Raw genomic sequence first — 57671 nt, 5'->3', positions numbered from 1 at the left:
ACAGGTTAATAATATTTTTTTACTCAGTTTCATAAAACCCCTCCTTTAAACATAAAAAAGGACACACCTGTACCTTGGGAGGTACGTAAGGTGTGTCCTTTACGTAAATAAATCAAATTTATTCATTAATTGTTATATTACATATTTCAATATATCAAATGAAACATTGAATTGCAATGATATTATACACGTACTTGAATGTACATCATATGGTCAGCTGTAGAATGCCCTACACGAATCTTATATTTTCCTTTTTCGTAGTTATTAATTTCTTGAGCATCTACAGTTTCTTGAATTTCTTTATCTAGAACTAAATCAGAATTTAACATCGTAGTCCACTTTTTAGCTAATTCAATAGTTGCTTCGTTATTATCTAAGAAAATAATTTTAAAATCATTCTCACTAGTTGCATTAACGTAGACTTGTGCCCCAATTGTACCTTCTGGTAAATACATATTTTTATCAATTATTCTAATAGTTCCGTTTAAATCTGCATACTTAAGGTTAGTGCCATATTTAGCATTCACACTCTTGATAAGATTTTGTGCTTCTGTAGAAATGGATTTTTGAGCAATCGGGTTTTTCATAGCGTTTGGATTATACGTAACTTCCTCTGTAACTAAACTTTTATCTATACTTGATGGTAAATTTGTATCTGGTTTTTCTTCAGGCTTTTCTTCTGGTTTTTCCTCTGGTTTTGTTTCAGGTTTTGGGTCTGGCTTCACTTCTGGTTTTTCCTCTGGTTTTGTTTCAGGTTTTGGATCTGGCTTTACTTCTGGCTTAGTCTCTTTTTCTACTGCATTAATAGAGTTATATAAGAACTGGCTATATTGTTCACGAGTTACATGTGCATATGGTGAATACATTTTACCTCCCGTACCAATAGTAACGCCATTTTCTTCTAATGCACTAATTGCTTTTAATGCCCAAGAGTTTTTATCAATGTCAGTAAAGGATGTTGTCTTAGTAGATTTGAACTTGAAAGCATTTGTAAGTACTTGCGCCATTTGTTCACGAGTTAAGACATCATCTGGACCGAATTTCCCTTCACCATAACCATTTACCAGACCTGCTTTAGCAAGTGCTCTGATTTCTTTTTCAAACATGTGTCCTCTAATATCTGTAAATGGATTTTTGAAGCTAGCATCTGCATCTGCTGGTTTTACATATGCATAGATCATGCGAGCGACTTGTCCACGAGTGACATTGTCACCAAAACCAAAAATATTATTTCCGTATCCTGCTACTACTTTACGGTTTGCTAGATCATAGATAGCTTTTGTAGACCAATGATTTGCTGGAACATCATTGAATTTTAGTGAATCTGTGTTATCAGCGGCTTTCGCTGTAAATGCTCCTGCTCCTAATAAAGATGTTCCCATAATTGTTAATGCTGTTGCTGTTTTTAAAAATTTGTTTACCATTGTTTTTTCCTCCAAATATATTAGTTTTTTCATAGATTCCTTTATTGTACCGAATTTAAATATAAAATCTAGATAATTGAACATATAAATTTATAAATTAACATTCTTTTATAACCGCTGTTCTATATGGTAAATATTACCGTATAGAAATAGACTCGTAAATTATTTATATATATTTATTTATAAATATATATTTCTAGCAAAAAAACTACACTTTCCAGTATAGTTTTTTTACTTCTTTTATACATATTGATATTTTTAACGGAAATAGATTTGTCCCATTCCATCTTTGTTAGCCCATATTGGTGCTTTCACACCATCTATCCCTATCATTTTAAAAATAAAGAAGTGATGCTCAGCTTTTATCTTAAAATTCAATGGCTGATTATGATCTACGCGGTCTTTTGTATATTCATATTTCCATCCATCCATATTCTGCTCTTTCATTTTCTTCTCTATATCAGGAATTAGATTTACGTTCTTTCCTTCATATGTGTACTGAAAACCACCTGTTTGTTCTGCTAACTCTACTGTACTAGAAGCAAAATCATGTGCCTTTATTAACTGCATTCCATACAGTACACCCTCTGGTATAAGGGTTATCAATAATAAAGAAAGCGTTAGAAAAAGCGCTGTTGTTACTGTATTTTGCATTTCTTACACACCTACTTTTTCTTATTTATTTCACGTTTCCTCCAGCTTTCTTGTTGTCAGAATCTGCTTCATAAATAAATATGTGTTTTGCGTTACTTTTAATGCTGCCTTTCTTTTCATCAAATTGTTTAGTATAACTAGCAGTCTCGGCTTCTCCTTCAACCGCAATCATTGCAGGTTGCTCTTGTACAGCATGTACAGAAAACTCTCGTTTTGATGCCGGATCCTTAAATGTTGCATTTTGTTTATAAGACTTTTCAAACTCTTTCTTTGCGATTGCTGGTTCAATAGCAATTTCTTCTTGTGCCCGTAAAACACCTACTTTTACGGCTTTATCCATCGCTGTACTTCCAGCACGTTCTAATGCAGACTTATTATCTGCGTGTGTTGTATCGCCAATAATCATATCCGTCATTAAGAATAAACAGCCAACACATAATAATAATGAGGCAGCACCTATAATAAACTTTTGCATCGCTTTTCACACCTCCTTAATTTTCAGACTTCCGAAATCGAAAACCACTTAAAATGGAACTTTTCTTTTGGCTCAACAATTGTTTTGGTAGCAATAACTCTGCTATTTCCTTCATTATTCCTTCAAGCTCTTTATAATAGTTCCGACTAGATAGTAACGTACTACTATTTAATTGAGATTCAAATACATCTTCTATCCCATATGGCGCTAAAGCAGTTAATAACTTCTCTCCAAAACATTCTTCTACTACTTCATTCTTTAAAAGGGCAGAAGAAAACTTATTCCCAATGATTCTCGTTTTCTCTAAAGCTAAGTAAGAAACGAGCTTTCTCTCTTTTGATGTAAGGGGATGTGCTATCTTTAGCAATTGATGCAGATCTGGTTCCGCTACAAAGAATATATAATCTGCCATTTCGCATATTTCATGGTATAAATCTTTATCCCAATCGTAACCCGCATCAACAATAGATATAGGTGCTTCTTGGTTTGCCAATAAAACCTTAATAAAATGGTCAAAGTCATGCTCTGTTTCCATTTTTAGCTCTTGGTCCACTATAGGATTCTTTACGATATAATTTATTTTTCCTTGCTTCCATTTTGGAATTGATAATATATCAGATTCCTTCTGTAACATCTCTTTATATCTCTGCAACATAAATTCACTACGATAATTTTCTGGTGCTTCCGTATATCCCTTTAGTAACGGATACGTATAGCCATCATCATAAAGATTCTCTATATAATTCACATCAATCTGTAATTCATTTAAGTAAGCAGCTAAAAGATGTGAAACAAAAGTAGCACCACTTCTTCTATTCATGCTGGCCACAACAATTGTTCTTCTAGGAATAGCAATACCTATTTGTTTTTCATATACCGGCTCAAAAGCCAATTTATATTGTTTTTTTATAATAGGTGCTTTTGGCGTCTCCTCTGGGACAGACTTACGCTTTTGTTTGTTTTTAAATAATTTGTTGGAAATAGAGGCAGGTTCACTGTTGCCATCTTCCTCTATTTCACTTGATACTTCCTCTTCTTGCTTATCAGCAGGAACCTCAGGCAACTTTGTTTGTTGGGGTGCCTGACTTGCTCCTACAATTTCCGCTACATTTTTAATATCCGACTTCTGTAGCAGCTGCGGGATAACTTTATTATCAATATCAATTTTACGAGAGTTAAAAATGTCATAGATACCTAGATAAATCAGTTTCGCCAAAAACTCATCATCATTTTCACGCTCTGTAAATACCACAATACGAATATCCCGATTAAAGCGAATATCCCTTAACTTCTGTAAAATAATTAATTCCCGTTTATCTTCTTGTCCCGCATCAATATTTAAACGTTTGTCATTAATACATAAAATATTGGGTTGTTCCGTATCTAGAATTTCATCTAGATACTTGATGTGCATCACATCACTATCAGCTACTTCAAATCCCGCACCAATAAAATCCTCACGTAAATATGCCGTATATACAGTATCACTAATAGCTAATACAATTTTCTTCACCATAGCTAACCTCCTACAAACTCTAACGTTGGATTAAAATCATGTTTTCGGTTGGAATCTGTGCCTGAAGATGAACCTTCCCAATAATCTCGTTCAGTATATACTCCATTTCAACTTGTTCAATTGGACGTGGAGCCCCAAAATCAGAATTTAGTTTTACTCGTATTTCTAAACGATCTTGTATCTCATGTAAAGGCGTATCAATATAAAGAATGCTGTAGTATAAAACACCATTTTCAATATTTTTTTGAATCATATCCTTTGTTTGATGAATAAATGTAACCTCAGCAAGCTCAACAAAAGGATTATCGATTGTTACTTTGCTATTCCAATTTAAATTCCAAATCTCGCAATGTTCTTCCGCATGTACAACAACTCCATTAACAGAAGGCGTAATAGAGAAAAGACGATCTACAGGAACTTTGGTTAACGAGGTACTATTACCTTTCTTTAATTCAAGTCCTTTTTCCAATCGCTCATGTTCAAAAGCATATTCAGCACCAGTGAATGCAACTTCGCAAAATACTTGTTCTAACAATGGACGAATTCCCTCATATGTTCGTATAGCAAATACACTAAATTCCTGTGTTTCATCTGTACGAATGATTTCGTACAATTCATATTCAGATGCATTTGCTAAGGCAAAAGGAATATCTTTTATAAAATTCGGATCAGTATATAGATTCTCAGGAATTTGTGTTTCAGGATGATGTATAAACTCAAGGCATAATTGATATCCTTTTAAAAATGCATTCTTAACAGCTGCAGGGAATAGCGTTTCAAAACGTTTCACATTATTTTTAAACGTTTTTTCTTCAATTTCGTTATTAAATTCTCTTTCCTGTAAGATATTTGCCTTATTCCCTAGTAATAAAAAGTAGTGACTAATAATGCGACTAATATCCTCTTCAAATGCTGCATTGTCCTCACAATACTTTTTAAATCGTTCCTTACTCATGTTCACAATTTCGTTCATAGTTTCAAATTCTCCCTTTTCTTGTTATTTATACAAAAAAAAGACACACCGATGGCAGGTTATGTGCCTTCGGTGTGTCCGTTTAGCTAGAAAATAAATCTATTAATTTGTATATTTCTCTTAATTAATTGTCGTTCACGTATAAGAATACCCCTATGAATTTTAAAAGTCAATAGATTAATTAAATCCTTGGGATTTTATATTTAGTCCCTCTTTCTATTTTTCTATGTATTTAATCTAAAAAAATACAAGTAATTAAATATAAATAATCACAAGTATTTTATATACAAACAACAAGAACTATATATAGCTAAACTCAATTATTAATTATAAAGAGATATAGCAAAGAACTCTAAAGCCTTGTATTACATATGTTCCTTGATATTAAGCTAAATTCTCTATCGTAATATCCCCAATACATACAATCTCTACATCATAGTAATCACAAATTAAGAAGTTAAATACCATATTACTCAGAATTGACAAGAACAGAATAATATTATTAAGATAACCACAAGTATTGAATCGAATTTTTAACAAACTGAATCGTAACGAAACATAGCATAAAACGATTATATGCTTTCGTTAAAATGCTTATAGATATATTTCCCTAAATAAAAAAGCATGTCTTCTAAGTAAAGAACATGCCAAATAACCCTTGCTTTTATGTGAATTTTTAACAAGGGCTGCCATATATATTTTTTAAAAAATCACATGAATTCCGGATAAACACTATTCTTCTTATGATAATTTATCATTGCATCGTGTTTTTCCCCTGTAGACAAGTTTTTTTCCTTAAAACCTATCCAAGACTCTCTAAACTTAACACGCATAAATGCTGGAATAGAGAACATTTCTTGCTGTTCCATACAACTTTCAACTTGATCTAATGCATAAGTCATTGCGTAAATTAGTAATTCACTTTGTTTTTGTTTTGTTGGTAAATAGATCGCGATATCAACAATCTCTTGTCTAAATGCGGTCATTATATTTTCTTTATCTTTTTTTCGTAACGCCTGTCCCATGTGTTTTAAACGAGACACCGCTTCTTTTCTGCACTTCGCTACTGGTCTATGTAATTCTTTTTTATCATTCTCAATTAAGCAGTTTGAAGAAAATACAACGTTGAACTTCTCAATGATGATTTGTTTTACCTGTTTTCTTATACTTGTAATTCTTGTTTCATTAGATTTCTTCTCTTTAGAATCAATTGCAGTAAATTGCACAATGGGGTTAATAATTTCTATGTATTGTCTTACTTTTTTTGCATTACGATTTAATCTCTCTTTTAAGAAAGACATCTTTCTTGTAATCTGAAACTCCTCAATTCTATGTTTATAATGCTCCATACCCACTTTTCTTGAAAAAGTATTGATTAAATCTAAAAGAAATATAATACCTCTATTATCACGAGCCTTTACTAGACTACTCATTATAGTCGTTTGAATTAAGTGAAATGGAATACGGAAATACGATAGCGATATACCTGTCATATTTGCAGTTTCTGCTGTAGTGTGGTTATACAACGCATAATCTACGATTTCATATACGGTACGATTTCCAACAGGTGTTTCTTTTACGAGTCTACGCTCCAAACAAACTTGAAACCCTGTATAAATTGTTGTGTAGGGAATCCCGCTTTTTTTAGCAAGATCCATTATTTGAAATTCACGTGGTAGCATTCCTATATCATTGCATTCAAAGTGAAGCAAGATGTAAGTAGCTAAAGCTGAAGATGGTAACTCTTTTCTTTCATTTTCTAGTTTTACGATGTTTAATAGCCCATCAAAAAATTTAACCCCATGAATATTAAGACTTTGTTCAGAAAATTTTAAGTGCGTATTCATAGTTTCCTTTTACTCCTCTCCCAAAAATAAAAAAGACACACCATTGGCAGGTTATGTGCCTTCGGTGCGTCCGTTTAGCAAAAATTTCAATTTTATTTATTCGTATATAACCCTTTTGCAATTAATATTCATGTACAAGATTATCTTTATAAAAATTAAATGTCAATACCTCTTCACGTTTAATTTTTATAAAATAATCCCATAATAATTCTACATAACAACTGGATTTGCATCATAGATAACTTTTATAATTAATAATATGCATTTAAGTTCTTCTCTCTTTCATTTAGAGAACCCCCTAGGATAACCTTAATTTTCAGAAACTTACTTACAAAAGATCCGGAGTTTTTACATGAAAATCTTACAATCATTATATAAATTCGAATTCACATAACATTAATATATAATTCTCCATATTAATGTTATGTGCACAGCAAAATTACGTTTTATAAAATCGACTCACATTAATATATCAACCGACATTAACATGTAATCGAAAACTTAACAGAAAATATCAATGTCATATCAATATTTTCTAAGCAGCAAGTACACACATTCACTCAATATCATTAACATCCTATTAAAAATATAGATTCAAATTTTCCTCATCTTCATTTAAATAAGTTTTCTCCTATCAATCAAACAATTTTCAGCATATTGCTATATATAAGAAGTTGCTTAAATACGATCGTGTGGTTTCATACAAAAAAACTTAAAACATATATGTTCAATCAAATTTTCAAAACTAAACAATATCAAAAGCGATATTAATGTCATGTAAACAATTCAGGCTTTCTTTAGAAATTAATCACATTGACATATCAACCGACATTAACATGTTATCGAAATTCGCAGGAAAAATGTTAATGTCATATCAATATTTTAGGTATTTTGTATGCATGCTACCATTTGATATCGTTGTTATCCTTTTAAAGTAATACTTCTTAGTAGAACATATTATAAATAGCCAGAGAACCAGCAACTTGAAACTATAACGCATGAATTACTAAAAAACATAAAACTTCTAATGAAATACAGAGTTCCATCTATAAATAAACCTTTTAAAACTATAGTGTTAATATTTTAATCTTTTCGGTTGATATGCATTTGATAATAGGTATAATGGGCTTTAAAAATGTCAATCTTATGTTAATGATAATGTTAAAAGTCTTCTTAATCGTATCGTCCAATAGCTGGTAGATACGTTGATTTCATACTCTTTATTCACACACAATATGTATCCTTTCATATTGTGAAACAAAACCGCAAATATAAGTAGGACTAAATCAATGGTTAGTTAACAAGACATTGACATCTAAGTGAATTCCTTTTCTCATTATACTTTCTATATTAATGTTGGATTTCATGTTAATGTCAATTCTGAGTTAGAATTACCTCTAAACAGGAAGACACTACTATAATATGGAATATGTTGTTTAAAATTAGATGAATGATGTCTTTAGGACGTTTAAAAACACCAGAATTACCGTAACCACATAAAACCATCTCAAATATTCCATGCAGCATGGAGTGGGTATTGAATCTCATAGTTTATTTATGTTGATGGCGATCCTATATTCTAAATATATTTGACCTCATAACATACTACTAATTTAGTAATATTATTATCTTTATTTCTAACAATTATACACTACAATTTAAACTCCCTAGCTTAAATCTACTTTTTTCTTCACTATCAATGATTATCTCCTTATAACTTGTTTACAAAACAACTATATTTCCTTATCATTAGTATTAAGTAACGTGTTTTGTTAATCTCATAGCAACTATCATTGATCTCACTAATGTAAAGAATCGAGATTTTCGTTGATAGCACATTACCATTTATATACTTGAAGTTAATAATAACACTAATAAACCAAGCATATTCTCGCATTTATAGTTAATGTTCTGTCAACAAGAACATGCTAACATGTTAATTTCAGATTTCATATGAGTCACTGGGTGTATAGGGATTTATATGAATATCACCACAATACTGCCTAACATGTTAATTTCAGTTCACATGTTAATTTCAGATTGGGTGTTCATGCATTGATTTTTAAGGAGGTAGTTACAATGATTGAACAAAAAAACGAATCACAAGACCATCAAATTAACGATGATGATATATTAACTGATAATGTTTTTGAAAAAGCATGGCGAATAACTGAATTCTCTAAACTAGTTGGACGTCATCATAATACTGTTTATAATTGGTTCAATATTCTAGAGGAAAAAGGACTTCACGAAACGTTAAGAACTCAAAATACCAATGAAAAACTCTACAATGCATTAGATCTTGAAATCGCTCTATTTATTAAACTAAAAAGGGATGAGAAATGGTCTTTAGATGCAATTATTGACCTTTTACCACACCAATTTGATTTAAGACCTGTATCACCAGAGAATCAATCAAATGAGGTATCTACTGAATTAAACCTTCAGGCTACTGCAGAAATCATCGAAAAAATGGTATCTAAACAGTTAGAAGAGAAAATAAAACATATTGAGTCTCGTTATGAAGAGAGAATGGAGAGTATACTTAAACAATTGCCACAGCCAGAGGATGAAGAAACGATAAAATTGCGTCAACGTCAAGATAGACTTGATAATTTTATTATTGAGCACAGAGCACGACAAGAATTAAGAAAACAAGCAGAAAATCTGTGGAATAGTAAACCTGAAGAGGAACGTACTAGGAAAGCAGGTTGGTTTAAAAAAGAGGAAGATTTGAGTAAAAAGCAACTCTTCATTGAGCAGTACATACAAGATAATATTATTGATTATATAAAATCTCTTATGAATGCTGTAGAATAATAAAAAAGTCTGGATGTTTATCCAGACTTTTTTATTATTTTGTTGTACCAAACATCTTATCTGGATCTAGAAAATCTGCTAATTCATCATCTTCATTTATCCCAGAATTTTTATCTTCTTCATCACTCCCCATGTCAATAAAATCTCCAAACGCAAATCCTAAATCTTCATCCTCATCTATACTCTCTATTGTACTAATTCGGGACTTTGTATATTGAATTTGACTTTGTCTTTCCTTAAACTCATTAAATTCTTCTACTAACCCTTTAGATAACCTTGATGGTAACGCATCAGTTTTATAGAACGTATACACGCTTCCTAAGAAATCATTTTTACTTATTAGATATCCATTAAATACAGTACCATTTATAGGTAGATTATTTGAAACTTCTACTTTAGCGTCATCCATAAAGGAATCATCAATGTTTTTTTGCTCATCCAAAATAGCCAACATACCAAAATGATGTACTTTCGATGCTTCAACAGAACCATCATTATTTCTTTTCATTAAATCAATTGGATGGTGGAATGAACTTCCTCTTAATGACTCTTGGAACATATCTATAATCGCATGACTATTTTCTATTTGGTTCATATTACGAGAAACTTTATTAATTACTAAGCAGCCCGTTTTTTCTAGTAAAATACGTTTAAAGTCTTGAGAGTCCAGTATTACAGAAGTTCCAGAACCATTAGCAGCAGTGTTTAACTCATGAATAATCTCACTAATTCGTTGATTTGCATAGTCTCTGGAATTAGCAATACCTTTTTTCTCATTTTCATTTAATTCCTTAAATTCATCATAAAAGTGCTGGTTATCAGCAAATACTACAAATGCTACACCTTTAGATTTGTCATTCGCTAGTTTCCAAATCTCTTGTGAAAATTTATTTACTTGTCGTAGTACATCTGGCCCATCAGCTCGGACAGGAAGTGTCACCACAATTCCCATTTTAATAAAATCTTTACGCTCAATAGCATTTTCAAAGGCTATTCTTGCAAATTTTGCTTGATTTGCTTTAATCTCAGCCATTGGATATTGTTGTGCAACCTTTTGTAACTCTTTCCTAATTATCGGTTTGTTATGAAATGCCGAAAATTCTTCAATAGCCTTAATTATTGTAGAAGTTCCTGTTCCTCCACCTAATCCAGCAAAAAATAGAACAAGTTCATCCGATGGCCTTACACGTTCAGTGATAAAGTCTTTTAATTTTTCTTTTGCTTCCTCATTTGAATCTAGAACTTTAACCGCGCGCTCTGGGTTTTTACCTAAGCCACCTAATTTAAGTGAAACCTGATTGCTTTTGGGTACATTTTTTAATTCAGCTAGATCTCCGTCATTACTATTTAGTGCTAAGCAGTTATATACTGCTGTCCCATCTGTATGCTTATACTCCGCAAATTTGTCTACCATTCTAGTACCAGCTTGACCAAAACCAACCATCGTCATTTTAACTGCTACTTCATTCTTTAAGAAGTTTTTTGCCATTATTTTATCTCTCCTTATTCACTTTTTTTCTTTTCCCTAACTCAATAAGTACTTGTTGTCCTCTATAAGTAGAGATTAAAAATTTATATGGATGCATAGTCTTTTCATAAATTAAAGACATTGATGATAATGTACTTACACTTATTTCAGCTGAACGTCTTGATATATTTGTACGTTCAACCTCTAATGAATAAGATTTTCCTTTTGTTTTCTTTACTCGCCTGTCTATAACTACATTTTCCACTATTTCATTAATGGATATGCCCCTCATGTATTTTGTCTCTTGAAATTGTTTATTTACTACGTTTCCTATGTATAGAAATACACTATATAGTATCTCGTCTTGTTCAAGAATATCAGCAAACATGTTTACTACTTCATCTGTAAACTTAATTGTTTGATATTTTTCACTTAATGTTTCGTTCAAGTTGTCCCCCCCTAAAACATTGGTTAATTATTCCTAGGAACATAGTACATCATTATACACCGTATATCAAGTCATTCTATATAAAACGTATATATACACTTTCTATATAAGTTTTATATATCATCTAATAGAAACAATCTATATTTCCCATAGACTCTTCTATGCGACGTATATACAAAGCGTACATATGATATGTCAATTTGACACTTCATGTAATTTACATTTTTATAATATTTTTTTTACCATTATGATTACATGAAATAAAAACATAAAAAAAGATTTTATTTTATCATCAAAAAACCTATATATCATCTAATTATAATCTTATACACCTTACATACACAACTTATATATACATTGTATATATAACACTATATATTTCAACAACTAATACCTCCTTAATTGTCAATTATATATAAACAAAACATAATAAAGTGCATATGCAAAGCTTATATATAAGTTTTACATATAAGCTTTGCATATAAATGATGAAAAACGCCTGTATTTTAAGAATTTGCACTACACTCATGTATTTATGTTGATAAATGCTTATTCTTTTACACAGTTCACTTCTTGTTAAATCAGAGATTGTTAATGTTATGTTAATCGTGTTACTAATTCACCTAAATATATGTGTAATAAAAAAAGGGCGGTCTATATACGAACCCGATTTCTTATCAATTTCAGTAACTCTTAAAAGTTTATTAAGGACGATTGTTAACATCATATCCACAAAATCAACAGGTTATTTAGTTAAATACTTTATAGATTAAACTAATTGAAACTTTGCTTAGATCTTTCTAACATTCTTACTCTATCAATTTCATATAAACAAAAAAACGGTTCCTCAAGTTTATTACATAGGTTTACAATTTAGTGAATGAGAATTCTATAGAACTTAGATTAATATACACAACCTATGAATGTACTTGAAATGTACCATTGATAAGCTAGAAATAACATTAATTTTCCTCTTACTAAATCGCCGTTTCAACACGAGAGAGGGAAACTAAAAATTAAATTCCTAAGATAAACTAGTATTAAAAATAAACATCCAATCTAATAATAAATAAAGAAAATCACCCTTTATTCCCAAAATCCTTTTATAATTTTTGAATAATTGTAATCCATCAAAATTTTAATATCTTAATCGGCTTCGTGTTAGGACGGCATAGTATCACTTTATTAGTAACTTTTTCCTGAGTAATTGTTAGTTACCTAGTAGTACTTCGTCCTAACAATCAGGGGAATCTAGTAAACCCCATGAGCCTAATGATTTACTATAGATTTTGAAAGATCATTGTCACTCCAACTCTGGGGTACAAGAATAGGTATCTCTAGAAAAGAAATTCTCAAATTCATTTTTTTTTATTTTACAATCAATATTTAGATGTAATAGTATATAAAACACTACTGATTTTGTTTAAATTTAATTATAAATAAGGGGTGTATATAGTGCCGCAGAAAGTGTATAAATATAAAAGGGCAGGTACCCAGAAATATTTTTATCTAAAAGAAGCAGACATATTTGTTTTTACAGTTTTATATTACAAAAGAGCTCTTACAACAAGACAAATCACAACGTTATATAGTGCGTTTGAGAGAAGAGAATATTCAGAAGCCAGCATATTCACAAAGCTAGATCGATACTCAAAATACGGTGCTGTCCTAACTAAAAAGATTGATAAAAGGGAGGATAGTATAACAAAACGAGCTTCATTCTCTTTAAAAGAAAAAACTATTGAATTCTTACAAAAAATAGGAAAGCTTCCACCAAACGTTTCTAAAAAAAGATATTCACGTGTAATTACACTTCATACTTTATGTGCACGTGAAGTTTTTGTACGTACTCTACTAGCTATTACTAAAAAGACATTTAGTAATGAAATATTAAATGAGTTAGATATCCGTTCCTATTACCTAAAGAAAAACATGACAATTCAAGAGACTCAGTTACCTTTGATTCCTGATGAACACATTTCATATCATAATAAAAATATTTATATTGAGATGGATATGTGTAAAGAAACTAATGCTACTTTAGTTGAAAAAGTAGGAAAGTACATAGATTACGCGCAAAAAACGGATAAGAATGTAACGGTTGTTTTTGTTATGTATGACAAGTCGATGTTCCTTGCAAAAGATGGAGAACCACCATACGTACGTATGAAAAATCTCTTGTTTTCTATGCGAGAGTATCATGAACTTTTAATGAATCTACCAAATCTAAATATGCACATCTGCTCTTTGAAAGAAGCTGGAGATGTTATTTCAGATATCATTCTAGGAATAGATGATAATCAAAACTTTGAACAAGATATCCTTTTACCTTTATCTCAACGTGCAGTAGGCGATGCCGATTGGCGTTACGCATTTGTTGAAAAAGTTCAAACCTTTAAAGAAACAATAGATGGTGGTCTTAGACGCACGTATAGAAGAGATAAAGATGCTATGCAGGATTTCTTCTTTATTTTTGGGAATGAAAATGATTACCGCATGATTGCTAGATTAGACGATGTTGTGTTTTCTAGAAGAGAAGGTGATGAGGGAGTACCACTTGTTGTGATCTATCCAAAGCGTAAAAAGGCTAGAGATATACTTTTAATGGACACTTATGACAACGTATTACTGCTATCCCTCCAGAATGAAGATGTTACTCTCGACGCAGATGAACAGATTATGGCACGTACTGCAAATAACATTCATCCAAAAAGACGTAAACTTGTAGAATTATACTAATCGTTTATTTTTTATATACTTGTATACGATTTTATTGATTTTTAATTTTTAAGGTGTTAGAATAACGTTTGAACAAACATTCAAAAATACAATCAAATCAGAACATATGAATTTAAGGCAAGCGACACACGCTGTTTTTACAGTGGGTGTCGCTTGCCTTTTTTTATATGGAGAAAGGTGGAAAAAGGCAATGGTTATACAATTTGCAACAAATAATGGAGGAGTGCTGTCTGCTAGAGAAGCATTTAAAAACCCCGAACTAGTCCTTAATCATATAACAGAAGAGGGAGCAACGTTTAGTGTTTCTCTTCAAGATATCCAAATTCCAGGGAAGCCAAATTTCTATTGGTACGATGTCATAATTGAAACGGCAACGAATAAAAAAATTGAGGTGAATATCGCGGTACTTTCTCAAGAAGAATACAACCAACTCTGTGAAAGAGAGAGTATTGATTTATATTTAAAGCAAACTGAAGATGCTGCAAAATTCTTTCTCGAAAAATCAAAGGAACTATTCCAACCAGAATTCAATAATCGATTCCAGTTTAAACATAAAGCTCAACTATATCTGTAAGTAGTAGGTGAGCCTATATGGAGACATTTAAACAACGATTACCGTTATTTACTACAATCGGCTTAATTAGCGGATTTATTCTTTCGTTTGGATTCGGTTTAGTAAACTACACCAAGTTACTCTACTATGCATTTGAACCAGCGTCTTATCCTATAGAAATTACATATATACCGCTCGTTTTAATGTTCTTTTCTTTGCTATTAGGAGAGTTCAGCTTTAGGTTTTACAGCCGTATTCCTGCTTTGCATGTGAAAAATGGGAAATTAATAATTTTGATTGCTTCTCATATTGCAGTTGATATTCAATTTTTATGGTTTGCAACTGCTCCGATCCATGCAAAGGTTATTCCATATCTTACGGATAAATCAAAGCATTTAAATTTTGGTGAGTATGAGGCCTTAGGTCATGTTTTAACAGGGAATTTTCACACACTCACTATGATTTTTGTATTTTTACCTACAGTATTTATGATTTTATTTACACTTTGGTATAGTGGCCATATTGTCCGTTACCGAGAAGAGATATTAAAGTGGGTACAAAAATACGAATATAAAAATCATAAGTTACAAAAATGGTTTAATAGCCAAGAAGAACAAATATATCCTGATGTAGAAATTGGACCGCATATTGAACATAAAGAAATGGTCCGGATTAAAGGGAAAGATAGAACGTTAAATGGTATCATTATTGGTCCAATTGGTTCTGGTAAAACATCAAGTTTAATTATTCCTATGATAAATCAAGATTTACATTGGATGGTGCGTTTCATAAATAAGTTTGAAACTGCTTATAAAAAGAAGGATTATGATACTGAAGAAGTAAAAGGGACATTTTTAAATGGTGTCACTGTTATTGAACCCAGTAATGATTTATGTCAAAAAGTATTTAAATTGGTACAGGCACATAAGATTCCAGCAAGCTCGGTTTATTACATTGATCCAACTAATCCTGATACCAAAAATATAAACATTCTGCGGGGACCAGTTGATAAAGTAGCAGAGGTTTTTGCAATGGTTATTCAAGGTTTGTCTGAATCTAACAATGCATTCTTTGAACAAGCTCAACGTAACCACCTTAAACAACACATCTATTTATTAAAGCTTCATAACCCGCAAAAAGATGTCACTTTCGACGATTTGATTGAGATGTATGACGATGTAGAACGTGTTCACCGTATGCATAAACTATTAAAGGTACAGGTCGAGAAGTTATATGATTTTGTTCAAAGTGGAGCAGCTTCACGTGATCAAAAAAATGAATATAAAATTATAAAAGGTATTGATGAATGGTTTGATAATACCATTCGTGAAAAAATGGATTTTCAAGGTGAACCAGCGGTTTATAAATTAGGAAAACACCGCGGACAACCGATGCATTATGACAGAGAAGAAGAATATGTAAAAGGTTTACGCAACATCTTAAAAGATTTAGCTTCTAACGTTTTAATAAGACGTGTTTTATTTGGAAAATCTGATTTTGATTTTGATGTCCATTTAGAGCAGGGTGGCATTCTACTTGTTAATACTGCGAAAGGGGAATTAGCAGACCTTTCAAACGTATTAGGAAAATTTGTATTGCTTAGTATGCAGAATGCGGTATTCCGTAGAGAACCAAACGTCTCACCTTACCATCATATTATTGTCGATGAGTTCCCGGATTACGTTGTGCGGCCGTTTAAAGAATTCCCTGCACAATCTCGTAAATATAAAGTAATTCTAACAATTGCTAGCCAAACACTATCGCAATTAGCTCTCGACTTCACAGAGCAATACATGTTTACTTTACTAGGTTCGTTCCGTAACAAAATGATATTTGGAGATGTAACACCATATGATGCAAAAGTTTTCTCTGATATGTTTGGTGAAAAAGAGGAATTTAAAGAGGCAGAATCCGAACAGGGTATTTCTCCTATGCAAGAGAATCCAGTTAGTCGATTAGGATCAACCTACCAGAAAACAAAAGAAGTTGTTATGTCACCAGGGGATATCATGGCACAAGGTGCATTCATTTGTGCTGCTCGTATCGTACAAGATAATCATGTGCAACCTGTACAACAAATTACAAGTAACTTTGTACCAAAGGAAGAATTTGCCCAAGCAATCATTCAAGTAGATACAAAAACAGGTGAATATTGGGAAAATGAGCGTCTTCGCCTTATTAGTGAATCTATTGAAAAAGCAAATCCTATGAAGCATGTAGATGCAGAAAACATGAAGCAAATACAACCATTACCACCTATCCAAGAAGGTGAGGTTAAACAGAATAACTCCATGGAAACAAGCGGGGAGCAGCAACACATTGTATCGATAGAAGATTATAAGGAACACAAGTCTCAAAATGAAACCTTATCTAATGATCCCGCAGCTATGAACCAGCATGGAAATGCTGATGATGAATCTGAAAAGAAGTTGTATGAAGATATTAAAAAATTTATTATTGAATCACAACAAGTCTCGTCATCTCTTCTGCAAAAAAAATTCAAGATTGGCTATATGAAGGCTATGCAATGTATTGAGAAATTAGAACAAAATCAAGTTGTAAGTTCTTACACAGGGGATGGACCTCGTAAAGTATTAATTTCAAATAATAGTAGTTTGCTTGAAGAAACAAGTGTTAATACTACTCATTCATCTGATAATACAATTCCACAGGAAGTAAGGATTGGAAGCGAAGACCAAGGATCCGTACAAGAGGAGACTAGCTGCTTTAAGGATATTCTATACGACGATGTTTTAAGTTTTGTGAAAGAATCGGGAAGTGCCTCTATATCTGTACTACAAGACACATTTAAAATTAGTTATACACGTGCATCGAGATTAATAGAAGCTCTACAACGAAATAATGAACTGCCTGTTATAGCAGAAGAAACACATTTAGAAAGTATAAGCACTGAAATAAAAGAACCATTCGTGATAGAAGATAAAGAAGAAATCATAGATATAGAATTACCTCCTATGGACGAATGCTATGAAATAAACATGGAAGTAGCAGAAATAAACAAAGAATTATCTATTACTATGTTAGAGCAAGATTGGAATAAAGATTCCATTATTCATTCCGAGATTCCTGATGAGACTGAACCACTGTTTGAAGAATTCGCATCTGATGGACTTCCCGTTACAATAACAGAGTCGGAAGAAACACAAGTAGAAATCAACACAGTTCCAATTGAAGAAACGCTTAATCATACCGAAGAAAATAAGCTAGATGAAGATGTAGCAAAAGTTTACGAATCTATTAGTATTACGGTTCAAGAAAACTTAGAAAAAAATCTAGAAGAACATTCGAAAAAGGATGAGAAGCAATTAGAATATAAACCTATGAGTTATAAAGAACGTCAAGGGCACTTAAAATCTCAGCAAAAAAATAAGAAAAACACTTCGCAGTCTCTGCTTAGTAAAATCGAGAAACCAAAGCAAAAAACATCGAACGTTATGAGTAAAGAGTTGAATAATTTCTTTGATTAATAGATTGTAAACCTCAAATTAAATCTAGTAGGAATATCGCCAGTTTTTCGAAAAAAATCACGCTAAGCCATAAATACAATAAGCTGCCCATATAGGCAGCTTATTTATATAATTATCGTTGTAGGAAGTAAAAAATAAAGTGGAAATTGCATGATAAAACATTTTTACACCTTAGAATCACGTTATTATAAAGAAATTTGGTAGTCTTTAATTAGCCTTTAACTTAACCTCAAACTTAAGGGAGATGTATAGATGAACATTGGTAGACAAATACAATATTTTCGTAAACGGGATAATATGTCCCAAGAGAAGTTAGCAGAAAAAATTCATGTTTCCAGACAGTCTATTTCTAACTGGGAAAATGAAAGAAACTATCCAGATATTCACAATTTATTAATGATGAGTATTCTTTTTAATGTCTCCCTAGATGATTTAGTTAAAGGAGATGTAAAGATCATGAAAGAAGAACTTCAAAAATCAGCTTTCTTTAAGTGGAGTTACATCATGTTAGCATTAATGTTTATGCTTCCTATTTCTATTGCACCTGTATTTTACTTTTTTGGTTATTATGGTCTTATAATACCTGTGGTACTTACGATTTTGCTTATGTTTTCATCATCGAAGCTTGAAAACTTGAAAAAAGAGCATAATTTAAAAACTTATCGTCAAATAGTTGATTTTATAGAGGGAAAACCTGTAAGTGAAGCAAAGCCGAATATAAAAGACAAATTATTAAAAATAGGTTTGATGCTTGCAAGTGCTTTAATTAGTTATAGTTTGATTTATTTAGGATTGAGTGTATTTGGAAGATAACTTAGAAAACTATTAAAAGTCCTCCGGATTGTTTAACTGGAGGACTTTTGTGTTTACATAATTATAGTTCTCGAAAGTGGATCTTGTAGCGTTCTTTCTCGTAATTCACTATGTTTTCCAAAGAAAATAGGGAAAGGCAAGACAATGAATAAATTTATAAAATGACAAAACTGTAAGAATACACGAATGTTTGTAAGAAAGTTCGATGTTTTCCTTTTTCTTTTTTTATTATAGTGAAAAAGAAGAACGAAATATTCTCTTATGTAGGAAAGGAAGATAATAATGATTGATCTATTAAATAAATGGATGTTAGAAAGTACAGCCAATTTTAATATCGTTGTAGGACTTACAGCACTTCTATTTTTGGGTTCAGTAATTGCACTTATTATTATTTACAAAAAAATTGGTAAACAAGATGAAAGAACAAATGCTATTTATTTAAAAATTACTTCTCGTATGTTTACTACTCAAATTCTAATGAATGCTATATTTATTTCTCTAGTTGGTAAAGATATTGAGAATTTCCGTCAAATCTTTATATTGTTTGAAGCCTTTGTATTCTTCATTGGAGCTATTTATTCGTTTAAATTATATAGACAGGAATATAAATAATTCACTTATAAGTACATTTATAAATATACTTGCAAGTGTACCTATAGGGGTACCGCCACATCGCTATCAAGCTAAGTTTATACAATGTCAATTATAATAAGGGTTGTTTCTTTTTTCTAAAGACTACGTATAGGGAATTTAAAGCTTTGCATACGAAATAAACCCTAACGGGTTTCATTTTTTTTACTTTAAGCGACTTGATTATCAGACAGGGTACAATTGTAAACGACACCTAATATATCAAAGACTGTTTTCTTCTCATAACAATGTGATTTCTGGCCGTTTTGCTGTAGGAGATTGAACAGGCGAAGTAACACCTTTGATAGCTCTTGGGTGTCTTTTTGAATAGTTTGGAATAGAAGAAGAAAATAATCTTTAATCATATATATTGCTTTATACTCACTAAGCTCTCGTTTTTTCTTCATGAGGAGCAATTGGCGCATTTGAAACATGATAGAAGAACAGAGTAGAATGGCAATCAATTGACCATATAAATGGCACTCCAATCGTTCTGGTTTTATCTTTTTACAATGATGGATTTGAAAGAATGACTTCCACGTTTTAAATAAAATTTCGATTTGCCAACGCAAAGAATACCAGTCATGTACCTGTCCCATCGGGACAATATCTGTAGGGGGTGTTTGTCATATATACATTGATACCACTGAGTCGTTTACTACGAGAAGAATACTTCATTCCTTTCTTTTTTTCTCTTACAGCTTGATCTTGTAATCGTTTTTGTTGTTGTTCTTTGGTTAGTCGATGAACAATCACACGAGTTGAGACTTTATCATTCATTCCTACATAAGCGTTGAATATTTCACATGTTTGTCCTGGTTGAAAAGAGTTCATTAACGTTTCCATATCTATCTGTATATACTCTGTACCTTTCTTGATTCTGCCATCTTGAAAATAATCAGGGTCGGGATTTTTTTGATAAATACGTGTATTCGATTTGATACGTGAGATATAATATGCCTTTTTATCTTGTATATGTTGAAGATCTTTCAAGTGAAAATAACCTAAATCACGGATACATAAATCATTCGCTGTCACAGTTGGGGCACATAGAGAACCATAGGTTCGATCATGTTGTTTACCTGGGCCTGTATGAATATGTAGGAACTGCCCACTTAATAAATCATACTCAAGCTGAATCTTCATCCCAGTTCTTTGTACAATCCATGCATCATTTGTATCTACTAATTTTTCTAAATCATCATTGGTCAGCTTTTTTTCAGGTACATAGGTACCAATAGCTGTAATTCTTGCTTTTGATTGCATACATTTATCCCCCTTTACCATTTCAATACTTAGTTATATAATCAAATAATAGTACTAGATACTAATTATTGTCAATATTCAAACATTTTACTTCTGGAAATTAAACTAACTAAAATATCTAGCTATGGTATAAAGGAGAGACATTCATGCTCAATATTCAACAAATTGAAGAAATTACTCCCCATCGTTATCCCCTTTTATTAATTGATCGGATCATTGAAGTAGAAGAAGGAAAGCGTGCAGTTTAGATCCAAAATGTTGTAACTAAAGAAGGATTTTTTATCTGTCATTTTTCTAACTATTCAGTCATGCAAGGCGTCCTTATTGTAGATGCCCTTTTAACATGAATAAATAAGTAGAAGTTTATTGAAAAATTTTCTGGAGAAGAACAATGCTAAAACCCTGTATTGATGTAGAAAAAAAGAAATTCAGAATAATGTAAAGGGAGAAGAGTGATGATGGATATTTTAAAGATTTTTGCGGCCTTAGTTTTTGGTTATCTTTTAGGAAGCCTTAATACAGCGGTGATTGTAGGGAAAATATACGGCAAGGATATAAGAAGCCATGGAAGCAAAAGCGCCGGGCTTACCAATACTCTGAGGGTACTTGGGAAATCTGCTGCGGTGTTTGTTCTTGCGGGAGATATATTAAAAGGGGTAATTGCCTGTTATATAGGCTTGTTCCTTAGCGTTTACTTTTATTCGGGAGAGGCTAAAGATTGCGTAAGCCTTTTAGCGGCGGGCGCAGGGGTGGTTATAGGGCATAACTGGCCGGTATATTTTGGGTTTAAAGGAGGCAAGGGAGCACTTACAGCAGTGGCTGTACTGTTTATGATTGACTGGGTTATGGCCCTTTTATGCCTTGGCTTTTTTGTGATAATAGTAGCTTTAACCCGTTATGTCTCTTTAGGTACAATATGTGCTACATTGCTTGTCGCGGTCATTTCATTTATTCCTGTTTTTGAGAATACCTTATATTTTTATATATTTGCATTCCTAATGGCGTTTATGGTTATTTTCAGGCATATGGAAAATATACAAAGGCTGCTTTTAGGAACAGAAAATAAACTTATTTTTCCACAGCGTTGAGCATGTCGTCAAAATAGAAAAAATTGGGGTTAGTTAACCGTTTAAGAGGGAAGGCAACGATTCTTTACTTTTGGAGCCACTCAAGAAAAATGTACTTTATAATCCTATTTTTGGTATATCTCCTACCTTAGTAGCAATAAAAGGTTAATATAAGTCATCACATCATGCGTAAATATTAACGTACACATTGAATAGAAGAAATCAAAAAATACGTTATCCTTTCCTATGATTCTACAGAAAGAATAACGTATTTTTTATTTTAGGGGGGATTTTGTTTTATTAGCTTGATAGCGATGGGGTACCGCCAGCATTTCGGAAAAAAACACGCTAAGCAAAAATATACAATAAGCTGTCCATATGGACAGCTTATTTACATAATTATCGTTATTGGAAGTTGATTAAGGGGTTCAGTCCCGAAAATGCAGATTTACAATGCTAAGCTACTTACAATGTTAAAACCGTGTCTCAATAGGNNCCTATTGAGACACGGTTTTATACCTTAACGTTGTAAATTCGCAAAATCTTGACGCTACCCCATGGCTATCAAGCTAAGAAATGCAAATACCCCCAAAAACGAAAAAAGTGAACCTAATTATCAAAAATAAAATTGCTCTTTTCAATTCTTCTCATTTCACGTAAAGCAGCAGCTAGTTTATTTTACCTTGTTTAGGATTCTAAATTCCCTACGATAAGCGACCCAGACACTTTTCCTTCTCGATGGAATGGGGTAAACGGAGTACATCATCAAACTTTATTTTAATTCAACAGTTGGTTAAGATTTTAATACAAATCAAGTGATTTAAGGTTGATGTAAGGTTCTCTTTAGACTGGAGAAAGGTGGACGCATTACAGTTGAAAGAGAAGAAAAATATCTAAAAAACTTGAATGGAGCTGACTTTTCATATGAGTGTTTCGGCTATTGTACAAACTCAAAACCTGTCCAAAACGTATGGGGCTATTAACTGTGTAAATAAAGTTAATCTTCATGTTCAGGAAGGAGAAATCTACGGGTTTCTGGGTCCGAACGGAGCAGGGAAAACAACCACGCTAAAAATGCTGTTAGGACTCATCAATCCTTCTGAAGGGAAAATTAAAATTTTCGGGGAAAGCCTGGATAAACAGCGCTCATCCATTCTGCAACGTACCGGATCGCTGATTGAATCTCCCTCCTACTACGGACATTTGACAGGGCTTGAGAATATGAAAGTCATGCAGCGCCTCCGGAACGTTCCAGATAAAAATATACATGAGGCGCTTCGTATCGTACGGCTAGAAAATCAGAAAGACAAAAAAGCTGAACAATATTCACTAGGAATGAAGCAACGGCTGGGAATTGCAATGGCTCTGCTCGCCTTCCCAAAGCTGCTGATTCTCGATGAGCCGACGAATGGTCTTGATCCCGCTGGCATTGGTGAAATTCGGGAGCTTATTAAATCATTACCCGCACGCTATGGAATAACTATATTACTTTCCAGTCACCTACTCTCCGAGATAGAACAAATCGCTACCTCAGTAGGTATTATTAGTGAAGGAAATTTGTTGTTTCAAGGCAGTATGACAAACTTGCGGAAAAAAAATAGAAACGCCATCTTTATGAAAACTGGGAACAATGCCAAAGCTGAGCAGATACTTTTCACTCAAGGATATAGTCCAGTCAACAATGGTGGCCGGATTGAGTTGGGCAATCTTCCGGATACAGAAGTAGCGAAAATGAACAAATTGCTTGTTGAACATGAAATTGCTGTCACTCGGATTGAGGAGCAGAAAAAAAGCTTGGAGGATATTTTCCTGGAGTTTACAGGAAAGGAGCGGAGCTTGTGATCAAACTATTAGAACTGGAATATTTTAAAATCCGTCGAAAAAAAATATGGATCATGATTATACTATTTCTTGTTGTGGAGATGCTGTGGGCCTTTATGTCCATTAGTAGGTCTATTGCAAGCAATCCGGATAACCGCGTTTGGGAATCTATTTTTTTTAGTATATCTTCCATGAATGGCCTTTTTATGCCGATTATTTCGGCCGTTGTTGTCTCACGTATTTGTGACATGGAGCATAAGGGAGCGACTTGGAAAATGCTTGTTGCTACTAGTGTGGAACGTGGACAACTTTATGCAGCGAAGTATATATGCATTAATAGTCTGCTACTGTATGGTATCTTTGCACAAGTCTTATTCATAATATTATTCGGACTAATAAAGGATTTTCCTGGCACTTTTCCTATCGAATTGCTAATCTGGTTCATTGGAGGTAATCTACTAACGACTCTCGCTGTTACAGCACTTCAACAATGGATTTCTTTCTCCATCAAAAACCAGTCCTTTGCGCTTTGCTTGGGTATGTTGGGTGGCTTTATAGGAATGACCGCTGGGCTATTTCCGGCTGCTATTAGACATATTTTTATTTGGTCTTACTATTTGGAGCTCAGCCCGGTTACTTATCTGTACGCCGAGTCTACGGGCTCTTATATGATACAGCCAATGAACTTTGAAATTGTAGTAGGTGCGTTGATTATGACCGTCCTGTTTTATATCGCTGGACGCATCCAGGTAAGTCGACAGGAAATCTAAGGAGGGAAGTTAATGAAACGAAGTATTTCTGCTGAATGGCTGAAACTAAGCCATTCCCGGATTGGTCTTGTAATCGCTGTACTTCCAATCATAAGTATGTTGATTGGAAGTGCGAATTATTATTTGAACCAAGGCGCCCTGCAAAATGGTTGGTACAGCTTGTGGACTCAGGTCAGCCTGTTTTACGGTGTTTTTTTCTTACCTATTCTGATTGCCATCTGTTGTTCCTACATATGTAGGCTGGAGCATTTAAACCGAAATTGGAATATGATTATGACTTCTCCCGTGTCGGTTGCCAATGTGTTTCTTGCCAAATTGATTATCGTTAGTATTTTAATTTCGTTCGCACAAGGACTGTTCATGGGACTCTACTGGCTTATAGGCACCTTGTTCTCCTTACCTGGCCCATTTCCTGTAGAGACTGTAGATTGGGCGATACGTGGATGGTATGCTTCTCTGTCCATTAGTGCTTTGCAATTGGGACTGTCGCTACGGATTCGCAGCTTTGCTACACCGATTGGAATAAGTCTGTGTGGGGTTTTTATCGGTTTAGGCATGTATATTGGTAAGTTTGGAATATTATTCCCATTCTCATTGCTCAACATTGGTATGAGTGTCATGAGTCAGGATAAGTTGACCGACATGCAGAACTTTCTGTTTTGGGTGATCAATATGGCTTTCGTTATTATTTTTGCATCGAGGTCAATCCGAAGGTTAAAGAACAAAGACATTGTTTCATCCTAATTGAGCTTAGGAGGAATTTATAATGAAAAAAATATTGTTGGTACTAGGGTTCATCATAGTGCTTGGAGCATGTTTGTGGATGTTCTTCTTCACTCCGGAGAAGCTTACACCTGACAATCCTGCAGGGAAAACTGTCTATTACACAAAGATAACTGGATCTGGCGTTCAAGGTGAGAATGGCCGTTATGACTATGAGTTGATTGCTTATGATGAGAAAAAAAAGAAAGAAAAACTAAGTTTTTCAGCAGGAAAGAAATTGAGAGAAGGAGCTTATGTCCAGCTATATTATACAATGATTCGGGGCGTTACGTATTGGAAAGAGGTTAGCTTCGAGGAGCTGCCTGAGGCGGTGCAACAGCAGTATCGAGAATAATAATGATTTGAAAGAAGAAGGGAATGTCCTATAGCAATCAGGTTACGAACAATAATGTAACAAGAAAAAATTCCATCTTTATTCATTTTTACACTGAATAAGGATGGGATTTTTTGTGTTACCGTACAATGTCTCTTCCAAAGATAAACTAAATACTTTTCGCCCATAACGATTAAACAATGTCCCTACCAAATATCTAAACAAAATTGCTGTACTATACGGTTCTAAATAGTGAAGTCAAAAAATGAAACAGGAGGCTTTCCCAGCTTATGTGTTCGTTTCGCTTTAAAAAAGGAATCAAGGGGTGAATATGAATTGAAACACCAATAATTCCCTTTTTTGTGTATAATCAAATGAGGTGATGTAAAATGGAAAATTTAAAAGACAAAAAAATATTAATTGTGGACGATGAACAGGAAATCAGAATAATGATTGAAAGATTTTTAAGAACAGATGGATTTTTTCGCATTTATACTGCTGCTGATTGCGCTTCTGCTCTGTCAATTTACCACGCAAACAATCCAGATATCGTAATTCTGGATGTTATGTTACCTGATGGTGATGGATTTTCATTACTGTCTTCCATTAGGCAGTTCTCGGACACACCGGTCCTTTTTCTCTCCGCGCGGGGCGAGGATGAAGATCGATTACTTGGATTGGGCTTGGGGGCGGATGATTACATGGTGAAGCCGTTTCTGCCACGCGAGCTGGTATTGCGGCTCATGGCGATTCTAAAACGTGTATACTCATCCTCAGTAGCAGAGCGTCTATCTATATTCAAATTAGGAGAACAGATCGTAGACCTTGAAAGCGCTGTCGTACACAGGGGACAGAAAGAGATGCCATTGACGGCAAAGGAGCATGCCATTCTTGTGAAGTTGTATGAAAATCAGGGACGAATCATTACAAATGATGCCCTATGTCAGGCTGTTTGGGGAGATGACAGCTACGGTCTCGAAAATACATTGATGGTTCATATCAGGCGGATACGTGAAAAGATTGAGCTGGATCCTTCCAAACCAATCCATCTTCTCACCTTCAGAGGGCTTGGATATAAACTGCTAGTGAAGGAGATATATTGAGTGGAAGGGATTACTCGTATATTACGACGGTTTGTCACGACGACCATCCTTGTGTCGATATTTGTTCTTATTTTTAATTTCGTACTACTAGGCACTCTGGTGTTCAATGAAACTAATCAACAAATGTCTCCAGAAGGTTTACTTAAGAAGATTTCTCAAAGTCTAGACAAACAGGATAACAACTATCATTTGGACGAGAACACCGCCAAGATTTTGCAGCACAATCAAGCATGGGCTATGTTGATTGGTGAAGATGGTTATGTGCAATGGGATTATCATTTACCTAATGATGTTCCGAGATTTTATAATTTAGTCGATGTAGCTAAGTTCTCGCGATATTATCTTTTGCAATACCCTGTTTATACTTGGGAACATGAAAATGGCCTAATTGTGGTCGGATATCCAAAGGAAAGCCACTGGAAGTATCAATTTGCCTTTCTTTCTGATTGGTTAAGAGAGATGCCCTTGCGGCTTGGGGTACTGCTACTCTTTAATGTGGGGATAACTCTGCTGATTTCTATTGTGATTGGCACGCGTCTCATAAGAGGGATACGTCCTCTTGTGTCAGGAGTCCACAATCTTGCTAGGGAGGAAGTGGTTCAGTTGGATTCCAAGGGAATATTTGGTGACTTGGCTCAAAGTATTAATTCTGCGTCGACTAAGCTCCAGAAGAAAACGGACGCGTTGAAGGCACGAGATGAAGCTCGTTCTAACTGGATTGCCGGGATTTCTCATGATATCCGGACTCCACTCTCGATTATTCTCGGTTATGCAAGCGAAATGGAGGATAATTTTGACTTGCCGGAGGAGCAGAGGCAGCAGGCTGGTATCATCCGGCATCAGGGCGAGAAGCTACGCTCACTTGTAAGTGACCTGAATCTAGTTTCCATGCTTGAGTATGAAATGCAACCCTTGCATTTGAAGCACATCCGTCTATCAGTTTTGGCGAGACAGGTTGCCACGGATTTTTTGAATAATGGGTTGGATGACCATTATGACATTGATTTGAAACTGACTGTTGAAGCGGCTCAGGTCATTGGGGACGAGAAACTGCTTCTTCGTGCAATCAGTAATCTCGTCCAAAATAGTGTACTGCATAATCCACAGGGATGTGCAATCATATTGGAAACCTCTCTATCTAAGGACCGCTCCCAGTATCGCTTTATTGTAAAGGATAATGGACGAGGAATCCCAAAGGAGAATTTGACGGAGATTACCGAATTACCTTATTCATCAAGGAGAAAGCGGACTGTCCAGGAAGGTCATGGTCTAGGAATTCCGATGGTGGCAAGAATTGTGCAGGCCCATCATGGCCGTCTAATTCTTGCAAGCGGTGAGGACCAAAGAGGTCTAACAGCTGCCATAGAATTACCTGTACATTATGAAAAAAGGGATCCTGCTGCAGGCCCATCAAGCTAAAGAGAAATTGTATCCATAAAACGAAAAAAACGTTATTCTTTTTGTAGAAATATACAGAAAGGATGACGTTTTTGTATGAATTTATCGATTCAAGATGAGTTTCATTTGTTTGCTGAAGAACTACAGCGATATCTATCCCCACATATTCTTCAACAACTTGCACAAGAGACAGGTTTTGTAAAACGTAAAAGTAAGTATGGCGCACAAGATTTGGCTGCTTTATGTATTTGGATCAGTCAACATGTAGCAAGTAGTTCTCTTAATCGATTATGTAGTCAACTTTATGCAAATACAGCTACACTCATGAGTCCAGAAGGACTTAATCAACGTTTTAACCGATGCGCTGTTTTATTTCTACAGCGTGTATTTTCTCTTTTAGTCAAAAGCCAACTAAACGATTCTTCTCAAATTTCCAATCAATACACTTCTTATTTTCAACGTATACGTATTTTAGATGCTACTATTTTTCAGGTCCCCAATCATTTGGCTCCTATTTATCCTGGTTCAGGAGGATGTGCACAAACAGCTGGTATTAAGATTCAGCTAGAGTATGATTTACATAGTGGAAAATTCCTCAATTTTCAAATGGAACCAGGTAAAAATAATGATAAAACCTTTGGTACAGAGTGTTTAGATACCTTACGCCCAGGAGATTTATGTATTCGAGACTTAGGATACTTTTCTCTAAAAGATTTAGACCAGATGGATCAACGAGGTGTATTCTATGTTTCACGGTTGAAGTTAAATAATAGAGTATATCTGAAGAATGAATCTCCAGAATTCTTTCTGGATGGAACAGTAAAAAAGCAATCTTTATATGTTTTACTTAACCTTGAAGATATTATGCATCAGATAAAACCAGGAGATACTTATGAAATTCGAAATGCCTATATTGGACAACAAAAATTACCCTCGCGAGTTGTAATATACAGACTCACATCAACTCAAATTCATAAACGTAGGAAAAAGCAAACTTATGTTGAAAAGAAAAAAGGAGTTACATACTCTGAAAAAAGTAAACGTTTAACAGAAATCAACGTTTATATTACCAACATACCATGGGAAATTGTTCCGATGGAACAGGTCCATGATATCTACTCACTACGTTGGCAAATAGAGATTGTATTTAAAACATGGAAATCTCTTTTTGGTATCAATCATTGTCACAATATTAAGCGAGAGCGTCTAGAATGTCATCTTTATGGACGGTTAATCGCTATTTTTCTCTGTTCTTCCACTATGTTCAAAATGCGACAGCTGTTACTACAGAAAAAACAAAAAGAATTAAGTGAATATAAAGCAATTTATATGATTCAAGATCATCTGTACTTAGTATATGAAGCTGTACAAAAAGACACCCAAGAAGTATCAAAAATTTTCCTTCGTCTGTTTGACCTCTTACAGAAAAATGGACGGAAATCTCACAGATATGAGAAAAAGACAGTTTTTGATATTTTAGGTGTCGTTTATCGATGTACTGTATCCAATCTAAAGCAGAAAACTGCATAATCTTTAAAAATACACCTTATCAAGGTTTATTTGGTATGCTTATTTTTAAAAACAAATAAACAAAATATCAAGCATGTAGGCAACATGAACGGAAGTTCATAGGAAACCCAGCCTTAGCTTGATGGACATGTGACGCTACCCCTATGTTGGAGTTTTACTGTTATCTATTCATAGAAAGCACTTACTAAGAACAACACACTATAGCATCATCAAATGCATCTTCTGGAATATATACTTTATTGCCCTCTACTTTATATGGAATGTTATTTCTTTCTAGCCTTTCTGTGTTAACAGTTTCTATAGTGTCGCCCCATTTTACATATTTTCCATTGTATTCTTTTTGACAAGCAGACAATATGAATAAAATAGATAGACAAAAAATCAGTATCAAATTATTTTTCAAAGTCTTTGTCTCCTTTTAATTCCATTTTATCAGAAGGGATATTGTATAACACCATGTATATTCTATACATGTGAAGTTAACATAACGTAACATTATCGGTAGCAAGAAAAAGGCGAATCCCCACTTTCAAAAGGGAACCTCCTTTTTTTGTTCTATGGATCTATGCATTTTTTTATACATTCCTATCCTAGCACGGTGTTAGGGTTCGTGTTTGTTACTGGATTACCCGAAAAATTGTATAAAATTATGCATACTCTTAGCGTATTATCTTTCTGAAATGCTGGCAGTAGAGCCCAAGTAAGACTGTATTCTAGATTTTGATTCAATCTATAGCAAACTTATGATTTTAAAATTATTCTTGCATTTGAGTCGGAATACCATTATATTTGTATTAATAACTATATAAATAAAACATAATTTACGTGAAGGACACACCTTACGTACCATCCCAACGGTACAGGTGTGTCCTTTTTTACGTTCTAGGAGGAAATTATAATGGCAGAAGATAAGACAAACACTCAAACTGTAGAAGAACTTGGAATGGCTTTTGAATCAGAGACAACACAAGGTAACACACCCTCAGAAACAAACTTTAATCAATTTGAGCGAGTACGTGAACATGAACTAGAGGAATTAGCCCGTATGAAACGTGAGCGTACTGTAGGAAAAGGTTTGATTACAGTCGTATCCGAAAAGCTATTCCCGACTAAAAACGGAAAGTCTGAGCGTATACAAGTACTTACAATGCAAATTGGTACTCATACAACAGCGTATTGCCCTATTACAGAGGCAGGTATAAATGTTCCTAAGAACCCTCAATGGCTAGTGGGTAGAACAAAGCCTGTTATCATTGAACACTTCCAGAAAACTGAGGAAGGTAACTTTGCTGTTGTATCTATCACAGCAGGGGAATTGGCACTTCAAAAAAGATTATATGAAGAAGTAACAGCGCAAGAAGGGAATAAGGTATACACTGGAACCGTTTCAGGACATATTCCATCTGCACAAACTGTCCTAGTTGAAGTTCATGGCGTAACGGTAGGTGTAAGGTATTCACACTGGTCCTATACATTCGTTCGTCCGGAGGATATTATCATTGGTGATGTTATAGAACTTATCATCGATAAAGTAGGAGAAAAGAATGGCCGTTATGAATTTAGAGGAAATAAAAAGAAATTAGAAACAGATCCAATGGAAAAATTGTTAGAACTAAAGAAACGCCGTGACCGATTTGTAGGTAAAATTGTAGGGGTAGACGCTATTGCGGGTATTTTTGTAGAGGTTGCACCAGGAATTCAGTTTAAAGGACTTAAAAGTCGAAATCTTGCTAATCCAACGGTGGAAGATGCAAAAAATCAAACGATTGTTACATGTGAGCTGCTTAATATCGACGCCAAAAATAGAAAAGGAACAGTGCGTATCCTAAATTATCCGCAAGGACAAAGTAAAAAATCTAATTCGTCAATTTTCCAATTTTAATGGATGACCATGCGTACAATAGAGAAACAATTGTCTACTTATGTCCCTTCTATACCTCATTTATCAAGTGAGGATGTACAGGGACTTAAAATATATCGAATACATGAGCTGGATAAAACCTATGTATTCCATTCTTTTGACGAATTGGTTAAGTTTAAGCAGCGTTTGACAGAAGAACAGTATGCCGTACTTGCTTTCGTTGGTGTTCATACATCTGTTCGATTTAATCATTTATTATATTTATTCAAGAATAAATATTCGCGTAAGAAAATAAATGATGCACTTCAAGGATTACTTTACTACCGTCTAATTGAAAAATGGCAAGTGGAGAGTTTTGATATGGAGATCTTTGAAGAAACATATACGTTATCCGACAATGGTTACAAGTTTTTAAAATACTGGCAAGGAAATATGTTTTTCTTTGCTCCTGAACGTATTGATAATCACGGTAAATATGTTCATCTACGTTATTGGCACGATATAGATTTAATCTGCCATCTACGTTATACTCCATCGTTTTTAGGGCATATCATGCATCCATCTATTAGTAAAGGGATTTTTACCCCTCCTTTAAGTTTTGCAGTGCAAGGCGGAGTAAATCATAAATTTAATTTCGTTGTATACTCCACTCTATTAACAGATAAAAAGGATCGTTTAAAACGAATTATTGCTCGATGGAAAGATTTCGTAGAGTCAGGAAAAGATGTTATTATGCAAGATTTAGGAAACAATCCTACAGTCTTAGTTATATATGTTTCTACTGAAAACCAAGCAAAGCAAATTAATAATGAACTATTACTCGACCTGCTCCCTGGTAAAGTATTGTTGTGTATAGGAGAAACCTTACATATACAAGGATTACAACATGCATTTTACCAGCCCCTTGCAGAAGGGGAGATTAAACAATTAAATACAAAGCTATTCGCAACACACTAGGCCACCCTTACAAGCTATTAATTTCTTTTAAGGGTGGCTTGTTTACTGCTTTGTATTCGCTGCTTAAACTCCTTTGGTAAACAGTTATTCTCTTTTTTAAACAACTTATAAAACTGTGACATGTTTGCAATTCCAACTTCACATCCAACATTTGAAATACTAAGGTCACTTGTTATTAATAAACTTTCTGCTTGTTTGATGCGCTTATAATTTACATAATCCAAAAAGGAAATACCCATAATTCTTTTAAAGTATTTTATGAAATAATGATAGCTTAAATTTATTAATGCACATGCTTTGGTTACGGTTATCTTTTCTCCTATATGATCTTCTACATAATCAAGTACGGGTTTTAAACGAGCCAAGTCGTCTTGTTCACTATAATTTAAAATGTTATGTGTATCATTTCTTACTAGTATTAAAAGTAATTTCTTAATGGCAGCACTAATTGCGATTTCATATCCGTTTATTTTCTTTTTTGATTCTGTAAAGATTTCTATAATAAGAGCATAAGCCTCATGTTTTACCACTTTATTTTGTTCAAAAATATAGTTTAACTCATTTAGAGATTTTGTTTGTTCTGAAAAGCAATGTAAATATTGTATAATGCTTCGGTCAAAGTGTTGTTTTAAATTTACTTGAAACACAATGTAGTGTAACGAATCTGCAGAAGTTTTATGTGACCGATGCAACTCAGATTTCCCCAAAATAAAAACATCCCCAGGGCCAAGAACAATATATTTATCTTTATTTTGTATACCTAAATATCCTTCTATAATTGCTAAAAACTCAATCTCTTCATGATAATGCCAAGGGGCACTCTCAATTTGATCATAATAAGAAGTTTCCATAACAATGTCCCATACCTTTAAAAATAGTAATGGATTTTGATAAGTGACCTTTTCTTCAATTGCTTCAGTAAGTTTATTATAAATCCCTTCTGTCATAGACGTTTACACCTCCTTGTTAGCAATATAACACCTTTATCAAAATACGATAAGTAAGTTGTCTTATTTCTAATAGAAAAAGGCAACTTTTGATATAAACATAACGATATATGGCATATTTTTTAAGTAGAAAAATTTCTATAATAATTTCAAATCGAGCAAAAGGGGGATATGATAGTGAATATTTTAAAAGTAGGTGTTATTGGCTGCGGAAGCATCGCGCAGTATCGTCATTTACCAGAATACCAAGAAAACCCATATGTGCAGATTGTAGCTGTTTGTGACAGTAATAAACAACGCGCAAAAGAAATTGCCAATAAATATGGTGTAAATATGTACACTGACTTTAACGAGCTTATCAATTGTGAAGAGTTAGATGCAGTCAGTGTCTGTACACCAAATGATTTACATGCATCAATCTCTATCGCTGCTTTACAATCAGGCATTCATGTACTATGTGAAAAGCCAATGGCGACGTCAAAAAAAGACGCGCAAAAGATGATTAATGCTGCTGAAAAAAACGGTAAAAAGTTAATGATTGGTCATAACCAGCGCTTTGTCGCTTCTCACCAAAAGGCAAAACAGTTGATTGAAAATGGAGAAATTGGAAAAATATATAGCTTCCGTACAGCATTTGGTCATAGTGGTCCTGAAAATTGGAGTGTAGACGGAAAAGAGAGCTGGTTCTTTAAAAAAGATGAAGCGTTTCTTGGTGCAATGGGTGATTTAGGTGTACATAAAGCCGATTTAATTCGGTATATCCTGAATGAAGAAATTACAGAAGTTGGCGCCTTTGTTGAGACGAGCGCAAAAACATTTTCTAATGTAGATGATTGTGCAGTATGTGTGTTGAAAAGCGAAAGTGGTATTATCGGATCACTTGCAGCAAGTTGGTCTTACGTTAGCAAAGAAGATAATTCAACAATTATTTATGGTGAAAAGGCCACTCTTCGCCTAGAAGATGATCCAACTTACTCACTCATTCTTCAATATAAAAATGGTGAAGTTGTAAAATATGAGCTTGATAAAATTCAATCGAATGCTGTAGTTAGTCAAAGTAATTCACATGTGATTGAGCGGTTTGTAGAGTCCATTCTTTCTGATAAAGAGCCGTTAATTAATGGCGTAGAAGGAATGAAATCGCTAGAAGTCATTTTGGCAGCCATACAATCAAGTGAAACAAAACAAATTGTTACAATTCCATTATGAGAAAAGGTGAAGACATGAAGAAACTACGCATTGGAATAATAGGGACCGGAGGAATTGCAAAAGGTCGCCATATCCCTGCATTTGTAAAGTTACATGAATATTGTACGATTACGGCTATACATGATAGAAACATAGAACGCGCAAAACAAACCGCTAAAACATATAACATTCCTTATGTATTTGAAACGTATGAGGAAGTCTTTAAAGAAGTTGATGCTGTTTGTATTTGTACACCAAATAAGTTTCATGCTGAGATTTCTATCGCAGCATTACAAGCAGGGAAACATGTATTATGTGAAAAACCAATGGCTTTAACAGCGACAGAATGTGAACAAATGATAGAATCTGCCAAAAACAGCGGTAAAAAACTTGCTATCGCTTATCATTATCGCTATATGAAGGAGTCACAAGTTGCAAAAAAAATGATGATAGATGAGATTGGAACGCCTCTTGTTGTTCGTGTAAAGGCACTCCGTCGCCGAAAAGTGCCAGGATGGGGCGTTTTCACAAATAAAGAATTACAAGGTGGGGGAAGTTTAATAGATTACGGCTGTCATCTTCTTGATTTAGCACTATGGTTAATTGGAAATCCAAAACAAACAGAAGTCATTGGTAGTGTCTATAATGCAGTTAGTAAGCTACAAAATCAAATAAACATGTGGGGGAAATATGATTATAAAACATTTGAAGTTGATGATCATGTTACCGCATACATAAAATTTAAAAATGGAGCATCATTAATATTTGAAACTTCTTGGGCAGCAAATATTAAAAATGATGAAGAACAAGTAAGTATCTCCGGAGTAAACGGTGGAATGAATGTTTTTCCACTTGAATTATATACAACAAAACATAATATGCTATTAAATAGTGAACCTATTTGGATAGGATCTAACAGTGATCCTGGAATTTTGCAAGCTGAAAACTTTATAAAAGCTTGCTTATACGACGAAAAATTAATTGTAAAACCTGAGGAATCGCTGCAAGTATCACAAATTATTGATGCAATTTACGAGAGTAGTAACACACATGTAGAAAGGATGGGAAGATAAATGAAATTAGGAGTATTTACAACACTTTTTTCTCATATGGAGTTTGAAGAAATGCTAGATTATGTACAAGCAGCTGGTTTGCATGCTGTAGAAATTGGTACAGGATGTTATCCTGGAGGATCGCACTGTAACTTAGATTTATTATTAGAAAGCGAACAAGTCAGAAGCACATATATAGAACATATACAAAAAAGAGATTTAATCGTTAGCGCTTTTAGTTGTCACGGAAATCCTTTATCCCCGGATACTGCTTTTGCAAAAAAATCCCATGAAACATTGTTAAAAACCATTCAACTCGCTTCACTACTAGACGTACCTGTTGTGAATTGTTTTTCAGGTGTAGCAGGTGACCATGAAAACGCAAAATACCCGAATTGGCCTGTTGCACCATGGCCAAATGAATACAACGATATTTTAAAATGGCAATGGGAAGAAAAGCTCATTCCTTATTGGAAACAAGTTGGTGAATTTGCAAAAGAACATGGTGTGAAAATTGGTTTAGAACTTCACGGTGGTTTCTTAGTACATACGCCATATACATTACTAAAACTACGTCAAGAGACATGCAATGCAATAGGTGCTAACTTAGACCCTAGCCATTTATGGTGGCAAGGAATTGACCCTATCGCTGCTATTAGGTTATTAATGAAAGAAAATGCAATTTATCACTTTCATGCAAAAGACACTTACATTGATCAAGAAAATGTGAATATGTATGGTTTAACAGACATGCAGCCCTACGGTAAAGTGAAAACAAGAGCTTGGACGTTCCGTTCTGTTGGTTGTGGCCATAGCTTAGATGAATGGTCGCAAATAATGAGTGTACTTCGTACATATGGATATGATTATGTTGTAAGTATTGAACACGAAGATCCACTCATGTCTATTCAAGAAGGATTTAAACGTGCCACAAAGAATCTTCAATCTATTTTAATTGAGGAAAATCCTTCACAGATGTGGTGGGTGTAACTTTGTTTAAAAAGAAAGGAGTAACATTTTATCAGAGAAGCTATTCGTAAAAGAATATGAGCTTCTCTTTTTTTTAGAAATGTTTAAAAAAGGACGCCCTATACCAAAAAAACTTAAGAAAACTAATAATCCTGTATCTACCTCTATACAAAGTACGGATTTTACGAAATAATATTCTTTGACACCTTTATACAGAAAAAAACAATATATATAAATATTTTTATTTCGCGTAAAGGAATATATAAGAAAGGGGTAACATATTGTTACGTATACAAAGAGGCTACATGTACGATCCAGATGATAATGAGGTCATTGTGAACGAAATTTTCTACAAAGCTGCATCCGAACAAAAGCTAGGAAGTAAAATGAGTGTGTTTGCTGCAGACAAGCTACCTACTTCCATTTTTGAAAAGATCCAAGAAAACGAAAGTATGTCTTATATGGAAAGTATGGAAGTAGAAGAAGAAACTATTCAAGAAATACTTTGCCATTTAACCCAAAATCAAAAGCCAGAAAAGCTATATTTTGAACTGCAGTACATGAAGTAACATCAAGAACTGAAAATAAGAAGGGATTTTTAGTAGGGAAAACAAGAGCACTATTCTTCAATACATATAATAACTACATAGAAGGTCCCTTCTTATCTTCATTCTATTAAAAACAATTGAATATCATATAAAAATAGATTAATATAAACGTATATTTATTGTTTAATTGATTCCGTTTATTCCCACACCTTATTGTGTTGTGGTTGAGTTGTAGAAGCAAGTTGCGTCTTGTTTCATTTATGAGAGGGCTTCTTTGAGCCGATTATTGTATATAGCTTATTTTGCTATGTACATATTTAATCGACTTAAAGAAGCCCTTTTTGTGTTGTCTTTAAGTTAGGAACTACGTGTATTAGACCATCTAGGCTAAACGAATAATAAGAGTGATTAATGCACAATTATAAGGTGCTTTTTTCTATATCTAAGGGGGAAGTAAAAATGAAATTTTATGAGGTTAGTTATGGAGAAAGACTTGCTATAAAAATTATTGCAGCCAATAGTCCATATGAAGCAGTAGGATTTTATTTAATGGAAGCGCAAAGTGATTATGGTGAAGTGGAGTACGTTAATATTAAACAATTAGGTTTGCGTGAGCGGGTAAAGGTAGATTATGGACATATAGCAATCTATGATACCGTCGAAGAAATTTATCATCGTCAAAAAATTGTAGATTTTCCATGTGTTATAGCAAATTTACTACCAAAAATTTAATAAAGCAGGTGTATATTATGAATGTTGAAAAAGAACTAAAAGAGATTTTACATTGTAAACAACTTATGAGGGATATGTTCTCTTTATCAATTGAGAGAATTGAATATTTAGGTAAAGGAACAGTTTATATGTATTTTGCAGTAGTTTCAGAGCATGAACCGAATGTTTTCTATCGTATAGATAAAGATCTTGATACATTTAGGTTTGAAAAAGACTCCTGGGTCTATGCTATTACACTGTAAAAAAAAACGAATTTAGAGAATGTCGAATATTAAAAGCGGTAAGAAATTACTACCAAATCCAGGGCTTTATTATATCCTACTTTTGTTAAGAATTTCTGAACTCTCCGTTTTTAAGAACAATTCATAAAAGAGACATAGTACAGTAGATATAGAATGGAATGCAACTATAGAAAATATGAGATTTATATATAGGTAAGGAACTTGTTGCAATGCTAAAAGCACAAGGAATTAGAAAATGTAAACCTGAGAGGAGCACTACAATATGATTACAGTTAACCGAGGATATATGTATGATCCAGATGATAATGAGGTCTTAATTACCGAAATTTATTATGAAGCTGCTACAGATACTAAATTAGGAAGTAAAATGGATAGCTTATCTTACTCAGCCATTCCTAATGAGATTAAAGAAAAAATAGAAGCAGCTGCTTCATTATCCTATATGGAAAGCATTGAGATGCCTCAGCCATTAGCTGGCGTATATCAAAATGAAATTAGCATATATGGAAAACCAGAAAAATTATACTTTGAGTTAACTAGTATATAAGAGGGAAAAAAGACATTGGACGTATCTGTTCAATGTCTTTTTTATTAGTTTGTAGAGGAGAATATAAAATGAATAGTGTAACTGAAATAGAAACAAGTCTTTGGACAATTTGTGTAGGGGATATTTTTAGCAATGGTCGTATGCCGTACCATCTAAAAGTTGTAAAAATTGAAGTAGAAGATTTGACGAAACCAGACGATGCGAAGATATATAGTATACCTGTTCATCCTAAAAATCATCGAAGATGGATGAAAGAGTGATACGGTTGTTTCACTCTTTTTTACTTGCATTAAAAATAAAGATAGTTTAATATACGGATATATTTATTGTTTAATTGATTCCGTTTATTCCCACACCTTTTTTGTGTTGTGGTTGAGTTGTAGAAGCAAGTTGCGTCTTGTTTCATTTATGAAAGGGCTTCTTTGAGCCGATTAGTGTATATATAGCTTATTTTGCTATGCACATTTTTAATCGACTTGAAGAAGCCCTTTTTGTGTTGTCTTCAAGTTTGGAGTTATTGTATAGCCAGCACTTTAGGCAATTATTTTATTAATTAGGGGGAAACATCATGAATTTAGTCATTGAAAAATCACAAGGTAAATTACAAAATGATGCTCATTTACATGACATTATTGAAGAAATTAAAGAACTAGCTAATCCTTGTTGGATCAGTTCTGTATCAATGCTGCAAGCGCACAATCAAAACTTCAATACGAAAGCTACGACATTTAAGGATATTACCATTTCTGATTTAAGAGATTTGAAAGTAAGCTTAAGTCTCATTTATGCAGCAAGGAATATCAGTTGTAAAAGTATAGAAGATTTGAATAAGCGCCTATCCATTCAATCAGGAAAAGATATTACTTCCTATGAGGATTGGCTGCTACATGAAAACAGAGGAATTATATGTGAAATGATTGATGAATTTCGAAAGAAAGAGTGAAAACACCCAGATTCGAAATAACAAGTAATACAGGAGGATTATTATGACGAATATAATGGAAAGTTTACAAGCTGAATTTCCATTCGAACAATTAGGGTGGAAAATTACACATACATTTGAAAGCCAAGGTCGTTTTTTTGCATATGTAGCTCCATTTGTTGACGCACGTGCCATTCAGGACCGATTTGATGAAGTCTTTGGTATTGATAAATGGCAAGTGTCTTATGAAAAATGGGGTGAGAAGGCAACAAAATGTACCATTTCAGTGTTTTTGAATGAACGTTGGATATCAAAAGAGGATGGAAGTGAAGAATCTGATTACAATGCTGTAAAAGGTGGATTTTCCAATAGCTTAAAAAGGGCAGCAGTCCTTTGGGGTGTGGGAAGATATTTATATAATATAAAACCACATAAAGTAGAGCTTACTACAAATAGTAAGGGGAAAAATGATATCTATGTTTCTTACCAGAAGAAAGGGTATTATTTCACACCACCTACTATGTTACAGCAAAAAAATAAACAAGGAAGTTTACAGAAGGAACAATCGAATGGCCAACCAAGTCTAGGATTATTAATTCAAAAGATCCAAGAACTTGCAAAGCCATTAAACATCGCCTCTAGGGATATTCTACTTGCCTATAATCACAATTATAATGCGCAAGCGAGAACATTTGAGGATACAACAATTGGTGGTTTAGAAGGAATGATAACTAGTTTACAGTTGATTCACGAAGCAAAGAATATTCGTCCTGGAAATGAGAAACAGCTTAACCGTTGGTTATCTGCTCTTATACCTGGTGATATTACGACCTTTAGAGAATGGTTACTTCAAGAACATACAGAAGCCATTCATCAACTCATAGAACAGTTAAAAAAACAACAAAGTGCGTAAAGCTTTGTTTTATAGCAGGAAAACGAATGAACAGGATATGAGGTCTGTTCTTTTTTTATTACTTTTTGGAGGGATTTATTATGAAATTTACTATTAACCGTACATTATTTATCGAAAAATTAGAGAAAGCTAGTGCTAATGTAGACGTGAAAAACCCAATGCCCGCATTACAAGGTGTTTTATTAAATTGTAATCAACAGGGAATGATTCTAATGGGTTCAGACGGTACAGAAACAGTAACATTAGTAACTCGCTTTAACGTAAACAGTGGGGATTGTACTGAACCGGGCAAGGTGCTTTTTGCAGCTGCTCCGGTACTTAAAACGATTAAGAAATTCAAAAGTGAATTCATCGGTCTTGAACATAAAAATAATGAGCTGAAAATTGTAGAAAGTATGAAGAAACAGTTTAGCTTTTGTACCATGGATCATGAAGAATATCCTGAAATCAAAATTGAAGCAGGGGAAGACTGGATTTCACTTTCGCAAGAACAATTTATATCAATGGCCAACGGAACATTACATGCTATTCCTGCAATGGATACACGTAAGATCCTAACAGGTGTGAACTTAAAATCAGTTGATGATAAGTTCTTTAGTATAGCAACTGATGCTCACCGTTTAGCCCGTTTACATTTTGATTGTACAAAGATCACTATCGCAAAAGATGGTGAAGTCGTGTTACCAATTAAGTCTCTTAAAACAGCTCTTAAGCTCTTTAATCGTGAAACAAATTTACAATTAAAGCTCATTAGTGATACACAGCTGTTAATCCGTGGCGAAAGTATTATCTATCAGTCTAGATTACTAGCTGGTACATATCCTGATACGGCACGTATGGTACCCGACGAATTTAAAAGTGAAATACAACTATCACGTGAAGAATTTAAAAACACGTTGGAGCAGCTTTCAGCATTTTCTTCCTTAATCGTGCTTACGTCAGAAGGAAAAGAAAGCATCCATCTTAAACCACAAAATTCTCAAGTAGGTACTGCAAGTGTAGAAATTCCATGTAATCAAGTAGAAGCATTTACATTGGCTTGTAATGTGGAATATCTGCTGCAAGCACTACAAACGATAACTTCTGAAACAATCGCGATAAAAATGATTAGTAATCAGAGACCTATCGTTGTAGTGGGAGCAGAGGATACAACTCACTCTAATCTGCAGTTAATTCTACCGGTTCGCGTGTAAGGGGGCATCCAAATGAGTATGAATCACAGTGACTTCTTTGACTTTTTACAGTCAAAAGAAGTCCTTCCTAATAATCAAGAACTTCGTCAATCCTTTGAATCGATTATAAATGGATTTATTGCGAACGAAATGCCTGATTTAGAAAACATACCATTAGAACATATAGATGAATTTGAAAAGCAATTTGAACAGCTACGGCATTATGTCACGTTTTATAGTGGAAATTCATTTCGTATAAGTGGTCCAGATTGTGTATTAAAAGAAATGCTACATTTACATCTTTTCACTGAACAACTAGAAGATGTAGAAAAGCAGGGGCTAGAAGATGAGATATTTATTTAATCAAGGAAATGAAATGAAAGTATACATTCGGATACTACGTATACAAAAATTAATTCGTAAATATAACACCCCATTCTTAATCAATATCAATGATTTTCACAGGGACAAGTTGCATATCACAAGTGAACTATTATTCGAGTCGCTTGCGCGTTTTAACGAGCAAACACGTATATTTTGTCACTTTGCCTTTGGAACTGAAGAAGACCTGTTAGATGGGACGTTATTTAGCTCAGAAGACATGTATTTGAATTTTGCTTCAGATATTAGTTCTATGGCTGCGGAAGGATGTTACTTCGATACAGCTGGTTACTATTTATGTATAGGCTCGGAACATATAACACAATCTGATTTTCAATTCGTGTTACATGAATTTTCGTTTAACACCTATCAAAGTGAAGCGTATCCCAGTCATATTTTGATTGAATTTCTAGAGGATGGTTATGAACAGTACTCATTTGATGAATGGGTACTTTCTTATTATGAAATTATAATCCGTCTTGCAGCAATGATTCGAGAAAAGACGAAGGGGAACCAGGTATGAAATTATTATTTACATACAATCACCAGAAAGTAAGAAAGTATCTACTTTCGTTAAAAATGCAAAAGAATGCTCACTTACTGCATGGATTACTTGCAGATAAGAAGCATGAAGAAGAAATCTATATATTAGATTGTTTAGAGCACTCAAGAGAAATAGACTTTAGTAAGATTTCAGAACGATCCATTCAACAAGTAATGGCTACTGTTTCTTATTTAGAGGAAGACTCCAATTTCCCAATTGATTTAATTGATTCGAAAACCTTACTTGAAATAATTATGATTGCGGAAAAATCTTTAGATACTGATCTTTCCTGCTTCTATACATCGCATTTGTATCTTATGGAGATATTTATGCGTATGTATAGATTGGGTATTCCTGTAAAAGATTATTACCCAACTTATTTAGAACAAGATAATTTCGAAGAATACGATTGTGAGGATTCATTTAAAAGCTGGGGTGATGACTTACTTCGAGATATGAAATTACATCACGAAGAGGTAGATAGCGACGATAAAGATACCTTAATCAAATATTCGAATCTATTTCATATATCCATGGATGAGATAAACCGAATTGTTGAGAATGCATGGAGTCCAATTGGTGAAATGCTCTCTAATATCAAGATAGAGGAGCAAAGTTTCTTTCATTCAATCCAGAATCAGTTTGATATACGTATGCTTTACCAAGCTGAAGAGGAAAAACTTTACCTTTTCTATGATGATGATACATATTTTCCAGCAATTAAACGAATTGAGATGTTACTTCGTATCTTTGAAGAGATACAGTTAACAAAAAATATAGCAAGTTAGTACAGAGGACCTAAAAATGAAGAAATTATTTAGCTATTCATCTAATGTAGCGATGTCAAACTACTTATTATCACTTAAGTTAAACAAAACTTATAGCATCGTAAGTTGGGAACAAATTAAACAAAGATATCAAGAGGAAATATATATATTAGAAAGCCTTTCTAAAGATATAGAAATAGATTTCAACAAAATCTCTCATGGAGCAATTGGTAAAATCCTTACTTGTGTGGATTTTCTAGATGAAAACCAAACAATAAGGTGGGAGGACATAGAATCAACAGATACGATTGTCATCTTCTTACTTTCCATGAACCTATTAAACATAAATCTATCTAAATTTTATTCATGTCAATTTCATTTCTTACGTTACTTTAAAAGCATGCATGCGCTTTCGATTGATGTAACACAGTATTCTCCCTCGTATTTAGAACGAGAGAATATCTATGAATTAGACCATGAAGAAGGATTTATAGAATTGGGTACGGACATGATCGAAGAGATGGGCTTAGAAGCTTTTCCAATTGATGAAGAAGAGTATGAAAAGCTCTCTACACTATTCGACATACCATTAAAGGAAATACAGGAAGCAGCAGAGGACACATGGGGTGCTATAGCTGAAACAATAGACGGCATATCACCGAAGCATAAAGAAAAAATTTCTAAATTACTAGATTGTTATCCAGTGCAGCATTCTTATCAAATTGATGAAGAATCTCTGTATCTCTATTATGGCCAAGAACCATTATACGGACCATATAAATTTGAGATGTTACTAGATTTAGTGGAAACAATCTATACGCAGGGGGACATAACAAATGAAGACAGTAGCAATATTTGATGCTTTAGAGCCAAAAGGAATTGTAACCATTCAGCAATTTAACAACGAATTATCACGTGGAGAAACTGCCGTTACTTTTAAGGACTTTTATTTAGCTTTAAAAGAAGTTATGGAGCAGGGTACACAAGATAATACTCATTACTCTAGTGGCGTACTCCCAAAAGGTTGTATAAAACACGAGGTGTTATCTAAGAGTGGAGATAAACAAGCTGTTTGGATTGAAGTACCAAAGGCTCAGTGGGATATTCATTTTTTTGAACGACCGTTTCAACAAGTAGGCTTTCCACGTCTATTATTTCGTTATACGGTGTACCAAAAACGAGTTACGAATATCTCTGTCTTTGCTGTAAAAGAAGACATGGAGTTAGAAGAAGGAAGGAAGTTATATCAATTCCCTTACTCTAATGTTCATGCTAATGGATCTGTATGTACGGGAAGAGTTGTGATTCCTGAATTTCGGACTTTAAAAGATTTAGAAACATTTCATGTTTTATTCTTTGCAAGTTCATTCAACCATGACCTTACACATACTCACACGGAACCAGTAGGAGAGTTATTTAAACGATTTGAAAACCAAAGTTTTGATGATTCCATTCTAATAGAATCAGAAATTACCTTTTAATAAATAGCAGGACTATATAAAAGCAAACATACTAGGAGGATTTTTTATTATGACAGACTTATTCGGTTTTTTTGATATGGAAAAACAAGTAGAGGAAACAACAGTACCAGTGAAAAAAGCTGCTTCAGAGCAAGCCACTGCTAAGAAGGAAGAGAAAAAGGAAAAAGCAAAAGATAAGACAAAGAGTAGTAAAAAAGCTAAGGCTACAAAAGCTACAGATTGTCTAGATAAAATCAATACAACAACGGTTGTTCGTCATGTAGTATTTGGAGATATACTGTTAGTAGATTGGTTTACAGAAGAAGAAATTACACATGGAATTGCCGTTCAGAATGGAGATTCCACAGATGTAAGAAAAATAGAAGCAGAGGACATTCGCGTAAAATTAGAGCAACGTTATCCCTCGTTTGTTAAAGGCTTAACTGTCATTAAATTTGATGAGGATACAAATGCACTACTTCCGATTTTAACTGTCGGCGCAAAAGGGGCAAGTATTGTAGAGGGACAATCCATTTCAGATTGTCCTTTTTCTTTTCTTAGTTCTTGGCGGGATCACTTTTTACCTGGAGATTTTATTCCGAGAACTCTATTAATGGACTTTATTATTATTGCACAGGCCATTTCTCGTAAATGTGATTGCGAATTACATGCTGATATCTATTTCAATAAGGAACGTGGTTATTTTATGGACTTTCCACACCAGCAGGTATCAACTGAAATTGTAATTCCAGAAACGAATATAGAGATGCAGTCTATCGCTATGAAAGTTATGGAGATACACAGTCATCATCGTTTCTCAGCTGAGCCAAGTAAATTAGATGATCAGAGTGAACGAGCTCCTATTCTTTATGCAATTGTTGGCAGAATAGAGGATGTTTTCCCTGACCTACGTGTACGCACTTGTATAGATGGAGAATTTCATTCTATTAACCCTAACTTTATATTTGCAGGAGAATATGCAACGGAAGGGATAAGCCAAAATTACGATTTAAGTAGGATCACACTTTTAAAATAAATACACAAGGGGGGCGTAGAAGAGACATATTTTTATGTCTCTTTCTTTATTATGACAACATTAAAAACAATTCACGTTTCAATGTTTACAAAGATAAAGCATTACATGTTAGTTCTTACAAAGAATAAACAAACAATAGAGGAATCACATGATGACTATAAACTATTTCAATTTATGTGCAAGTTAGAGATGAATCACATATATGAAGCATTAGAAGGACAGAGGAAGAATACTCATATTGATTTAAACACACATCAAGAATATGTAGATACGCTTGTTGTGCAGTTGAATTTACTTCAATATGTTGTAGGCATTGTGCAAGAGGAAGGAGTCATTTATGCTGCATCGATACTAGTGATGCATTCATTTGACTTGTATACCGTGCATAGGATGACAAATTTATCGATTTCATTTCTACGAAATTTAAAGAATACACTATCAAAAGAAAACTAGGGGGCTATAAAAATGAGTATTGTTATTGATATTGCAGAAGGAAAGAAGATTGTACCACATATTGTATTAATAGGTGCTGGAGGAAACGGAGGATTAATTTTACAACATATTGCTCAAATGATGAGTATTTTCCAATTAAACGGTGAAATAGTAGTTGCCGATCCGGATATCGTAGAAACCAAAAATCTTGGAAATCAACTCTTTATTCGACCTGATGTTGGTAAATACAAAGCAGAAGTACTGGCTCGTCGATATAAAGCTGGCTATAACGTTCCTATCTCTTCCTTTACGTCACAGTACATAGAAGACATAGAAACAATGCAGCAGTTGTTTGGTAATAAATATGATTTATTAAAAAAACAACATAAAGACGACTACTTGTATCTGCCAATTGTAATTGGGGCAGTAGATAATATGTTTTCTCGTGAGGTCTTTCATCAATTCTTCCATCAATCGGATAATCTTCTTTACATTGATGTAGGGAATACAGCTGTAACCGTTCCTGATAATTGGAGAGAAGTAAATAAAAGACATTGGACACCTCAACAAATAGCTGATTATAAAAACAGTGGTTATAACGGACAAGCAGTATGTGGAGTTAAATTGAATGGCGAGGTCATTCTTTCACCGCTTGGTGATTTATTTCCGGATGCTTTTACGAAAAAGGAAACGGCTCCGAGTCAATTAAGTTGTTCCGAATTAGCTGCTTCAGAACCACAGCGCGTTATTACTAATAAGTTCGCTGCCATGACTGTTGCTCAATTCGTCAACGAATTCTTTGATGAAGGTACCGTATCGAATCACTATATCATTTTCCAAGCTCAAAAGGCTTTTATGAAAGCTGCACCAATTGAGGGGTAATGATATAGGAGGGGACAACATGAGAGTGTATCAATTAGATTCCACTCAATTACAACACAGTTTAACACCAACAAACATGTGTAATGGTGTTCTACAATACTACCAATATAAACAGTATACCGTTGTATCTGTACTTGATTTATCAAAGCAAGATTCCGAAATGATACCATTGCTTCTGGCTTGTTTAGCAGAGGCTTTGATACATTTCAATCCGGATTCTTTTTTAGCGAAGGATGAATCTAGCATTTTATATTGGTGTAGAAAGAACTTTAAAGGATTTCATAGGATCTCTGACGATGGATTTCTACAAGATTTCAAGCTGATATACGAATGTTATCAAGCATTGCAGAACGTTGGGAAACAAGAGAAAAATATAAAAATAAATATGTAATAGCAAGGGGAAGGGAAACGTATGTATAATATACTTAAGCGTCAATTTAATTACATTATCCGAGGGGTGATTCGGATTAACGAAGAGGTACAAAGGGAATTGGACCTATTGGTGCAAAAGATTTGTGAAACTGTGTCTTCTGTCCAAAAAATCATCCTTTTTGGTTCTCATGCATATGGTACACCAAATGAAGACAGTGATTTTGATCTCTGTATTGTTGTGGAAGGTGTAGGAGAAAGAAAAAGGGAAGTCATTAATCGTATCAATTGGGGGATTTACGATGTAATGGAAACGCCAGTTGATATTTTAGTGTATGGTCCAGAAGAGTTTCAAGAACGTGCTAGCCGTAATGTAACTATGGAACATAAGATTGCACTAGAAGGGACGGTCCTATATGAAAAATATTGAGGATCTAAAAGAGTGGGTATTCATTGCAAAATCTGATTTAGATTCTGCTAGTTACTTAACTCACATGAAACCTTTCCCTACTGCAATTATTTGTTATCATAGTCAACAATGTGTGGAAAAACTTCTAAAAGGGTTTCTTGCACTAAACGGTAGAACAGTCCCAAAAACTCATAACCTTTTAATGCTGCACAAATCTTGTCGGAAATTAGATGAGGAATTCTCATTGATTTTAGAACAGTGCGTGCAGCTGAATGGTTATGCTACAGACATTCGTTATCCGTATTTTGAAGCACTTACTGTTCAAGATGGATTAATCGCTATACAACATGCTCAAAAAGTAATGAGTTTTTTTATGGAAAAGTTAAACAAGTTGAATATACATGAAATCACGGTTGATTAAAAATAGAGGATATACATAAAAGAGAGTGCCTATTAAAGGGACTCTCTTTTTCTATCTAAAAAAAGAGGAGGAATGCTCCACGGCAGTATGAAATGATACTTTGCTATGGGGATAACAATATAATGATGGATATATATAAAGAAATTAAAGAGGAAATGAAAAAAGTCTATTTATCTCGAGATTGTTGTTTTGTAGGTTACAGTGGGGGAAAAGATAGTTCTGCCATGTTGACGTTACTATGGGATGCAATTGCCGAGCTACCAATAGAGGAACGTACAAATCCAATTCATATCTTAACTTCCGAAGTTGGAGTAGAAACACCTGCTATGACGGCTTATATCTCACGGACATTACAAAAGATCCAGGAAAGTGCAAATGAGCAAAACCTACCATTTGTCGTCCATGGTGTGCAACCACTTATGAAAGAATCATATTGGTATAAGGTAATAGGCAGAGGCGTTTTACCTCCGAGCGGAAACAGTAGATTAAGATGGTGTACCGACTCTCTCAAGGTCAAACCGATGCAGCGAAAGATGAAAGAAATCTTATTAGCATCTCAAACTACTACTGCAGTAGAATGCTTTGATGAATATGATGGTGTGCTTATGCTGGCCGTTCGTAATGAAGAGAGCGCGCGAAGAAGACATAGTATTCAAAAGCATGAGATAAGTAATGATTCCTTATTTTCACGTCATAATGACATGAAGAATATCCTCTGCTTTAATCCAGTTAAATTTTTAACCGGTGATGAAGTATGGATGTTACTTTTAGATAGAGAAATACTGCCTTTTGGTGTGGACGTGGAAGAAATGAGCATACAGTATGGACAAGCTATGTTTGAATGTGGCATAAAAACAGGTGGGAAACAGCAGGGAAATGCTTGTGGAGCTGCAAACTCACGTAGTGGATGTTGGACTTGCTTAATGATGAATGGTGAGGATAAAATGCTAACCCAGCTAATAAGTGAGGGGTATACGGACTATGCTTATCTACAATCCTGGAAAAGCTTCTTACGTTCCATTAGAAACGATATTCGTTATCGGAATGTAATGAATAGGCGCAGTCTACAAACACTCCTTAGAAACGAAAATAAAAGGGATTCAGACTTATTTTCAATTCATTATCATGCTGAATACGACTATATTATGTTTGATCGCACAGAAAAAGGAGATTATGCACCAGGAGGACTTACAGTAGAAGGTCGAAGAATGCTTTTAGAGTATTTACTTTTTACGCAGCAAGAGATGAATACGATTCTTATATCTGAAGAAGAGATCGAAGCTATTCTTCAAGCTTGGTATGAAACAGATGAAATTAGAGTATATCGAGATGAATTGGAACCTGTATACCACGCATATCTAGGTGAATTGGTTTTCAAGCCCGATTGTACAATAAATGAGGAAAAAACAACGTCACCGTTTCCCGTATTTTTTGTAGAAATAGATATTCATCTAGGAAAGCAGGAACTATTTCGTTGGATTAAAGAACGGCAAAGAATTACACACCGAAGCTTTTTCTTCTTTCCTTCCAATTATTCAAATGAAGTAGCAAAATTAACTTGGAACAAGCTAACCTTTGTTGTATCTAGAGTTGATGTAACAGAAGCAAGAGACGCTGAACGAATTGTCCGTCATTGGTTAGGGATGGATATGTACCATGGAAAGAAAAACGAACAACATAAACAAATGCTTATTCAGATCTTAATTCAATCCATGAAGAATGAACAATTGTTTAAAGAAGATGAAAAAGCTAGTACGAAGCTTTTGTATGCTGCAGAGTTTACAAATAGACTTTCTAGATTAATAGAAACAGATGAAATGCTATCCGAAGAGACAAACCATCTCTTTGCAAAAGTACTTAAGAAATTAGGAAACGAGTCATTTCCAATAGATTAATATATAAATGGGAGATATATTTAAAGAGAGTACCATTAAAATAGGTACTTTCTTTAAATTAAAAGTAAGAAGATACAATGTATCAATTAATATATAGAAAATATAGGGGATGAATAATTATGCGCCTATACATATTAGAAATTACTACGGAACATAAAATTAGTTTTATTAATGCGACATCAATAGAAAAGGCCATAGAAGCATTTAAAAGGATATATAAACATTATGAAGAACAAGTACCATTTTACGTTAGAGAGATACATCCGAGTGAAAAAATCATAATGGATACAATAAGCGGTGAAATACATTGCATAGGAGACAATAGCGTTCTAAAGAAATGTTTGGAGAATCTTATGCACCTATATACTCCAATTGATTGGGTTCCTACACTTTTACTATATCAAGATGTAAAAGCTGATCCGGTTTCGTTTACTATACATAAGGCATGCCTTATAAAAGGAAATCCTGAATATAACGAGGTTGGGATGGATGTTTGGAAAAGCGCTCTCCAGGTATCGTTAGTGTACGGAGATAATAAAGTTGTTTAATTTACAATAAAGTCGTTTAAAAACAAATAAAGTTGTTTGAAAAGCTAGAGTGAAATTGGTTTTTTATTCCACCTCTTATTATGTTTTTGTATAATAAAAGTATCAATATTTCGATATTCATTAAGTGTAATTAGGAGGGATTTTATTGGAAAATAAAAAATGTGAGAAATGTGGAAACAATGAATTTACAGAAGCTACAGATTATATACCTGTCAAGCCAAGTAAAAGCTCATTTAAAAGTTCTAATAAGATTTACACATTTTGTTTGAATTGTGGGGAAGTGGATTCAATTCGTATAGAAAATACAACGATTTTCAAAAAGTAAGAGGCTATTCTTAACGATTCGCCTTCCGTAATTAAACCACTGTATTATCTCTAAAAAATCATAGAATGGAAGAAATACTAGGGTTTTTAAATGTCTTTAGTAACCATCTATCAGTCATTTTTGATAGATGGTTACTGTATTTCTAGATACAAAATTAAACAACTTTATTATTTTCACACAAAAGCTGTTAAATAACAATAAAGATGGTTAAAAACGCAAATTATCTTATTCCATTAAACGACCATATTTTTTAAGAATCAAGGCAAGAAAACTTAATTAAAAAGGCTATATGATCTACAAAAACATATAGCCTTTTTTAGTGTTGACTCTTACCTTAGAGGATACTTTAGTATAAAGAGCATGGAAAGGAGGAAATAGAGCTGTATACCGTTAATGAAGTTGCAAAACTATCCCATACAACAGTAAAGACGTTACACCATTATCACAAGATAGGTCTTTTGATTCCAGAGCAAACGACAGAAGCTGGATATCGTTTATACGGAAAAAAGGATTTAGAACGACTACAGCATATTCTTTTTTACAAAGCGCTGGATTTTCCTCTTAAGGAAATTAAACAATTATTAGATGGTAATATCGACAGAGAGAATACGTTGATTAAGCAAAGGGATTTACTAGAGCAAAAGATCAATCAATTTAAAGAACTAATTGATACGATCAATTTCTCCATCAAAAATACTAAAGAAGGAGTCGATTTAGATATGGCATCAATGTTTAGGGGTTTTAAAACTGAAGGAGAATGGCAAGAAGCATTAAAGGGTCAAAACGAACATTTGAAAAAAGAATATGATTTTGATTTGACGAATCAAACTATTGATGTAGAATCAATGAATGATTCTGCCATTGAAGCAAAATCATTTAATGAAGATATGATTAAATTCTTACAAGAAGGTGTCTCCGCAAACGACCCAAAGGTTTTCGAACGGGTGAAAAAACATCTATCCTTTTTAGAAAAAGATGGTCATCCATCTACACCATACGATTTCTTAAATCAAACTGAGCTATTTATTGTAGACGATTTTCACAGAAACATGTTTGAACAATGGCAAGTAGGTTACACTTATTTTCTAAACAAAGTGGCATCTAACTATTTGTCAAGTCAACAATAATGGTGATAACGAGTAAATAAATTAGAATATTTCCTTCTTCCATAAAAAGACGAGATCGCGGTATAAAGAATGAATTTTTAAACAATTTTATTATTACACCCATTAGTTCCTAATCAGTGATTGTACAAGAAATTAAACAACTTTAAAGAGCCTTGCTACAATAAAATGTGCAAGGCTCTTATGTATTTCATAACAAAATTCAATAACTTTATTATCGCTTTACAGTTAGATGACCACTGAGAGGTTTGGAATGCCCTAAAGACATTTTTACACATCCAGGTACTTTCTGTATTCGAATTAGAACAAGTAATCAAAGTTAATGAAATAAGGTGATAATAATGGAATTCGAAGAACTTATACAGTTTGTAGAAGAAAATAAGCAAGAGCATTTTCAAGATATAATCAGTCAGAACGAAGCTGCAATTAAAAAGATAGATGAGGAAAAGTAAGAAGTAATCAAAGAAAAGTACATTAATAAGAAGACGTATTCTATTTATAGAACACGTCTTCTTATTTTAGTATGGTTAATATAGGTCACTGTAAATATTGATAATATCTTTTTAAAGATATTTTAGTTTTGAACCCCATCCTACTTACCAACTCATCTTCAGTTAATCCTTGCTTAATTAGACGGAGAATAAAAGTGTTTCTCATCTGCTGTGCAGAGATACGCCTATTTAACTCCGCACGTTTCACTTCAAGTCGTATCATCTTTTGTATAGCAACTTCAGACAAAGCCTTTGGTGCATCATTTTCGTACACCCATCGATACGTACCTCGATTAAAATCAAATGCCACAAATAGGGGATTATCTGTGTGTTGTCGAGGCCTTACGGGGTCCGGAATAGTCGTATAATACTTGTAAAGCTGCTGCTTATCTTCCATAGTTAAAGAGACAGACCTCGTTGCTCCATTTTCTTCAGGTACAATTAAGGTATTTGTAGCAAACTGTATATGGCTCATATTAAGCGATACAAGCTCTTGTAAAGACAAACCGTAGTTTACTATTAAATTAATTATACAAGCGTTTCTATCCATGATTAGAGGCCGATATTTAGCTTGTCTTTCTGTTAACCCCTTTGTGGATAGAACAGTTTGTTTTAAAAGCATTTCTTCTAATTCGGTAATAAAATCATTTTCATCTAGTGATTGATCCGGAATTAAAGAGAGAGGAATACCATCCAATGGACTAACTATACCTAAAAACATGTGTAACTTCTTTAAAACCACCCATATTCTGTGTCTTGTTTTCTGAGAATATTTACGCTTGTTTTCTAACTCAGAGAAATACTTCTGATAGTCCGCTTCAGAAAGTTGACTCCATGATTTGATATGTAGAAGTTTCTCATTTGTTCTTAGCCACTTATAAAAATCTTTAATATCGTAAGTATAACGTTCAATCGTGGATTGTTTCCGTCCTTTTTCTGTTAAATAAGCAGAAAAGGCTGCTAATGTTTCTTCTAAATTAATGTTTTTGTTCATTATAATCACCTAATTTCTTAGGAATTATTATAACAGAAAATAAGGGAAATACCTGCTACCGCCCTTTGCTACGCACGGTTGCTGGCATCTCCAAAAAGGCACTACAAAAACTAATCCCCAAAAAACTCCTTTGAAAAATCCAATCTCGTTATAGTTATTCATCTCTATGTAAGTCGTATCTTTTAGTACAGTCATGTTTGATCCTCCTAATGTAAAATTGTTTATTAAAATGAAAAAAGGACAAACCTCGCCTTGGTAGGGATACGTAGGTTTGTCCTTTTGTATGTGGGTAATGATATGTTTAATTAACATTATTATAACGGCATTTATAAATATTTCCAATTAGGTCAGACATCTTATTAACAATCATACTATTAATAATAAAATCTATTATAAATATATATCTTATATATTAAAAAGAAATAAAGATAAAACTATTATAGGTTATCAAAAATAGGGGAAAGATCTACTCCCACAAGGGAAAATTTGATGTTAGAACGTAAAAAATCATAAATAGTAGAAAATGTATCCAGAAATTCAATGATTATTAGACTATCAATTCTACAAAAAAGCATAAAGGGAATCACATGTTTCTACATGAAATCAGAAAGAAATTGATACAAATTACTTTATATTTATCCAACTATGGAAATAGACTTTAATTTCTTTATTTTGTTAAATATAGCAGTATCTAGCGTTCAATTACCCACATTTTATCCAGATTAGGCTGCTATTTTTTAACATTACTCAGTATTTCCACATAACTCACATTATTATTGATGATTTTTATTAGATATATTCAACGACACTAGTATTCTCAAGGCTATTGGGAAAATATTATTCACATTTGATTATATTTGTCCTCATATCCACTGTTTTTATAATTTTCTTTCTGATTTTTTGTAGGTATTATGGGATAGGTTTTACTACATAAGAAGAATACTCCCTAGCGTTGTGTGGAGAATTATGTATAGGTAGAAGAGAATTTGTATAGAAGTGCATAAAAAAAGACTTCATTTTACATGAAGTCCTTCTGATTTGGTATTTATGAATAAAGTAGTAGAAAAGGATTGTTAATGAAACAAAAACGAATAGCCCTCTATTTTCGATTTTTTCAAAAATAGAGAGCTCGTTGCTATTATTTTATTTCCATTGCGGTTAGCACCTGACCTGGAGTTGTTATTGTTATACCAGCACGTACTAAATGTTCGAAGGTACGCATAAACTCTAGTAAATTAAACTGCTTTGGTAGCTCAATCACACGAAGTTTTTCTTGTGGCAGCTTATCAATAGCCTCGATAAACCATTCGCGCACATCACTTGGAATCGTGCGTTCTTTATGACCACGAACTTTTAGCTTTTCACGCATTTCAATTTCTAAAGCGATATATGCATGGAGATTCACACCTTGATCGTATGCATATTTTCTAAATAACGTTTCTTCCTGGTATTTTAGATAATTACGGTGATAAGACTCTTCCGTCACTGGTACAGCAAACTTCTGCTTCAGTAGTGCATGCACATTTTTAAACATCTTCTTAATGTTATGAAGAGAGTACATAGAGTAATGTAGACCAAAATTAAAGACAGCTTGCTCACGGTCACTATTTCTCTCTTTTGGTATATGTTGCGCAATAAGAGGGTAGATACCTTCTTTCGCAGCTGCATCAAGGATTTGATATTGAGATGTTTGATGTAATAGTTTTTTCAATGTATATACAATTTTTGTTGGATATCCTTCTTTTCTATCAATCATGTCACGAAGTCCGCGAATTACACTACGGATTTGACGATGACACGTATGCTTTAATACATGAATGAATTTATTCATGTCTGCAGACAGTTCACCGATATTCATCTCTTGTAGAACTGCTTCGATAAATTTCGCCTTACGAGCATAGGTAGCTTTTGGTGTAAATGGATCCCTGTGTTGTTCTTCTCCAGCTTCTTTCGAGCATAAGAAGTCCGAATGGATAGATAGATATAAAGTTGTATATCGTTTTGTATGTTTTACCCCTTTTTGCATTTTGCAAATTTTGAATAGGGGATTCCCCGTACATGGTAATGCCGTTGTTAATTCGTCGATAACGGCACGGATTTGATGCGGATATTTTTTATGTAAGAAACGATACATCCCACCGAAGTGAGTTTTGTTGCCTCTTTCGTCCTGCTTGTCCAATGAACGCTTTAATGTTGTTTCTGTATGTTGTTGCATGGCGATGTCTAAGAATAGTTTCTTAGCCGCTACAGATAGCTTAAAGAAAGCCTTTGTAAATACAACGGGACTAATATATACGTATGGATTTGCTTTTTCTGTTTCCTCATTCATAAAATGAGGAAGTTTGATTGTATATCGGCCATCTATGCCATTTTCGATAGAGATTATGTTATGTATGCTTAATTTCTTTAATGCAATATAGAATTGAGAGTGTTGGATATAAGCAAATTCTTCTTTGTATTGCTTGTAATCTTCCCACATCATATGTATTGTTACATTAGGAATGACACCATTAGTAAAGCATTTTTTATGTAGGTATAAGAACACTTCAAGATCTGCATTCGTAATACCGTATAATTTATGTTTTCTTCCGGTTTTTTCTGCAATTGCAGACATTGCGCGACGTGAAAAAGATGGCTTGGCTTTTTCGACAAAGCCTTCTACGTCAGCAATACGTTCTTCGTATGTCATGTGCTGCAGAATATCTTCTAAATATGTATCTTTATAGCTGTAGTATTTCTCCTCAAATGTTTCCACAAATTTTTGCCAAGATTTTATGGTTACTAGCACAGCATTGGTTGTTTCTCCATTTAAACTACGTTGATTTCGTATTACAAATGATTTCCCCATCTTTTTCACCTCCGTTCTACAAATTCAGAAATATATGCCAAAAGACTATAAAATATTCCAATTTTGATTATAGCAAAATGAAAATTGCTGAAATGTGCTCCTTTAAGAAGAAAAATAGCAACTTGCAACAGCTTATAAAGCTAGTCGTATCAAGGGTTAAGAGAATTTCTTAATTTTTTTTTGTGTTAAGGATACCGCAAACGTGTTGCAAGTTGGTTATATGTATATGAATAAGCAGAAAAAGCATCTAAACCCTTGATATATAAGGGATTAGAGTGAAAATGGTAGGGGAGTTAGGGAAAGGATACCGCAAACGTGTTGCAAGTTGGTTAGCAGGATCATTAATAATGAATTGCAATGATTACCCTTGATATAAAAGGTTTTTTGGCACTTATAGATTGAAAGTAGGGAAAGGATACCGCAAACAGTGTTGCATCTTGGGTGAAAAATAAGGGTATGAATACCGCAAACGTGTTGCAAGTTGAAGGATACATAAAGGATTAAGTAAAAAACCTTTAAACCCTTGGTATATAAAGGATTAGATAAAAAGTGGTAGGAAAGTTAGGGAAAGGATACCGCAAACATGTTGCATTTTATGTATGTAACTTACTCAAAATATAAGAAAAATAGCTTGAAAATTTTAAAATTACTAGGTTGAAAAATAAATTATACTGTTGCAAGTTGAAAGAAATAGGGAAAGGATACTGCAAACGTGTTGCAAGTTGATGAGTTAAGGAAAGCAAAGCGCAAAAGAAATGCAAGTAAAGAAGAAATAGGGAAGAGAAAAGGCAACCAT

General features: G+C 33.8%; 55 protein-coding genes and 3 pseudogenes (1 of these 58 running past the window's edge). 43 read left to right on the top strand and 15 right to left on the bottom strand.

Features of this window, described 5'->3' with window-relative positions:
* The 7 genes from COL05_RS08520 to COL05_RS08490 all read right to left on the bottom strand — a co-directional run.
* A protein-coding gene (locus tag COL05_RS08520) for a hypothetical protein (protein WP_098668288.1) crosses the window boundary here: on the bottom strand, nucleotides 1–33 show its start. The gene continues 2313 nt to the left of window position 1, outside the view; the window shows 33 of its 2346 coding nt (coding positions 1–33); its start codon is at nucleotides 31–33; its stop codon lies off the left edge, out of view.
* A gap of 149 nt (nucleotides 34–182) precedes the next feature.
* Complete coding sequence (locus COL05_RS08515; RefSeq protein ID WP_098668287.1) at nucleotides 183–1424, bottom strand: S-layer homology domain-containing protein; 1242 nt, start codon at nucleotides 1422–1424, stop codon at nucleotides 183–185.
* Between the two features lie 258 nt (nucleotides 1425–1682).
* Entirely contained in the window at nucleotides 1683–2078 is a 396-nt protein-coding gene (locus tag COL05_RS08510) for a DUF4320 family protein (RefSeq protein WP_098668286.1), read from the bottom strand.
* Between the two features lie 25 nt (nucleotides 2079–2103).
* Complete coding sequence (locus tag COL05_RS08505) at nucleotides 2104–2553, bottom strand: hypothetical protein (protein WP_098668285.1); 450 nt, start codon at nucleotides 2551–2553, stop codon at nucleotides 2104–2106.
* Nucleotides 2554–2569: 16 nt separating this feature from the next.
* Nucleotides 2570–4069 (bottom strand): hypothetical protein, encoded by a 1500-nt coding sequence (locus COL05_RS08500; RefSeq protein WP_098668284.1) that lies wholly within the window; start codon nucleotides 4067–4069, stop codon nucleotides 2570–2572.
* Between the two features lie 19 nt (nucleotides 4070–4088).
* Nucleotides 4089–5042 carry a hypothetical protein gene (locus COL05_RS08495; protein ID WP_098668283.1) on the bottom strand — a complete coding sequence of 318 codons (954 nt, stop codon included), beginning with the start codon at nucleotides 5040–5042 and terminating at the stop codon, nucleotides 4089–4091.
* 710 nt (nucleotides 5043–5752) lie between these two features.
* Entirely contained in the window at nucleotides 5753–6889 is a 1137-nt protein-coding gene (locus COL05_RS08490) for a hypothetical protein (RefSeq protein ID WP_098668282.1), read from the bottom strand.
* 2079 nt (nucleotides 6890–8968) lie between these two features.
* Here COL05_RS08490 and COL05_RS08485 point away from each other — a divergent pair.
* A complete protein-coding gene (locus COL05_RS08485; protein ID WP_098668281.1) occupies nucleotides 8969–9709 on the top strand; it encodes a MerR family transcriptional regulator in 741 nt (246 codons plus the stop codon).
* 34 nt (nucleotides 9710–9743) lie between these two features.
* Here the strand turns inward: COL05_RS08485 and COL05_RS08480 are convergent, their stop codons facing one another.
* The gene (locus COL05_RS08480) at nucleotides 9744–11198 is read right to left on the bottom strand and encodes an FtsZ/tubulin family protein (RefSeq protein WP_098668280.1); all 1455 of its coding nucleotides are present in this window, start codon (nucleotides 11196–11198) and stop codon (nucleotides 9744–9746) included.
* Between the two features lie 4 nt (nucleotides 11199–11202).
* Entirely contained in the window at nucleotides 11203–11625 is a 423-nt protein-coding gene (locus tag COL05_RS08475; RefSeq protein ID WP_098668279.1) for a hypothetical protein, read from the bottom strand.
* Between the two features lie 1455 nt (nucleotides 11626–13080).
* Here COL05_RS08475 and COL05_RS08470 point away from each other — a divergent pair.
* The 5 genes from COL05_RS08470 (at nucleotide 13081) to COL05_RS08445 (ending at nucleotide 19830) form a co-directional block, all read left to right on the top strand.
* Nucleotides 13081–14364: a replication-relaxation family protein gene (locus tag COL05_RS08470; protein WP_098668278.1), complete on the top strand. Its 1284-nt coding sequence runs from the start codon at nucleotides 13081–13083 to the stop codon at nucleotides 14362–14364.
* A 106-nt stretch (nucleotides 14365–14470) separates the two neighbouring features.
* Nucleotides 14471–14938, top strand: a complete 468-nt coding sequence (locus COL05_RS08465; protein WP_098668277.1) for a hypothetical protein — start codon at nucleotides 14471–14473, stop codon at nucleotides 14936–14938.
* Nucleotides 14939–14955: 17 nt separating this feature from the next.
* Nucleotides 14956–18405: a DNA translocase FtsK gene (locus COL05_RS08460; protein WP_098668276.1), complete on the top strand. Its 3450-nt coding sequence runs from the start codon at nucleotides 14956–14958 to the stop codon at nucleotides 18403–18405.
* Nucleotides 18406–18657: 252 nt separating this feature from the next.
* Nucleotides 18658–19218, top strand: a complete 561-nt coding sequence (locus COL05_RS08455) for a helix-turn-helix domain-containing protein (protein ID WP_098668275.1) — start codon at nucleotides 18658–18660, stop codon at nucleotides 19216–19218.
* Nucleotides 19219–19500: 282 nt separating this feature from the next.
* Nucleotides 19501–19830, top strand: a complete 330-nt coding sequence (locus tag COL05_RS08445; protein WP_098668273.1) for a 6-aminohexanoate hydrolase — start codon at nucleotides 19501–19503, stop codon at nucleotides 19828–19830.
* A 188-nt stretch (nucleotides 19831–20018) separates the two neighbouring features.
* Here the strand turns inward: COL05_RS08445 and COL05_RS08440 are convergent.
* Nucleotides 20019–21114 (bottom strand): annotated as a pseudogene (locus COL05_RS08440) (IS4 family transposase).
* A 146-nt stretch (nucleotides 21115–21260) separates the two neighbouring features.
* On the opposite strand from COL05_RS08440, the pseudogene COL05_RS08435 reads away from it, so the two are divergent.
* The 9 genes and pseudogenes from COL05_RS08435 to COL05_RS08395 form a co-directional block, all read left to right on the top strand.
* Nucleotides 21261–21452: pseudogene (locus COL05_RS08435) on the top strand (hotdog family protein); the annotation flags it as partial.
* A gap of 117 nt (nucleotides 21453–21569) precedes the next feature.
* A complete protein-coding gene (gene plsY / locus COL05_RS08430) occupies nucleotides 21570–22202 on the top strand; it encodes a glycerol-3-phosphate 1-O-acyltransferase PlsY (protein WP_098668272.1) in 633 nt (210 codons plus the stop codon).
* A gap of 903 nt (nucleotides 22203–23105) precedes the next feature.
* Nucleotides 23106–24023: an ABC transporter ATP-binding protein gene (locus COL05_RS08425; RefSeq protein ID WP_098668271.1), complete on the top strand. Its 918-nt coding sequence runs from the start codon at nucleotides 23106–23108 to the stop codon at nucleotides 24021–24023.
* Entirely contained in the window at nucleotides 24020–24772 is a 753-nt protein-coding gene (locus COL05_RS08420) for an ABC transporter permease (protein ID WP_098668270.1), read from the top strand. The genes COL05_RS08425 and COL05_RS08420 overlap by 4 nt, the downstream gene beginning before the upstream one ends.
* Before the next feature lie 12 nt (nucleotides 24773–24784).
* Complete coding sequence (locus COL05_RS08415) at nucleotides 24785–25516, top strand: ABC transporter permease (protein ID WP_098668269.1); 732 nt, start codon at nucleotides 24785–24787, stop codon at nucleotides 25514–25516.
* Nucleotides 25517–25538: 22 nt separating this feature from the next.
* Nucleotides 25539–25889 (top strand): YxeA family protein, encoded by a 351-nt coding sequence (locus COL05_RS08410; RefSeq protein ID WP_071680150.1) that lies wholly within the window; start codon nucleotides 25539–25541, stop codon nucleotides 25887–25889.
* A 368-nt stretch (nucleotides 25890–26257) separates the two neighbouring features.
* Nucleotides 26258–26971 (top strand): response regulator transcription factor, encoded by a 714-nt coding sequence (locus COL05_RS08405; RefSeq protein WP_098668268.1) that lies wholly within the window; start codon nucleotides 26258–26260, stop codon nucleotides 26969–26971.
* A complete protein-coding gene (locus COL05_RS08400; RefSeq protein ID WP_098668267.1) occupies nucleotides 26972–28390 on the top strand; it encodes a sensor histidine kinase in 1419 nt (472 codons plus the stop codon).
* Nucleotides 28391–28465: 75 nt separating this feature from the next.
* Nucleotides 28466–29899 carry an IS4 family transposase gene (locus tag COL05_RS08395; protein WP_098668266.1) on the top strand — a complete coding sequence of 478 codons (1434 nt, stop codon included), beginning with the start codon at nucleotides 28466–28468 and terminating at the stop codon, nucleotides 29897–29899.
* A 184-nt stretch (nucleotides 29900–30083) separates the two neighbouring features.
* Here COL05_RS08395 and COL05_RS08390 read toward each other — a convergent pair whose 3' ends face one another.
* Nucleotides 30084–30302 carry a hypothetical protein gene (locus tag COL05_RS08390; protein WP_142337401.1) on the bottom strand — a complete coding sequence of 73 codons (219 nt, stop codon included), beginning with the start codon at nucleotides 30300–30302 and terminating at the stop codon, nucleotides 30084–30086.
* A gap of 495 nt (nucleotides 30303–30797) precedes the next feature.
* On the opposite strand from COL05_RS08390, the gene COL05_RS08385 reads away from it, so the two are divergent.
* Both COL05_RS08385 and COL05_RS08380 read left to right on the top strand, forming a co-directional pair.
* The gene (locus tag COL05_RS08385) at nucleotides 30798–31781 is read left to right on the top strand and encodes an RNA-binding protein (RefSeq protein WP_098668265.1); all 984 of its coding nucleotides are present in this window, start codon (nucleotides 30798–30800) and stop codon (nucleotides 31779–31781) included.
* Between the two features lie 9 nt (nucleotides 31782–31790).
* Nucleotides 31791–32717 (top strand): hypothetical protein, encoded by a 927-nt coding sequence (locus COL05_RS08380; RefSeq protein WP_098668264.1) that lies wholly within the window; start codon nucleotides 31791–31793, stop codon nucleotides 32715–32717.
* Between the two features lie 17 nt (nucleotides 32718–32734).
* On the opposite strand, the gene COL05_RS08375 is transcribed toward COL05_RS08380, so the two are convergent.
* Entirely contained in the window at nucleotides 32735–33664 is a 930-nt protein-coding gene (locus tag COL05_RS08375) for an AraC family transcriptional regulator (protein WP_098668263.1), read from the bottom strand.
* Between the two features lie 177 nt (nucleotides 33665–33841).
* Between COL05_RS08375 and COL05_RS08370 the strand changes: the two genes are divergently transcribed.
* The 26 genes and pseudogenes from COL05_RS08370 to COL05_RS08245 all read left to right on the top strand — a co-directional run bounded on the left by COL05_RS08370 (nucleotide 33842) and on the right by COL05_RS08245 (nucleotide 52545).
* Nucleotides 33842–34873 (top strand): Gfo/Idh/MocA family protein, encoded by a 1032-nt coding sequence (locus tag COL05_RS08370; protein ID WP_098668262.1) that lies wholly within the window; start codon nucleotides 33842–33844, stop codon nucleotides 34871–34873.
* 14 nt (nucleotides 34874–34887) lie between these two features.
* On the top strand, nucleotides 34888–35925 hold the full coding sequence (locus COL05_RS08365) for a Gfo/Idh/MocA family protein (RefSeq protein WP_483861165.1): 1038 nt from the start codon (nucleotides 34888–34890) through the stop codon (nucleotides 35923–35925).
* The gene (locus COL05_RS08360) at nucleotides 35926–36894 is read left to right on the top strand and encodes a sugar phosphate isomerase/epimerase family protein (protein WP_098668260.1); all 969 of its coding nucleotides are present in this window, start codon (nucleotides 35926–35928) and stop codon (nucleotides 36892–36894) included.
* 260 nt (nucleotides 36895–37154) lie between these two features.
* Entirely contained in the window at nucleotides 37155–37442 is a 288-nt protein-coding gene (locus tag COL05_RS08355) for a hypothetical protein (RefSeq protein ID WP_180233432.1), read from the top strand.
* 438 nt (nucleotides 37443–37880) lie between these two features.
* Nucleotides 37881–38153, top strand: coding sequence for a hypothetical protein (locus tag COL05_RS08350; RefSeq protein WP_098668259.1), 273 nt, complete (start codon nucleotides 37881–37883; stop codon nucleotides 38151–38153).
* Between the two features lie 17 nt (nucleotides 38154–38170).
* Nucleotides 38171–38395: a hypothetical protein gene (locus tag COL05_RS08345; RefSeq protein ID WP_098668258.1), complete on the top strand. Its 225-nt coding sequence runs from the start codon at nucleotides 38171–38173 to the stop codon at nucleotides 38393–38395.
* A gap of 262 nt (nucleotides 38396–38657) precedes the next feature.
* Complete coding sequence (locus tag COL05_RS08340) at nucleotides 38658–38942, top strand: hypothetical protein (RefSeq protein WP_098202228.1); 285 nt, start codon at nucleotides 38658–38660, stop codon at nucleotides 38940–38942.
* A gap of 68 nt (nucleotides 38943–39010) precedes the next feature.
* Nucleotides 39011–39196, top strand: a pseudogene (locus tag COL05_RS08335) (hypothetical protein); the annotation flags it as partial.
* Between the two features lie 314 nt (nucleotides 39197–39510).
* Nucleotides 39511–39885 carry a hypothetical protein gene (locus COL05_RS08330; protein ID WP_098668256.1) on the top strand — a complete coding sequence of 125 codons (375 nt, stop codon included), beginning with the start codon at nucleotides 39511–39513 and terminating at the stop codon, nucleotides 39883–39885.
* Nucleotides 39886–39928: 43 nt separating this feature from the next.
* Nucleotides 39929–40777 carry a Rad52/Rad22 family DNA repair protein gene (locus tag COL05_RS08325; protein ID WP_098668255.1) on the top strand — a complete coding sequence of 283 codons (849 nt, stop codon included), beginning with the start codon at nucleotides 39929–39931 and terminating at the stop codon, nucleotides 40775–40777.
* Nucleotides 40778–40857: 80 nt separating this feature from the next.
* Nucleotides 40858–41970: a DNA polymerase III subunit beta gene (dnaN, locus tag COL05_RS08320; protein WP_098668254.1), complete on the top strand. Its 1113-nt coding sequence runs from the start codon at nucleotides 40858–40860 to the stop codon at nucleotides 41968–41970.
* A gap of 12 nt (nucleotides 41971–41982) precedes the next feature.
* Nucleotides 41983–42312, top strand: a complete 330-nt coding sequence (locus COL05_RS08315) for a hypothetical protein (RefSeq protein WP_098668253.1) — start codon at nucleotides 41983–41985, stop codon at nucleotides 42310–42312.
* Complete coding sequence (locus COL05_RS08310; protein ID WP_098668252.1) at nucleotides 42296–42853, top strand: hypothetical protein; 558 nt, start codon at nucleotides 42296–42298, stop codon at nucleotides 42851–42853. The genes COL05_RS08315 and COL05_RS08310 overlap by 17 nt, the downstream gene beginning before the upstream one ends.
* Entirely contained in the window at nucleotides 42850–43662 is an 813-nt protein-coding gene (locus tag COL05_RS08305; RefSeq protein ID WP_098668251.1) for a hypothetical protein, read from the top strand. The genes COL05_RS08310 and COL05_RS08305 overlap by 4 nt, the downstream gene beginning before the upstream one ends.
* Nucleotides 43663–43678: 16 nt before the next feature.
* On the top strand, nucleotides 43679–44500 hold the full coding sequence (locus COL05_RS08300; protein ID WP_098668250.1) for a hypothetical protein: 822 nt from the start codon (nucleotides 43679–43681) through the stop codon (nucleotides 44498–44500).
* Nucleotides 44478–45122, top strand: a complete 645-nt coding sequence (locus tag COL05_RS08295; protein WP_098668249.1) for a hypothetical protein — start codon at nucleotides 44478–44480, stop codon at nucleotides 45120–45122. The genes COL05_RS08300 and COL05_RS08295 overlap by 23 nt, the downstream gene beginning before the upstream one ends.
* Nucleotides 45123–45171: 49 nt before the next feature.
* Complete coding sequence (locus tag COL05_RS08290) at nucleotides 45172–46137, top strand: MPN domain-containing protein (RefSeq protein WP_098668248.1); 966 nt, start codon at nucleotides 45172–45174, stop codon at nucleotides 46135–46137.
* Between the two features lie 51 nt (nucleotides 46138–46188).
* Entirely contained in the window at nucleotides 46189–46590 is a 402-nt protein-coding gene (locus tag COL05_RS08285) for a hypothetical protein (protein ID WP_098668247.1), read from the top strand.
* Between the two features lie 12 nt (nucleotides 46591–46602).
* Nucleotides 46603–47451, top strand: a complete 849-nt coding sequence (locus COL05_RS08280) for a ThiF family adenylyltransferase (RefSeq protein ID WP_098668246.1) — start codon at nucleotides 46603–46605, stop codon at nucleotides 47449–47451.
* Nucleotides 47452–47470: 19 nt separating this feature from the next.
* Complete coding sequence (locus COL05_RS08275) at nucleotides 47471–47842, top strand: hypothetical protein (protein WP_098668245.1); 372 nt, start codon at nucleotides 47471–47473, stop codon at nucleotides 47840–47842.
* A 21-nt stretch (nucleotides 47843–47863) separates the two neighbouring features.
* Nucleotides 47864–48250 carry a nucleotidyltransferase domain-containing protein gene (locus tag COL05_RS08270; protein ID WP_000282354.1) on the top strand — a complete coding sequence of 129 codons (387 nt, stop codon included), beginning with the start codon at nucleotides 47864–47866 and terminating at the stop codon, nucleotides 48248–48250.
* On the top strand, nucleotides 48237–48650 hold the full coding sequence (locus COL05_RS08265; protein ID WP_098668244.1) for a HEPN domain-containing protein: 414 nt from the start codon (nucleotides 48237–48239) through the stop codon (nucleotides 48648–48650). The genes COL05_RS08270 and COL05_RS08265 overlap by 14 nt, the downstream gene beginning before the upstream one ends.
* A 122-nt stretch (nucleotides 48651–48772) precedes the next feature.
* The gene (locus COL05_RS08260; protein WP_098668243.1) at nucleotides 48773–50545 is read left to right on the top strand and encodes a phosphoadenosine phosphosulfate reductase domain-containing protein; all 1773 of its coding nucleotides are present in this window, start codon (nucleotides 48773–48775) and stop codon (nucleotides 50543–50545) included.
* A gap of 119 nt (nucleotides 50546–50664) precedes the next feature.
* Nucleotides 50665–51093 (top strand): hypothetical protein, encoded by a 429-nt coding sequence (locus COL05_RS08255; protein ID WP_098668242.1) that lies wholly within the window; start codon nucleotides 50665–50667, stop codon nucleotides 51091–51093.
* Nucleotides 51094–51238: 145 nt separating this feature from the next.
* A complete protein-coding gene (locus COL05_RS08250) occupies nucleotides 51239–51418 on the top strand; it encodes a hypothetical protein (protein WP_098668241.1) in 180 nt (59 codons plus the stop codon).
* A gap of 374 nt (nucleotides 51419–51792) precedes the next feature.
* Nucleotides 51793–52545 (top strand): MerR family transcriptional regulator, encoded by a 753-nt coding sequence (locus tag COL05_RS08245; RefSeq protein ID WP_306475308.1) that lies wholly within the window; start codon nucleotides 51793–51795, stop codon nucleotides 52543–52545.
* 534 nt (nucleotides 52546–53079) lie between these two features.
* On the opposite strand, the gene COL05_RS08240 is transcribed toward COL05_RS08245, so the two are convergent.
* From COL05_RS08240 to COL05_RS08230, 3 genes are all read right to left on the bottom strand, one after another.
* A complete protein-coding gene (locus tag COL05_RS08240) occupies nucleotides 53080–54027 on the bottom strand; it encodes a tyrosine-type recombinase/integrase (protein WP_098668239.1) in 948 nt (315 codons plus the stop codon).
* 27 nt (nucleotides 54028–54054) lie between these two features.
* Nucleotides 54055–54222, bottom strand: coding sequence for a hypothetical protein (locus tag COL05_RS31205; protein WP_180233431.1), 168 nt, complete (start codon nucleotides 54220–54222; stop codon nucleotides 54055–54057).
* Nucleotides 54223–55165: 943 nt separating this feature from the next.
* A complete protein-coding gene (locus COL05_RS08230) occupies nucleotides 55166–56875 on the bottom strand; it encodes a hypothetical protein (RefSeq protein ID WP_098668238.1) in 1710 nt (569 codons plus the stop codon).
* Between the last annotated feature and the right edge of the window lie 796 nt (nucleotides 56876–57671).

The sequence above is a fragment of the Bacillus sp. AFS059628 genome (assembly GCF_002571225.1).
Classification (GTDB): Bacteria; Bacillota; Bacilli; order Bacillales; family Bacillaceae_G; genus Bacillus_A.
The sequence above is the reverse complement of the archived record's forward strand: the minus strand, read 5'-3'. Positions and strand labels throughout refer to the sequence as shown.

Excerpts from the sequence above, each read along its gene's own strand:
- COL05_RS08515 (WP_098668287.1), bottom strand. The coding sequence starts at position 1,424 with ATGGTAAACAAATTTTTAAAAACAGCAACAGCATTAACAATTATGGGA.
- COL05_RS08510 (WP_098668286.1), bottom strand. The coding sequence starts at position 2,078 with ATGCAAAATACAGTAACAACAGCGCTTTTTCTAACGCTTTCTTTATTA.
- COL05_RS08505 (WP_098668285.1), bottom strand. The coding sequence starts at position 2,553 with ATGCAAAAGTTTATTATAGGTGCTGCCTCATTATTATTATGTGTTGGC.
- COL05_RS08500 (WP_098668284.1), bottom strand. The coding sequence starts at position 4,069 with ATGGTGAAGAAAATTGTATTAGCTATTAGTGATACTGTATATACGGCA.
- COL05_RS08495 (WP_098668283.1), bottom strand. The coding sequence starts at position 5,042 with ATGAACGAAATTGTGAACATGAGTAAGGAACGATTTAAAAAGTATTGT.
- COL05_RS08490 (WP_098668282.1), bottom strand. The coding sequence starts at position 6,889 with ATGAATACGCACTTAAAATTTTCTGAACAAAGTCTTAATATTCATGGG.
- COL05_RS08485 (WP_098668281.1), top strand. The coding sequence starts at position 8,969 with ATGATTGAACAAAAAAACGAATCACAAGACCATCAAATTAACGATGAT.
- COL05_RS08480 (WP_098668280.1), bottom strand. The coding sequence starts at position 11,198 with ATGGCAAAAAACTTCTTAAAGAATGAAGTAGCAGTTAAAATGACGATG.
- COL05_RS08465 (WP_098668277.1), top strand. The coding sequence starts at position 14,471 with ATGAATTTAAGGCAAGCGACACACGCTGTTTTTACAGTGGGTGTCGCT.
- COL05_RS08460 (WP_098668276.1), top strand. The coding sequence starts at position 14,956 with ATGGAGACATTTAAACAACGATTACCGTTATTTACTACAATCGGCTTA.
- COL05_RS08455 (WP_098668275.1), top strand. The coding sequence starts at position 18,658 with ATGAACATTGGTAGACAAATACAATATTTTCGTAAACGGGATAATATG.
- COL05_RS08445 (WP_098668273.1), top strand. The coding sequence starts at position 19,501 with ATGATTGATCTATTAAATAAATGGATGTTAGAAAGTACAGCCAATTTT.
- plsY (WP_098668272.1), top strand. The coding sequence starts at position 21,570 with ATGATGGATATTTTAAAGATTTTTGCGGCCTTAGTTTTTGGTTATCTT.
- COL05_RS08425 (WP_098668271.1), top strand. The coding sequence starts at position 23,106 with ATGAGTGTTTCGGCTATTGTACAAACTCAAAACCTGTCCAAAACGTAT.
- COL05_RS08415 (WP_098668269.1), top strand. The coding sequence starts at position 24,785 with ATGAAACGAAGTATTTCTGCTGAATGGCTGAAACTAAGCCATTCCCGG.
- COL05_RS08410 (WP_071680150.1), top strand. The coding sequence starts at position 25,539 with ATGAAAAAAATATTGTTGGTACTAGGGTTCATCATAGTGCTTGGAGCA.
- COL05_RS08405 (WP_098668268.1), top strand. The coding sequence starts at position 26,258 with ATGGAAAATTTAAAAGACAAAAAAATATTAATTGTGGACGATGAACAG.
- COL05_RS08395 (WP_098668266.1), top strand. The coding sequence starts at position 28,466 with ATGAATTTATCGATTCAAGATGAGTTTCATTTGTTTGCTGAAGAACTA.
- COL05_RS08385 (WP_098668265.1), top strand. The coding sequence starts at position 30,798 with ATGGCAGAAGATAAGACAAACACTCAAACTGTAGAAGAACTTGGAATG.
- COL05_RS08380 (WP_098668264.1), top strand. The coding sequence starts at position 31,791 with ATGCGTACAATAGAGAAACAATTGTCTACTTATGTCCCTTCTATACCT.
- COL05_RS08375 (WP_098668263.1), bottom strand. The coding sequence starts at position 33,664 with ATGACAGAAGGGATTTATAATAAACTTACTGAAGCAATTGAAGAAAAG.
- COL05_RS08365 (WP_483861165.1), top strand. The coding sequence starts at position 34,888 with ATGAAGAAACTACGCATTGGAATAATAGGGACCGGAGGAATTGCAAAA.
- COL05_RS08360 (WP_098668260.1), top strand. The coding sequence starts at position 35,926 with ATGAAATTAGGAGTATTTACAACACTTTTTTCTCATATGGAGTTTGAA.
- COL05_RS08350 (WP_098668259.1), top strand. The coding sequence starts at position 37,881 with ATGAAATTTTATGAGGTTAGTTATGGAGAAAGACTTGCTATAAAAATT.
- COL05_RS08345 (WP_098668258.1), top strand. The coding sequence starts at position 38,171 with ATGAATGTTGAAAAAGAACTAAAAGAGATTTTACATTGTAAACAACTT.
- COL05_RS08340 (WP_098202228.1), top strand. The coding sequence starts at position 38,658 with ATGATTACAGTTAACCGAGGATATATGTATGATCCAGATGATAATGAG.
- COL05_RS08330 (WP_098668256.1), top strand. The coding sequence starts at position 39,511 with ATGAATTTAGTCATTGAAAAATCACAAGGTAAATTACAAAATGATGCT.
- COL05_RS08325 (WP_098668255.1), top strand. The coding sequence starts at position 39,929 with ATGACGAATATAATGGAAAGTTTACAAGCTGAATTTCCATTCGAACAA.
- dnaN (WP_098668254.1), top strand. The coding sequence starts at position 40,858 with ATGAAATTTACTATTAACCGTACATTATTTATCGAAAAATTAGAGAAA.
- COL05_RS08315 (WP_098668253.1), top strand. The coding sequence starts at position 41,983 with ATGAGTATGAATCACAGTGACTTCTTTGACTTTTTACAGTCAAAAGAA.
- COL05_RS08310 (WP_098668252.1), top strand. The coding sequence starts at position 42,296 with ATGAGATATTTATTTAATCAAGGAAATGAAATGAAAGTATACATTCGG.
- COL05_RS08305 (WP_098668251.1), top strand. The coding sequence starts at position 42,850 with ATGAAATTATTATTTACATACAATCACCAGAAAGTAAGAAAGTATCTA.
- COL05_RS08300 (WP_098668250.1), top strand. The coding sequence starts at position 43,679 with ATGAAGAAATTATTTAGCTATTCATCTAATGTAGCGATGTCAAACTAC.
- COL05_RS08295 (WP_098668249.1), top strand. The coding sequence starts at position 44,478 with ATGAAGACAGTAGCAATATTTGATGCTTTAGAGCCAAAAGGAATTGTA.
- COL05_RS08290 (WP_098668248.1), top strand. The coding sequence starts at position 45,172 with ATGACAGACTTATTCGGTTTTTTTGATATGGAAAAACAAGTAGAGGAA.
- COL05_RS08285 (WP_098668247.1), top strand. The coding sequence starts at position 46,189 with ATGACAACATTAAAAACAATTCACGTTTCAATGTTTACAAAGATAAAG.
- COL05_RS08280 (WP_098668246.1), top strand. The coding sequence starts at position 46,603 with ATGAGTATTGTTATTGATATTGCAGAAGGAAAGAAGATTGTACCACAT.
- COL05_RS08275 (WP_098668245.1), top strand. The coding sequence starts at position 47,471 with ATGAGAGTGTATCAATTAGATTCCACTCAATTACAACACAGTTTAACA.
- COL05_RS08270 (WP_000282354.1), top strand. The coding sequence starts at position 47,864 with ATGTATAATATACTTAAGCGTCAATTTAATTACATTATCCGAGGGGTG.
- COL05_RS08265 (WP_098668244.1), top strand. The coding sequence starts at position 48,237 with ATGAAAAATATTGAGGATCTAAAAGAGTGGGTATTCATTGCAAAATCT.
- COL05_RS08260 (WP_098668243.1), top strand. The coding sequence starts at position 48,773 with ATGATGGATATATATAAAGAAATTAAAGAGGAAATGAAAAAAGTCTAT.
- COL05_RS08255 (WP_098668242.1), top strand. The coding sequence starts at position 50,665 with ATGCGCCTATACATATTAGAAATTACTACGGAACATAAAATTAGTTTT.
- COL05_RS08240 (WP_098668239.1), bottom strand. The coding sequence starts at position 54,027 with ATGAACAAAAACATTAATTTAGAAGAAACATTAGCAGCCTTTTCTGCT.
- COL05_RS31205 (WP_180233431.1), bottom strand. The coding sequence starts at position 54,222 with ATGACTGTACTAAAAGATACGACTTACATAGAGATGAATAACTATAAC.
- COL05_RS08230 (WP_098668238.1), bottom strand. The coding sequence starts at position 56,875 with ATGGGGAAATCATTTGTAATACGAAATCAACGTAGTTTAAATGGAGAA.